General features: G+C 63.4%; 47 protein-coding genes (2 of these 47 cut by a window edge). 26 read left to right on the top strand and 21 right to left on the bottom strand.

Annotated features, from left to right (window positions below):
* The 5 genes from ACJRW5_RS00725 to ACJRW5_RS00705 form a co-directional block, all read right to left on the bottom strand.
* A protein-coding gene (locus ACJRW5_RS00725) for a DUF924 family protein (RefSeq protein ID WP_484568627.1) crosses the window boundary here: on the bottom strand, positions 1-184 show its 5' portion. It extends 431 nt beyond the left edge of the window; 184 of the gene's 615 nt are visible here — the first part of the coding sequence; its start codon is at positions 182-184; its stop codon lies beyond the left edge, outside the window.
* Between the two features lie 3 nt (positions 185-187).
* Positions 188-1,195 (bottom strand): class 1 fructose-bisphosphatase, encoded by a 1,008-nt coding sequence (locus ACJRW5_RS00720; RefSeq protein ID WP_484568626.1) that lies wholly within the window; start codon positions 1,193-1,195, stop codon positions 188-190.
* A 35-nt stretch (positions 1,196-1,230) separates the two neighbouring features.
* Complete coding sequence (locus ACJRW5_RS00715) at positions 1,231-2,928, bottom strand: histidine kinase N-terminal 7TM domain-containing diguanylate cyclase (protein WP_484569130.1); 1,698 nt, start codon at positions 2,926-2,928, stop codon at positions 1,231-1,233.
* A 194-nt stretch (positions 2,929-3,122) separates the two neighbouring features.
* Entirely contained in the window at positions 3,123-4,466 is a 1,344-nt protein-coding gene (locus ACJRW5_RS00710; protein ID WP_484568625.1) for a DUF3999 domain-containing protein, read from the bottom strand.
* Positions 4,463-8,080: a DUF2339 domain-containing protein gene (locus tag ACJRW5_RS00705; RefSeq protein WP_484568624.1), complete on the bottom strand. Its 3,618-nt coding sequence runs from the start codon at positions 8,078-8,080 to the stop codon at positions 4,463-4,465. The genes ACJRW5_RS00710 and ACJRW5_RS00705 overlap by 4 nt, the downstream gene beginning before the upstream one ends.
* Positions 8,081-8,304: 224 nt before the next feature.
* On the opposite strand from ACJRW5_RS00705, the gene ACJRW5_RS00700 reads away from it, so the two are divergent.
* Positions 8,305-8,700 (top strand): YkgJ family cysteine cluster protein, encoded by a 396-nt coding sequence (locus ACJRW5_RS00700; protein ID WP_484568623.1) that lies wholly within the window; start codon positions 8,305-8,307, stop codon positions 8,698-8,700.
* A gap of 60 nt (positions 8,701-8,760) precedes the next feature.
* Here the strand turns inward: ACJRW5_RS00700 and ACJRW5_RS00695 are convergent, their stop codons facing one another.
* The 4 genes from ACJRW5_RS00695 to choX (ACJRW5_RS00680) form a co-directional block, all read right to left on the bottom strand.
* Positions 8,761-9,237 carry a thioesterase family protein gene (locus ACJRW5_RS00695; protein WP_484568622.1) on the bottom strand — a complete coding sequence of 159 codons (477 nt, stop codon included), beginning with the start codon at positions 9,235-9,237 and terminating at the stop codon, positions 8,761-8,763.
* 155 nt (positions 9,238-9,392) lie between these two features.
* Positions 9,393-10,358 carry an L-carnitine dehydrogenase gene (locus tag ACJRW5_RS00690; RefSeq protein ID WP_484568621.1) on the bottom strand — a complete coding sequence of 322 codons (966 nt, stop codon included), beginning with the start codon at positions 10,356-10,358 and terminating at the stop codon, positions 9,393-9,395.
* A gap of 141 nt (positions 10,359-10,499) precedes the next feature.
* Positions 10,500-11,387, bottom strand: a complete 888-nt coding sequence (cdhC, locus tag ACJRW5_RS00685; RefSeq protein ID WP_484568620.1) for a 3-dehydrocarnitine:acetyl-CoA trimethylamine transferase CdhC — start codon at positions 11,385-11,387, stop codon at positions 10,500-10,502.
* Between the two features lie 99 nt (positions 11,388-11,486).
* Positions 11,487-12,419 (bottom strand): choline ABC transporter substrate-binding protein, encoded by a 933-nt coding sequence (gene choX / locus ACJRW5_RS00680; RefSeq protein ID WP_484568619.1) that lies wholly within the window; start codon positions 12,417-12,419, stop codon positions 11,487-11,489.
* 211 nt (positions 12,420-12,630) lie between these two features.
* Between choX (ACJRW5_RS00680) and ACJRW5_RS00675 the strand changes: the two genes are divergently transcribed.
* On the top strand, positions 12,631-13,581 hold the full coding sequence (locus ACJRW5_RS00675; protein ID WP_484568618.1) for a GlxA family transcriptional regulator: 951 nt from the start codon (positions 12,631-12,633) through the stop codon (positions 13,579-13,581).
* Between the two features lie 36 nt (positions 13,582-13,617).
* Here ACJRW5_RS00675 and ACJRW5_RS00670 read toward each other — a convergent pair whose 3' ends face one another.
* The 4 genes from ACJRW5_RS00670 to ACJRW5_RS00655 are packed head-to-tail and all read right to left on the bottom strand — an operon-like array spanning position 13,618 to position 18,746.
* Positions 13,618-13,839 carry a formate dehydrogenase subunit delta gene (locus ACJRW5_RS00670; protein WP_484568617.1) on the bottom strand — a complete coding sequence of 74 codons (222 nt, stop codon included), beginning with the start codon at positions 13,837-13,839 and terminating at the stop codon, positions 13,618-13,620.
* Positions 13,836-16,712: a formate dehydrogenase subunit alpha gene (gene fdhF, locus ACJRW5_RS00665; protein ID WP_484568616.1), complete on the bottom strand. Its 2,877-nt coding sequence runs from the start codon at positions 16,710-16,712 to the stop codon at positions 13,836-13,838. Before fdhF ends, ACJRW5_RS00670 begins: the two co-directional genes overlap by 4 nt.
* A 4-nt stretch (positions 16,713-16,716) precedes the next feature.
* On the bottom strand, positions 16,717-18,270 hold the full coding sequence (locus tag ACJRW5_RS00660; protein ID WP_484568615.1) for a formate dehydrogenase beta subunit: 1,554 nt from the start codon (positions 18,268-18,270) through the stop codon (positions 16,717-16,719).
* Entirely contained in the window at positions 18,264-18,746 is a 483-nt protein-coding gene (locus ACJRW5_RS00655) for a formate dehydrogenase subunit gamma (RefSeq protein WP_484568614.1), read from the bottom strand. Before ACJRW5_RS00655 ends, ACJRW5_RS00660 begins: the two co-directional genes overlap by 7 nt.
* Before the next feature lie 488 nt (positions 18,747-19,234).
* Here ACJRW5_RS00655 and ACJRW5_RS00650 point away from each other — a divergent pair, with 488 nt between their 5' ends.
* The 7 genes from ACJRW5_RS00650 (at position 19,235) to ACJRW5_RS00620 (ending at position 27,648) form a co-directional block, all read left to right on the top strand.
* The gene (locus ACJRW5_RS00650; RefSeq protein ID WP_484568613.1) at positions 19,235-20,212 is read left to right on the top strand and encodes a dipeptidase; all 978 of its coding nucleotides are present in this window, start codon (positions 19,235-19,237) and stop codon (positions 20,210-20,212) included.
* Between the two features lie 94 nt (positions 20,213-20,306).
* Positions 20,307-20,837 carry a DUF5943 domain-containing protein gene (locus ACJRW5_RS00645; protein ID WP_484568612.1) on the top strand — a complete coding sequence of 177 codons (531 nt, stop codon included), beginning with the start codon at positions 20,307-20,309 and terminating at the stop codon, positions 20,835-20,837.
* Between the two features lie 84 nt (positions 20,838-20,921).
* A complete protein-coding gene (gene dgcA / locus ACJRW5_RS00640; protein ID WP_484568611.1) occupies positions 20,922-22,982 on the top strand; it encodes a dimethylglycine demethylation protein DgcA in 2,061 nt (686 codons plus the stop codon).
* Between the two features lie 159 nt (positions 22,983-23,141).
* Positions 23,142-25,106 carry a dimethylglycine demethylation protein DgcB gene (gene dgcB, locus ACJRW5_RS00635; protein WP_484568610.1) on the top strand — a complete coding sequence of 655 codons (1,965 nt, stop codon included), beginning with the start codon at positions 23,142-23,144 and terminating at the stop codon, positions 25,104-25,106.
* A complete protein-coding gene (etfA, locus tag ACJRW5_RS00630) occupies positions 25,103-26,332 on the top strand; it encodes an electron transfer flavoprotein subunit alpha (RefSeq protein ID WP_484568609.1) in 1,230 nt (409 codons plus the stop codon). The genes dgcB and etfA overlap by 4 nt, the downstream gene beginning before the upstream one ends.
* 101 nt (positions 26,333-26,433) lie before the next feature.
* Entirely contained in the window at positions 26,434-27,207 is a 774-nt protein-coding gene (gene etfB / locus ACJRW5_RS00625) for an electron transfer flavoprotein subunit beta (RefSeq protein ID WP_484568608.1), read from the top strand.
* A 189-nt stretch (positions 27,208-27,396) separates the two neighbouring features.
* Entirely contained in the window at positions 27,397-27,648 is a 252-nt protein-coding gene (locus ACJRW5_RS00620; protein ID WP_484568607.1) for a hypothetical protein, read from the top strand.
* A 95-nt stretch (positions 27,649-27,743) separates the two neighbouring features.
* Here the strand turns inward: ACJRW5_RS00620 and gbdR are convergent, their stop codons facing one another.
* Entirely contained in the window at positions 27,744-28,838 is a 1,095-nt protein-coding gene (gbdR, locus tag ACJRW5_RS00615) for a choline metabolism transcriptional regulator GbdR (protein ID WP_484568606.1), read from the bottom strand.
* A gap of 803 nt (positions 28,839-29,641) precedes the next feature.
* Between gbdR and choX (ACJRW5_RS00610) the strand changes: the two genes are divergently transcribed.
* The 8 genes from choX (ACJRW5_RS00610) to betA all read left to right on the top strand — a co-directional run bounded on the left by choX (ACJRW5_RS00610) (position 29,642) and on the right by betA (position 40,020).
* Positions 29,642-30,586, top strand: coding sequence for a choline ABC transporter substrate-binding protein (choX, locus tag ACJRW5_RS00610; RefSeq protein ID WP_484568605.1), 945 nt, complete (start codon positions 29,642-29,644; stop codon positions 30,584-30,586).
* A gap of 957 nt (positions 30,587-31,543) precedes the next feature.
* The gene (locus ACJRW5_RS00605; protein WP_484568604.1) at positions 31,544-32,749 is read left to right on the top strand and encodes a quaternary amine ABC transporter ATP-binding protein; all 1,206 of its coding nucleotides are present in this window, start codon (positions 31,544-31,546) and stop codon (positions 32,747-32,749) included.
* Complete coding sequence (locus tag ACJRW5_RS00600; protein ID WP_484568603.1) at positions 32,742-33,620, top strand: ABC transporter permease; 879 nt, start codon at positions 32,742-32,744, stop codon at positions 33,618-33,620. The genes ACJRW5_RS00605 and ACJRW5_RS00600 overlap by 8 nt, the downstream gene beginning before the upstream one ends.
* Positions 33,621-33,649: 29 nt before the next feature.
* Complete coding sequence (locus tag ACJRW5_RS00595; RefSeq protein ID WP_484568602.1) at positions 33,650-34,594, top strand: choline ABC transporter substrate-binding protein; 945 nt, start codon at positions 33,650-33,652, stop codon at positions 34,592-34,594.
* A gap of 207 nt (positions 34,595-34,801) precedes the next feature.
* The gene (locus ACJRW5_RS00590; protein WP_484568601.1) at positions 34,802-35,653 is read left to right on the top strand and encodes a glycine betaine ABC transporter substrate-binding protein; all 852 of its coding nucleotides are present in this window, start codon (positions 34,802-34,804) and stop codon (positions 35,651-35,653) included.
* Positions 35,654-35,883: 230 nt separating this feature from the next.
* Positions 35,884-36,474, top strand: coding sequence for a transcriptional regulator BetI (gene betI / locus ACJRW5_RS00585; RefSeq protein ID WP_484568600.1), 591 nt, complete (start codon positions 35,884-35,886; stop codon positions 36,472-36,474).
* Between the two features lie 198 nt (positions 36,475-36,672).
* The gene (betB, locus tag ACJRW5_RS00580) at positions 36,673-38,145 is read left to right on the top strand and encodes a betaine-aldehyde dehydrogenase (protein WP_484568599.1); all 1,473 of its coding nucleotides are present in this window, start codon (positions 36,673-36,675) and stop codon (positions 38,143-38,145) included.
* 168 nt (positions 38,146-38,313) lie between these two features.
* On the top strand, positions 38,314-40,020 hold the full coding sequence (gene betA, locus ACJRW5_RS00575; protein ID WP_484568598.1) for a choline dehydrogenase: 1,707 nt from the start codon (positions 38,314-38,316) through the stop codon (positions 40,018-40,020).
* Here betA and torT read toward each other — a convergent pair.
* Positions 40,009-41,028, bottom strand: coding sequence for a TMAO reductase system periplasmic protein TorT (gene torT, locus ACJRW5_RS00570; protein WP_484568597.1), 1,020 nt, complete (start codon positions 41,026-41,028; stop codon positions 40,009-40,011). The two genes, betA and torT, sit on opposite strands and share 12 nt — an antisense overlap.
* Before the next feature lie 144 nt (positions 41,029-41,172).
* Here torT and mdtD point away from each other — a divergent pair, with 144 nt between their 5' ends.
* The 3 genes from mdtD to ACJRW5_RS00555 are packed head-to-tail and all read left to right on the top strand — an operon-like array spanning position 41,173 to position 45,291.
* Complete coding sequence (mdtD, locus tag ACJRW5_RS00565; protein WP_484568596.1) at positions 41,173-42,588, top strand: multidrug transporter subunit MdtD; 1,416 nt, start codon at positions 41,173-41,175, stop codon at positions 42,586-42,588.
* 49 nt (positions 42,589-42,637) lie between these two features.
* Positions 42,638-44,014 (top strand): ATP-dependent RNA helicase DbpA, encoded by a 1,377-nt coding sequence (gene dbpA, locus ACJRW5_RS00560; RefSeq protein ID WP_484568595.1) that lies wholly within the window; start codon positions 42,638-42,640, stop codon positions 44,012-44,014.
* 41 nt (positions 44,015-44,055) lie between these two features.
* Positions 44,056-45,291: a GGDEF domain-containing response regulator gene (locus tag ACJRW5_RS00555; protein WP_484568594.1), complete on the top strand. Its 1,236-nt coding sequence runs from the start codon at positions 44,056-44,058 to the stop codon at positions 45,289-45,291.
* On the opposite strand, the gene ACJRW5_RS00550 is transcribed toward ACJRW5_RS00555, so the two are convergent.
* Positions 45,292-46,023, bottom strand: coding sequence for a substrate-binding periplasmic protein (locus ACJRW5_RS00550; protein WP_484568593.1), 732 nt, complete (start codon positions 46,021-46,023; stop codon positions 45,292-45,294).
* A gap of 201 nt (positions 46,024-46,224) precedes the next feature.
* Between ACJRW5_RS00550 and ACJRW5_RS00545 the strand changes: the two genes are divergently transcribed.
* Positions 46,225-47,409, top strand: coding sequence for a BaiN/RdsA family NAD(P)/FAD-dependent oxidoreductase (locus tag ACJRW5_RS00545; protein ID WP_484568592.1), 1,185 nt, complete (start codon positions 46,225-46,227; stop codon positions 47,407-47,409).
* Between the two features lie 87 nt (positions 47,410-47,496).
* On the top strand, positions 47,497-49,308 hold the full coding sequence (locus tag ACJRW5_RS00540; protein ID WP_484568591.1) for an SLC13 family permease: 1,812 nt from the start codon (positions 47,497-47,499) through the stop codon (positions 49,306-49,308).
* Between the two features lie 9 nt (positions 49,309-49,317).
* On the opposite strand, the gene ald is transcribed toward ACJRW5_RS00540, so the two are convergent.
* The 4 genes from ald to ACJRW5_RS00520 form a co-directional block, all read right to left on the bottom strand.
* The gene (ald, locus tag ACJRW5_RS00535; RefSeq protein WP_484568590.1) at positions 49,318-50,439 is read right to left on the bottom strand and encodes an alanine dehydrogenase; all 1,122 of its coding nucleotides are present in this window, start codon (positions 50,437-50,439) and stop codon (positions 49,318-49,320) included.
* Between the two features lie 92 nt (positions 50,440-50,531).
* Positions 50,532-51,215 carry a glutathione S-transferase N-terminal domain-containing protein gene (locus ACJRW5_RS00530; RefSeq protein WP_484568589.1) on the bottom strand — a complete coding sequence of 228 codons (684 nt, stop codon included), beginning with the start codon at positions 51,213-51,215 and terminating at the stop codon, positions 50,532-50,534.
* 31 nt (positions 51,216-51,246) lie between these two features.
* Positions 51,247-51,909 carry a glutathione S-transferase family protein gene (locus tag ACJRW5_RS00525; RefSeq protein ID WP_484568588.1) on the bottom strand — a complete coding sequence of 221 codons (663 nt, stop codon included), beginning with the start codon at positions 51,907-51,909 and terminating at the stop codon, positions 51,247-51,249.
* A 62-nt stretch (positions 51,910-51,971) separates the two neighbouring features.
* Positions 51,972-52,511 carry a TetR/AcrR family transcriptional regulator gene (locus ACJRW5_RS00520; protein ID WP_484568587.1) on the bottom strand — a complete coding sequence of 180 codons (540 nt, stop codon included), beginning with the start codon at positions 52,509-52,511 and terminating at the stop codon, positions 51,972-51,974.
* 177 nt (positions 52,512-52,688) lie between these two features.
* Between ACJRW5_RS00520 and yccS the strand changes: the two genes are divergently transcribed.
* The 4 genes from yccS to ACJRW5_RS00500 all read left to right on the top strand — a co-directional run bounded on the left by yccS (position 52,689) and on the right by ACJRW5_RS00500 (position 57,546).
* Positions 52,689-54,860 carry a YccS family putative transporter gene (gene yccS, locus ACJRW5_RS00515; protein WP_484568586.1) on the top strand — a complete coding sequence of 724 codons (2,172 nt, stop codon included), beginning with the start codon at positions 52,689-52,691 and terminating at the stop codon, positions 54,858-54,860.
* A gap of 56 nt (positions 54,861-54,916) precedes the next feature.
* Positions 54,917-56,722: a 7TM diverse intracellular signaling domain-containing protein gene (locus ACJRW5_RS00510; RefSeq protein WP_484568585.1), complete on the top strand. Its 1,806-nt coding sequence runs from the start codon at positions 54,917-54,919 to the stop codon at positions 56,720-56,722.
* 44 nt (positions 56,723-56,766) lie between these two features.
* Complete coding sequence (locus ACJRW5_RS00505) at positions 56,767-57,249, top strand: GreA/GreB family elongation factor (protein ID WP_484568584.1); 483 nt, start codon at positions 56,767-56,769, stop codon at positions 57,247-57,249.
* 63 nt (positions 57,250-57,312) lie between these two features.
* A complete protein-coding gene (locus tag ACJRW5_RS00500) occupies positions 57,313-57,546 on the top strand; it encodes a DUF2789 domain-containing protein (RefSeq protein ID WP_484568583.1) in 234 nt (77 codons plus the stop codon).
* Positions 57,547-57,554: 8 nt separating this feature from the next.
* On the opposite strand, the gene ACJRW5_RS00495 is transcribed toward ACJRW5_RS00500, so the two are convergent.
* On the bottom strand, positions 57,555-57,671 hold the final stretch of the coding sequence (locus tag ACJRW5_RS00495) for a YgjP-like metallopeptidase domain-containing protein (protein ID WP_484569129.1). The gene runs 414 nt beyond the window's last position; the window shows 117 of its 531 coding nt (coding positions 415-531); the start codon falls outside the window, past its right edge; it ends in the stop codon at positions 57,555-57,557.

Genomic DNA, 57,671 nt, shown 5'->3' with positions numbered 1-57,671 from the left:
GCAGCTCACCGGCCAGAGCCTGTTCGACCTGCCCGGCGAAACGCCGCTCGGCCTCGCGGTCCTGACTGTCGCGCTTGCCGAACCACAGGCCATGGCGCACCGCCGAAACGGCACTGGCGCTGGCGGACGCGCCAAGCTCGTCCGCCGCGAACCACCAGTCGAGCAGTGGCTGCCAGGGCTGCATCGATCAGCCGCGGTGGTAGGCGGTGATGCGCAGCACTTCTTCCTTGGAGCCGAGGAACACCGGCACGCGCTGGTGCAGCGAGGTCGGCTGGATTTCGAGGATGCGCTGCTGGCCGTCGGTGGCGACACCGCCCGCCTGCTCGATGATCATCGACATCGGGTTGGCTTCGTACATCAGGCGCAGCTTGCCCGGCTTTTCCGGCTCGCGAGCATCGCGCGGGTACATGAACACACCGCCGCGAGTGAGGATGCGATGCACGTCGGCAACCATCGAGGCGATCCAGCGCATGTTGTAGTTGCGCCCCAGCGGACCGGTCTCGCCGGCCAGCAGTTCGCCGACGTAGCGCTGCACTGGCGCTTCCCAGTGACGCTGGTTGGACATGTTGATGGCGAACTCCTTGGTGGATTCCGGCACCTTGATGTCGTCGTGGGTGAGCACGAAGCTACCCAGCTCGCGATCCAAGGTGAAGCCTTTGACGCCGTTGCCCAGAGTCAGCATGAGCATGGTCTGCGGGCCGTAGATGGCGTAACCGGCACACACCTGCTCGGTGCCCGGCTGGAGGAAGGCGTCTTCGCCCAGGTCACCGGTTTCGCCCTGACGATCCGGGCAACGCAGTACGGAGAAGATGGTGCCGACCGAAACGTTGACGTCGATGTTGCTGGAGCCGTCCAGCGGGTCGAACACCAGCAGGTAGGCGCCCTTCGGGTACTTGCCCGGAATCTGGTAGGCGTTGTCCATTTCCTCGGAAGCCATGCCGGCCAGGTGACCGCCCCACTCGTTGGCCTCCAGCAGGATTTCGTTGGAAATCACGTCGAGTTTCTTCTGCACTTCGCCCTGCACGTTCTCCGAGCCCAGGCTACCGAGCACGCCGCCCAGAGCGCCTTTGGAAACCTGGTGGCTGATTTCCTTGCAGGCCCGGGCCACGACCTCGATGAGGAAACGCAGGTCGGCCGGGGTGTTGTGGCTGCGAGTCTGTTCGATCAGGTAGCGACTGAGGGTGACGCGGGACATGGACGACTCCGGAAAGGGAAAAAATCGCGCGCAGTTTAACCCGAGTCGCCGCGTAATGCTGCCTGCCGGGATGGATGGCGGGCCGCAGCATCCACAGGCAGGCTGCAAACACGGTTTCGCCCACTGCCTTTGGCCTGGTAGAGCGCCGCATCGGCCGCGTGCAGCAACTCGTCGAGCGCCTGCCCTTGCTGAGGCCAGTGCGCCAGGCCGGCGGACAGGGTCACACGCTGATCGCCACCGCGTGTGGCTATCTCGCGGGCAGCCAGTTGCGAACAGATGCTCTGCAGACGACTGCCCGCCTCGTCGGGATCAACCCCCGGCAAGATCAGCAGGAATTCCTCACCGCCGATACGGAAGACGGCATCAGTACTGCGCAGGTTATCCAGCAGATGCTGGGCGACAGCCTTGAGCACGTCGTCGCCAACCAGATGTCCGCACTCGTCGTTGAGGCGCTTGAAATGGTCGAGGTCGATCAATGCCACCGCCAGCGGCAGGTTTTCGCGCTGCACCCTGGCCAGCTCGCGCTCGAAGAATTCATCCAGATAGCGACGGTTGTACAGCCCGGTCAACGGATCGCAGAGGGCCTGTTCACGCAATTGCTCGTGCAGGCAGGAAATGGTGCGCAGGCGTTCTTCACTGAGCGCCAGCGCCTCCGCCAGTTTCAACTCACTCAGGTGCCGCTGGGTCACGTCCCGGACGTAAAGCATATGACCCAGCAACGTCGGGCCATGGCGAGTTGCTCGCTCGATGGCACGCACACGTACTTCGTAGTAGCGGGCGGCACTGGTCAGCGTTAGCGGACGATCATTCTCGCTGGCATGCTCCAGCAGCAGCGCCTGCAGGTCAGCACCGAAGACCGGCCACTGTTTCAGCTCGCGGCCCTGCCAGCCCTGCTGCAGTCCGGCGAGTTTCAGCGCTGCAGGGTTGGCCTCGATCACCCGTCCGCTGGGGTCGACCACCAACACCGGATCGAGCAGGGCTTCAAGCAGCAGATGCCTGGCCACCGGCAGCAGGTCGAACAGGCGCACCCCCACGATCAACCAGGAGAAGGCCACCAGGGTGAAGGCAAAGCTGAACGGCGTCGGGTCGAAGCCGAACAGGGTCCAGCCAAACGCGACATAACCGACGTTGGCCACCCAGGGCACGGCGGTGACCAGCACGAAGGCCAGATAGTGGCGGCGATGCAAACCCTGACTGAGCGCCGCTGCACGCGTCACCACGCCCATGCAGAAGGCCATGAACAGATAGACGTAGACCGCAGTGGCATAGAACAGTGGGCCATGTTCATAGCGCACCGGTGCGCCAAGGCTGTCAGCGATCGGCCCACTGCCGGCGCCGTAAAAAAGCCCATGCCAGGGATTGCTCAGCGCCATGCCCCAGACCACTAGCGGTACGACACTGAGCCCAAGAATGCTCTTGCGCGCCAGAGGTGCGCGCATGCTATTGACGTACTGCCAGAGGAACACGGCCCAGAACGTAGGAGTCGAGACGATGCCGGGCCAGGCCATGCTGGCCCAGAACATCTTGCAGTCGGCAGCGAAAACGCTCATTTCCAGAGCGGCGGCGCCCATCCACCAGAGGCTTGCCAGATGCAACAGGATAAAACTGTCTCGCCCCGGGAAGTCGCGTTGACGCGTGACCCAACGCGCCAGCACGACGACGCCGATGCACACCAGCAACGTCAACAGTACTGGCGGCGAAAGACTCCAACCTGAAGCCACGCAGGCCTGGATCACGCCTCCCTCCCGGTACACGCAGGTACGGTGAGCCAGTCGACTGCTGCAGCATCGACACGAAGCAAGCGGATAAAGACGCAAATCGGAATACGCAAAGGCCTTCCTGACCTCAAATGCTGGATTGGCGCAAGGCAGCTAAGATACTGCAAAAGCCCTACCGCAGCAGCGCTTTGTTCGTCCTCCGCAGCCTGTCAGGCCCTCGGCTGGCCGCGCAGCAGGCTCGCAGCCATGGCTGCAAGCAAGCCAACACCCAGTAGCAGTACAGCCCAGAGCCCCCAGCGCTGCCAGTCGGATCGTGCCGCGACCTGAGCCTCGCCAGCGGCCTGCAGCGGCTCGACAAGCTCCGCCAGGCCGAGACGCTTCAAGCGTTCAGGCTGGTAACCGGGAATCAGCGTATACAGAGGTAGCGCCGCCGGCTGCGCGTCGGCGTTGCCCAGCGCCAGCACATAGGGCGGCTCGCCACGGGCCAGAAACACCAGCTGCGAAGCCCCCAGCGCCACCTGGATGACCACCCTGTCCTGCCCCAGCCCGCCGCCGCGCGGGTCCAGTTGCATGCGCAGCTGACGTAGCGGCCAGCCGGGCAAGCTCAGCTCATCGTTGAGCACCTCTCGGCCGTCCTCGGGGAGCCGATAGAGCGCGCCGCTGGCCAGCCGTCGCCAGCTTTCCTGGTCACTGGCTCGCGCCTCGAAACGCACGGGTGCCAACGTATTACTTTGCTCCAGGTTGACCCGCAGGCGTTCCAGCGGGAGTGCCTGTGGCAGCTGCCATTGGTAATGCTCATCGCTCCCTGCTTGCGCCTGCAGAGGCTCGGACCACACCAATGGCGCGGGCTGCAGATTCTGGAGTCGGCTGCGCAGGGTCACGCTATGCAGCTGAGGCGCTGGCAACGGACTGCGCCAGAGCAGGCGCAGATACCGTGCACGCTGCCCCGGCAACTCAACCTGGCGTTGCTCGATACGCTCGTCAGCGAAGCTCAGACGGGCCAGTTGCCCCTCACCCCAGCTACGCCAATGCTGCAGATCATCGCTAGCCTCAATGCTGAAACGCTGAAATCCGTCCTCGGCACCGCTCCAGTCCAAAGTCAGACGCACCAGCGGCGCATCAAGGGTGCTGGCGTCGAGCAGCCAGCCGCGCAGCTGTTGCCCGGCTTCGGCAGAACCGGAGTCGTTCAACTCGATCAACGTGCCATTGGTATTGCGCTCGACGCGTAGCGCCGGTAGCTCCTGCCCATCGGCGCGCCCACGTAACGGAAACCAGCGCACGCCATGCTCCTGCTCGTGCGCCACGTTCTTACCGCTGGCGGCAATCAATGCGTAGGCCTGTACCTGACCGTTAGCGTCGAATACCCGCAAATCGCGCAGGTCGCTATGCGCGGAGGCAAGATGCACGGCGAACGGCAGTTCCAGGCGGTACCAGGGCCCCTCTCCGGAGAGCTGCAGGCTGGCCGTCTCACGAAAATCCTGCAGTTGCTCGCCTGCCTGGGCAGTGCAGCTCAGGCACAAGGCCAGCGAAAGGCCAAGAAGAACGCCCCTCATGCGACAGGCTCCTGCTCGTTACTGGCCGGCTGCGTACTCTGGCGCGGTGGTAGCGGCGCGAAATAGCCCACCACCAAGAGCAGCACACCGACGCCGATAAACGACACGATACGTTCCAGGCCACCGCGATTGCCCAGCTCGACGAAGAACAGTTTGGCCACTACCAGGGCGATCAGGGCCGCCCCGACCAGCCAAAGCTCGCGACGCGCACGCAGGTGGCCGAACAGCATCAGCGCCAGGGCGATCAGAGTCCAGACGATGGACAGCCCGGCCTGCACCAGCATCGACTCGAACAACGCTGCGCTGTGCCAAGGCACCCCGCCCCAGTGATGCGCGCTGCGCAGCACCAGCATGGTGAACAGGGCAAACAGCGAGGCACCAGCTACCGTCTGCAACAGCAACGTCACCCGCTCGGGTGCCAGGCCGAAGCGCGGCAAGGCGAAGCGGCTCCAGACGAACAGCGCCCCCAGACACAGCAACAGACCAATCTCCAGCGGGTTGAGCAGCGGCAGGTAGGGCAGCGGGTCGCTATCGCCTGCACTATTGGCGTTGGCCAGCCAGAACCAGGCAAGCATCGACGCCGCCAGCGGCGCAGCCGCCCACAGGCGATATTCACGCTCGAAGCTGGCCACCGGCCAGGGCAACTGGCGTGCCCGCGCCATCAACCACAGATAGGCCGTGGGCAGCAGCGCCCAACCCAGCCAGCGCCAGGCATTGTAATGATCGGCCAGGCTCAGCAGCAGGTAGCGCAGCTCCAGTGCCAGCACAGCGATCAGCAACCAGCAGCCGAGCACGTGGGCGATACCAGCGGCCTTACTCGGCAGCAGACCGGCAAGTCGCTTCAGCGCCAGCAAGTGCACCACGAGCACGGCAGCCCAACCCAGCCAGCCGAAATTCGCCATCGGGTGATAGTAAGGGTGCCAGGCGAAAGCCAGGATCGTTCCTGCCACTAGCGCCAGTAGGCTGCACAGGACCGCCAGCTCGGGCCAACGAGCACGCCACGCCAGTAGCATCCAGATCAGCGCCGAACCTGCCGCCAGCACCAGCAGCGCACTGGCCTGCAGCTCCGCCGAGACAAAACGCAGCACCTCCGATGCCACGGCCAGCGCCCACCAGCCGGCGCCCCAGGCCAACAGCAATTGCCCCAGGCGCTGCAGGCTGACGCCATCGATCCCGCTTTGCCGCCCGCTGCGCAGCAGCGCGTGCAGGCGCCAGGCGCCAACCTGTGCGGCCAGACCGAGCGCAGCAGGCGTCCAGAATCCGGTATGCGCCAGCGGCGTCAGGCCTTCGCGGCTGATCCCAGTCAACAGCAGTGGCCCGGCCGCCAGAAAGGCCAGTCCAGCGAACAGCTGCAGCACCAGACTGAACCAGAAAGCCGCGCGCTGCTGCAGTTGCAGCGCCAGCCACATGATCAACAGCCCAGAACTAGCCCACACCGCCGCGGCAGCCACCCAGGGCAGCGCGAACAATACCGCCAGGTTGATGAACACCAAGCCCGCCAGCATCACCCAGGACAGCGCACCCAGCAGTCGACGATTCTCGCGAATCTGTGGATCGCGCGCTGCCAGCAGCATGCCGGCGATCAGGCCGAAGCCGACCATGGAGGCGGCCAGCAGGCCAAACCAGCCAGCGCTGAAACCGCCCCGACCGAACAGCGAGTCCAGCGCCATCTGCCCCAGGAATAGCAAGCCACCGAGCAACTGGATGGCGAAGGCGGCGTAGACGAAGCTTGGCGCAGCGATACGCAGGCCGATCAGCAGCGTCGCCAGCCCTGCCAGCGCCCAGGCGATAGCGGTGCCGGAGGCCGCGAACGTCAGCGGTGCGATCAGATAGAGAAATGCCAGCCCAGCCAGCCCCAACCAGGGCAACAGGCGTACCTCCCAGGCACTGGCCGCCTGCGGCGCCTGGCGCAGCTGCCAATAACTGAACAGCAATGCGCCGCCCAGCATCAGCGCGCCCAGCGGCGAGCCATCGAGCAAACTGGAAAGACCGACCTCCAGGCCACTGACGAACGCCAGCGCCGCCCCCACCTGCAGCAGCAAGGCGAAACCGCGTGCCAGCGGTCGCTGCTGGCGCAGACCCAGCCAGTAAATCCCGGCACCTTCTACCGCCCAGGCGGCGGCCGTCCAGCTGGCGTCGAGGGCCAGCGGAATGGCCAGGCTGGCAAATACCACACCGAGGGCCAGGCAGGTCTCCACCAACAGCAAGGCCCGCCCGCCGGCCCGCGCCTTGAGCACACGCGCCAGCAACAGATAGAACAGCCCCAGGCCAAGCGCGCTGAACGCAGCCGCGAACTCGATGTGCCGGACCAGCGCCACCTGCAGGCCGAAGCCGACCAGTGGCGGGCCGAACAAGGTGGTGGCATCCACATAGTCGCCACGCCGCAGTGACCAGCGCAGCAACTCGTCACGCGCAGCTGGTGCATCCGCCGCGTCACGCAAGGTGCGCCGGGCGAACAGCAAGCCGATGGCCACATACATCAGGAAGAACAACACCAGGAACGGCTCGGTGCTCCACAACAACTCAGGTATGTAAGAACGCAGCCCCCAGGCAAAACCGATGCCGAAGGTACCGACGAAACCGATCAGGTTGAGCAGGCGCCAGGCCTTGAACCAGGCAATCGCGAAGATGCCGGCATTGAGCAGCGCGAAGTAGGCGAACAGGGCGACATGGTTGCCACTGCCGGTCGAGGTGAGAATCGGCGCGGCAAAGCCGCCGAGCGCGGCGACAGCTGCCAGACTCAGCGCATTCTGCTGCACCGCGAGGATGGCCGAAAACAGCGTCACCGCCACCAGCAGGCCCAACGCCATGCCGGGCTCCAGCAGGGGATGCAGACGCATGGCAGCGAACACCGTCAGGTACAACACGGCGATACCAGTGCCCTGCAATACCAAGGCATAACTGCGGTTACGCAGCCGCAGCCACCAGCCCAGGCCCAGCAGCACCAGGGCACTGGCTGCCACGCCCATATAGCGCAGCTCCACCGGTACCTCGACGCCTTCGGTGGCGTAGCGCAGGAGGAAGGCGAGACCGAGGAAAAGCAGCACCACACCGACGCGCAACACGGTATTGCCGCCGAACAGCCAGGCCTTCGCCGCGTCGATACCGCGCTCGATCAGGTTGGGTTCGCGTGGCGCCTGTTCGCGCCAGGGACCTTTTTGTGGAGCCGGAACAGGTTCATTCACGACCGAAGCGGCAGCTGCTACGGGTTGTGGAGAGGGCTGCGGAGTGACGGGTTCTGGCAGCGGATCCAGCGTCCAATCCAGCTCGGGCTCTGGTTCGGGCCGAGGCGCCTGCACCACGATGGGGTCTGGCTCTGGCGCAGGAGGCGCGCTGACAACAGGTTCCGCCGCCACGGGAGCCGGCGCCGGCTCGCCAGCTTCACCCTGCTCGACCTTGACCAGACGCTCGTGCATGGCCCGTGTGCCACGCTCGAAACGCTCGGCGAATTCCTTGAGCTGTGCAGTCAGCTGCACGTTACGTTGCTCGAGCCCCTGCAAGCGCAGCGCCTGGCCGACACTCAGGCCGATCAGTCCGCCCAGTAACGCCCCGGTTAGCGATTCACTGGCGCCCGTGCCGAGCACCAACCCGACCAGCATGAAAATCCATTGCATGCAGCATGTCCCGTTCCGTTGAGAAAGTCGCCTCGCGTCCCGGCAGGCAGCCCGAGGTGCCCGCCAGTATAGAAGTCACGTAGCCCGACACCCAGAGAGACGATTGCCACCTCCATCACAGGCACAAGGAAAATCCGCCGCCGACCGGTGGTTCACAAATTCACCGCGCCCGCTATCATCGCCGCCCCGTGATCGACGCGGCGCAGACCGCCCCCAAGCCAACCATGATCAAGCCCCGCCTGATAGCCGCCGCAGAAATCGACCGCCTGGAAACCTGGGCCAAATACACTGCCGACATGTGCCACAGCTGCATGTCCAGCTGCTGCACCCTCCCCGTGGAAGTGCGCCTGAACGATCTGATCCGCCTGGAACTGGTGGACGAGTTCGAACGCAGCGAACCCGTCAAGAACATCGCCAAGCGCCTGCAGAAGGACGGCACCATCGAGCGTTTCAACCAGAAGTCGGGCATCTTTACCCTGACCCGCATGTCCAACAACGACTGCCTGTTCCTGGACCGCAAGACGCGCCTATGCACCGTCTACGACAAACGCCCGGACACCTGCCGCCACCATCCCAAGGTCGGGCCACGGCCAGGTTATTGCGCGTACAAGCCAAAGTAGCCGGCTCTCGCCTTCGCCGCGGGGCGCGGCGCCTACACGAACCTGAACGCGAAGCGCTTGCTAACGGCGCAGGCCGATGAGCCGTCCGACGCAGGCGGGCTGCGGCAACGGCCGATGCACCGCGGCCAACTCCTGCACCTTGCCAGCCACTTGCTCATCGAAGGGCGCTGCGCGGCCGGCCGCGCTGTCGATGTTCATCAGCATCTGCTCGCTCTCCGCCAGGCTGACGGCCTCTGCCGGGCGATACAGCGCATGGTGGATGTGCAGGCGCTTGGCATCATGAGCCAGCAGCTGGGTGCGCACTTCCACCATTTCACCCTCTTTGACCTCCGCCAGGAAGTTGAGGTGGCACTCCAGGGTGTAGAGCGTGTGACCGGTGCGGGCACGGCCGGCTTCGTCGAGACCCAGTGCATCCATCAGCGCATCGGTGGCATGGCTGAAGATCAGCAGATAGAAGGCATCACGCAGGTGGCCGTTGTAGTCGACCCAGTCGGGGGAGATGGTGGTTTGGTAGGTGGTCAGTGGCTTGTCAGACATTCATGCGGCTCCAGAAACCACACTCGCCCCCAGCCCCCTGGCTTTAGCGTCCTGCATCGGCCTCACGCCTGCATCCTTGCAGGCGTCTCCCGCAAGCGGGAGAGGGAAGCGGTTCGGCATGTTAGGGTGCGCCATGCGCACCGGGAATGACTCGGTTACTCGGCGAATTCGAAACCATGCTTGGCCTTGGTCGTTCGGATCGCCTCCAGCACCGCCAGCAGACAGTCATCGCGGTAGCGTTCCAGTGCATCCAGGCTGCGCTCGCCTTGCTGCGCGGAGGTCCCCTCAACCACTGCGTCGATCAGGTCCTCAGTCAGTTCCGGCGCCTCGAGGTAAGTCCAGGGCAACTTCAGCGCCGGCCCGAACTGGGCCATGAAGTGACGCATGCCAGCCGGGCCACCAGCCAGGGTGTAAGTCAGGAAGCTGCCCATGAACGACCAGCGCAAGCCGGCGCCAAAGCGGATCGCGTCGTCGATCTCGCCAGTGGTGGCGACGCCGTCGTTGACCAGATGCAGCGATTCGCGCCACAACGCTTCGAGCAGGCGGTCGGCGATAAAGCCCGGCACTTCCTTGCGTACGTGCAGCGGGCGCATGCCCAGCGCGGTATAGACCTGGATCGCCGCCTGCACCGCCTCTGGCGCGGTCTTGGCACCGCCGACCACCTCTACCAGCGGCAGCAGGTAGACCGGGTTGAATGGATGGCCGACTACACAACGCTCAGGATTGGTGGCGCCTGTATAGAACTCGCTCGGCAACAGACCTGAAGTACTGGAGCCGATCAGCACGTTCGGGCGCGCGGCGGCGCTGATCTTGGCGTGCAACTCGCACTTGAGTTCGAGCCGCTCGGGCGCGCTTTCCTGAATGAAGTCGGCATCGCGCACGCAGTCGTCGATGCTCTCGACGAAGCGCAGACGCGCCAACGAGGCGCCGGGAGCCAGACCCTTTTTCTCCAGCGCGGGCCAGGCATTGGCCAGACGCGTGCGTAGTGCCGCCTCGGCGCCTGGCGCCGGGTCCCAGGCGATCACGTCGAGGCCGTGGGCCAGGGCGCGGGCGATCCAGCCGGCGCCGATCACGCCGGTGCCGAGGGCGGCGATAGTCTTGATGTCGGTAACGAAGGTCATGGGTGAACTCCGGTGGCCCGGATGCAATCCGGGGAATGGGTGTCAGGGAATGCCCCGGATTGCATCCGGGCTACAGCTGTCGCGGCTAAAGCCTCTCCCACAAGCTTGCTCCAGGTGGGAGGGGCCGGGCGGCGTACCGCTTCAGCCGCGAGCCTTGAGTTTCATCTTCTCGCGTCCCTCGGCCGGGCTCAGGGCGCGGCCGCCGAGGCGTTCGATGATCTCGATGGCGCGCTCGACCAACTGACCGTTGCTGGCGTGTACGCCGCGATCGAGCCAGATGTTGTCCTCCAGCCCCACGCGCACGTGACCGCCCAGCAGCATGGCCTGTGCCACCATGGGCATCTGCATGCGACCGATGCCGAAGCCAGCCCAGGTGATGCCTGGCGGCAGGTTGTCGACCATGGCCTTCATGCTCGTGGTGTCGGCCGGAGCGCCCCAGGGAATGCCCAGGCACAGCTGGATCAACGGGTCTTCCAGCAAGCCCTCCTTGAGCATCTGTTTGGCGAACCACAGATGGCCGGTGTCGAAGATTTCCAGCTCGGCCTTCACGCCCAGCTCGGTGATGCGCTTGGCGCCCGTACGCAGCTGTGCCGGGGTGGAGACGTAGATAAAGTCGCCATCGCCGAAATTCAGGGTGCCGCAGTCCAGGGTGCAGATTTCCGGCAGCAGCGCCTCGACATGCGCCAGGCGCTCGATGGGGCCGACCAGATCGGTGCCAGTGCCGAACTCCAGCGGCTGCTCGCCAGCGCCGATCTCCAGGTCGCCACCCATGCCAGCGGTGAGGTTGATGATCACGTCGGTATCGCTTTCGCGGATGCGCTCGACCACCTCGCGATACAACGCCACGTCACGGCTCGGTTTGCCGGTCGAAGGATCGCGCACATGACAGTGGGCGACAGTGGCGCCGGCCTTGGCCGCCTCGATGGCCGCAGCGGCAATTTCCTTGGGTGTGACCGGTATCGCCGGATGCTTGCCAACGGTGTCGCCGGCGCCGGTCACCGCGCAGGTGACGATAACCTCGTAATTCATCTTCGACTGTCCTTTCCAGGGGCGAACGGAGGCCGACGGCAGAGCCGCAGGCGTTATGCAAAGAGGGGAATCGGCGCCGGCTCGCCCGGCGCCTCTGTGTCAGTTGCCGGCGACCAACGCAGCGTTGGCAGGCTTGCCGTCCAGGGTGGTCACACCCTGAAGCCAGGCATCGACCACCTGCGGATTGGCCTTGATCCAGTCACGCGCGACCTGCTCCGGCGCCTTGCGTTCCATGATCGGCTGCATCAACGCCGCCTCTTGATCACTGGTAAAGCGCAGGCTGGTCAGCAGGCGGTTGGCATTGGGGCAACGCTCGGCGTAGTCCGGGGCGGTTACGGTGGAAACGGTAGCGGCGCCATCGTTGGGCCCGAATACGTCCTCGGTACCGGTGAGGTAGGTAATCTGCATCGACAGGTTCATCGGATGCGGTTTCCAACCGAAGAACACCACCGGCTTTTCATTCTTCACCGCACGACCGACAGCAGCGAGCATGCCCGCTTCGCTGGACTCGACAAGCTTGAAACCGCCAAGGCCGAACTGATTGGAATCGATCATCTTCTGGATCGCCGTGTTGGCGCCGGAACCGGCCTCGATACCGTAGATCTTGCCATCGAGCTCCTCTTTGAACTTGGCCACATCGGCCAGGGTCTTGAGCCCCTTGTCGGCGGTATAACTGGGTACCGCTAGTACAGCCACGGCATCGCTCAGTGACGGCTCGGCAGCGACCTTTACCGCACCGGCGTCAAGGAACGGCTTGATGTTGTCGTCCATAATCGGTTTCCAATAGCCGAGAAAAGCATCGACCTGACCTTTCTGGATGCCGGCGAAAATGATCTGTTGCGAAGCCTGAGTCTGCTTGGTCTCGTAGCCGAGGCCTTGCAACAACTCGCTGGCTACAGCGGTGGTGGCCACCACATCGGTCCAGCCGACGGCGCCGAGGCGAACGTTCTTGCAACTGGCGTCATCGGCCAGCAGGGAGGTACTGAACAGGCTCAGGGTGCAGCACGCGGCCAGCGCGGTAAGACCTTTCATCTGGGTGCTCCTCATCGTGTCACAGCGGTTCTATTTCGTTCTTCTAGAGGCTCGTGGCCCCCACCGTGCTCGGGGATCTCGTCTCCCGATGACACCACCTTACGCCGGCCACTGGCACAACATTCGAACTTATCCGACTATTAATTGACCTGTAGCGACTTTTTTATGCGCCATCTCTGGCAGATTCCTGCCGGAGACACCCGGAGCGATGATGACCCAGACTTTCTGCTTCCTGCTCCTGCCCGGCTTTTCCATGATGGGCCTGATGTCGGCGATCGAGCCGCTGCGCGTGGCCAACCGCTTTCGTGGCGAGTTGTATCGCTGGCACTTGCTCAGCCGTGATGGCAACGCCGTGGCCGCGAGCAATGGCATGTCGCTCAACGTGGACGGCGCGCTGGAGCTGACGGAGGCGAGTGAAGCCCTGTTCGTGGTCGCCGGCTTCGAGCCACTGGCGCACTATGACAACCGCCTGGCTCACTGGCTGCAGCGCTGCGAAACGGAATTCAAGGTGTTGGGCGGCATCGATACCGGCAGCTTCGTGCTGGCCGAGGCCGGACTATTCCAGCATCAGCGCCTGACCCTGCATTGGGAAGCCATCGACGCCTTCCGCGAGCGTTATCCGGTGCTGCAGGTGACCCAGGAGCTGTTCGAGATCGATGGCCGGCGTATCACCAGCGCGGGCGGCACCAGCAGCCTCGACCTGATGCTGGATCTGATCGGTCAGGATCATGGCGAGCCACTGGCGGTGCAGATCTCCGAGCAGTTCGTGGTCAGCCGCATACGCACCCGCCTGGATCACCAACGCATGCAGGTGGCCAGTCGCTACGGCCTGCGCAACCGCAAGCTGATTCGGGTCATCGGCGAGATGGAGAGTCATAGCGAGCAGCCACTGAGCTGCGAGACGCTGGCGGAAAGGATCGGCGTCAGCGTGCGCCAGCTGGAGCGCCTGTTCCGCCACCATCTGCACACCACACCATCGGCGTTCTACCTTGGCCTGCGCCTGGACAAGGCGCGCCAGCTGCTGCGCCAGAGCGACCTCAGCGTACTCGAGGTGAGCCTGGCCTGCGGTTTCGAGTCGTCGAGCTATTTCTCACGCTGCTACAAGGCGCACTTCGGCAGCACGCCGAGCGGGGACAGGCACGAACACCCGCCCCACAGCTGAGCCAGGCAAGTGCCCGGGCTCGGGCACGACTGGGCGCTACACCGAGCGGCCCATCTCGGCGAGGGCGGACTGAACCAGCGGGTGCAGGTTTTCCCCTCGCCGCTCCAGTTGCCAGGCCATCAGCTCGATACGCATCGCTGGCGTCCAGAAGCTCTGAATGTGCTGCTGAACGCCTTTGACCGCCTGCACCTGGTCGGGCTCGGTAGCGAAGAACTGGGCGATCTGGTTGGCCATCTTGACCAGGTTTTCCGCACTCATCGGCGCACCTCGGCTTTCTCTTGTTTGCGGCGCTCGCTGAGCAGGCGCTGCTGTTCGTCACTGAAGGCCTGATAGCGCTTCTGCCACTCCGATGGCTGGTACACGCGAGTGACCTCCACCGCCGTGACCTTGTACTCGGGGCAGTTGGTCGCCCAGTCCGAGTTGTCGGTGGTGATCACGTTGGCGCCCGACTCCGGGAAGTGGAAGGTGGTGTACACCACACCCGGAGCCACGCGCTCGCTGACGCGGGCACGCAGCACGGTCTGCCCGGAGCGGCTGCCCACGCCAACCCAGTCACCGTCGGCAATACCGCGGCTTTCGGCGTCGCTCGGGTGGATTTCCAGACGATCCTCTTCATGCCAGGCGACGTTGTCGGTACGCCGGGTCTGCGCGCCGACGTTGTACTGGCTGAGGATACGGCCGGTGGTGAGCAGCAGCGGGAAGCGGCTGTTGACCCTCTCCTCGGTCGGCACGTAGCCGGTGAGCATGAAGCGTCCCTTGCCGCGCACGAACGCTTCGATGTGCATGGTCGGCGTACCGTCCGGAGCAGCATCGTTGCACGGCCACTGCAGGCTGCCGTGACGATCCAGCTCGGCGTAGCTGACGCGGGTGAAGGTCGGGGTCAGGCTGGCGATCTCGTCCATGATCTGCGACGGATGCTGGTAGTCCATCTTGTAACCCAGCGCATTGGCCAGGGCGATGGTGGCTTCCCAGTCGGACTTGCCGGCCAGCGGCTCCATGACCTTGCGCACGCGCGAGATACGGCGCTCGGCGTTGGTGAAGGTGCCGTCCTTCTCGAGGAAGGAGCTGCCCGGCAGGAACACGTGGGCGAACTTAGCGGTTTCGTTGAGGAAGATGTCCTGCACCACCACGCACTCCATGGCCGACAGGGCGGCGGTCACGTGCTGGGTGTTGGGATCGCTCTGGGCGATGTCCTCACCCTGGCAGTACAGCGCCTTGAAGGTGCCGCCGAGCGCCGCCTCGAACATGTTGGGGATGCGCAGGCCCGGATCCGGCTGCAGGGTCACGCCCCAGGCCTGTTCGAACTGGGCGCGGACTTCGTTGTTGGACACGTGGCGGTAGCCCGGCAGCTCGTGCGGGAAGGAGCCCATGTCGCAGGAACCCTGCACGTTGTTCTGCCCGCGCAGCGGGTTGACGCCCACGCCTTCGCGGCCAATGTTGCCGGTGGCCATGGCCAGGTTGGCGATGCCCATGACCGTGGTACTGCCCTGGCTGTGCTCGGTGACGCCCAGGCCATAGTAGATCGCCGCGTTGCCGCCAGTGGCGTACAGGCGCGCTGCTTCGCGGATCAGGCGGGGTTCGACGCCGCAGATAGGGCCAAGCACTTCCGGCGAGTTCTCCGCCTGGCTGACGAAAGCGCTCCAGCGGGCGAAGTCCGCCGGCTCGCAACGCTCGTCGACGAACGGCTGATTTACTAGCCCTTCTGTGACGATGACGTGGGCCAGGGCGTTGAGCATGGCCACGTTGGTGCCGGGGCGCAGCGCCAGATGGAAGTCGGCGCGGGCATGCGGCGAATCCACCAGATCGATACGACGCGGGTCGATGACGATCAGCCGCGCGCCCTCACGCAGGCGGCGCTTGAGCTGCGAGCCGAATACCGGGTGCGCGTCGGTGGGGTTGGCACCGATGACCAGAATCACGTCGGCCTGCATCACCGAGTCGAAGCTCTGGGTTCCGGCGGATTCACCGAGGGTCTGCTTCAGACCATAACCGGTCGGCGAGTGGCAGACGCGCGCACAGGTGTCGACGTTGTTGTTGCCGAAGCCAGCACGTACCAGCTTCTGCACCAGGTACACCTCTTCGTTGGTGCAACGGCTGGAAGTGATACCGCCGATGGAGTCGCGCCCGTACTTGAGCTGGATGCGGCGGAATTCGCTGGCAGCGTAGGTGACCGCCTCGTCCCAGCTGACTTCCTGCCACGGGTCGTTGATGCTCTTGCGGATCATCGGCTTGGTGATGCGGTCCGGGTGAGTCGCATAACCCCAGGCGAAACGGCCTTTGACACAGGAGTGGCCGTGGTTGGCCTGGCCGTTCTTGTCCGGGACCATGCGCACCAGTTCGTTGCCCTTCATCTCGGCACGGAACGAGCAGCCAACACCGCAGTAGGCGCAAGTGGTGATCACGCTGCGCTCGGGCTGGCCTTTCTCGACCACGCTTTTTTCCATCAGCGTGGCGGTCGGGCAGGCCTGCACGCAGGCGCCGCAGGACACGCACTCGGAGCTGAGGAAGTCGTCGCCACCGGCAGCGGCCACGCGCGACTCGAAACCGCGACCTTCGATGGTCAGGGCGAAGGTGCCCTGGGTTTCCTCACAGGCACGTACGCAACGGTTGCAGACGATGCACTTGCTCGGGTCGTAATCGAAGTAGGGGTTGGAAACGTCTTTGGCTTCGCTCAGGTGATTGGCGCCGTCATAGCCGTAACGCACCTCGCGCAGACCGACCTGGCCGGCGACGGTCTGCAGCTCGCAGTTGCCGTTGGCCGAGCAGGTCAGACAGTCCAGCGGGTGGTCGGAGATGTACAGCTCCATCACGTTGCGGCGCAGGGTCGCCAGCTTGGAGGTCTGCGTGCGCACTACCATGCCCTCGCTGACCGGCGTGGTGCAGGAGGCGGGGTAGCCGCGCATGCCGTCGATCTCGACCAGGCACATGCGGCAGGAGCCGAAGGCTTCCAGGCTGTCGGTGGCGCACAGTTTGGGGATGGTGGTGCCGAGCATGGTGGCCGCGCGCATCACCGAGGTGCCGGCCGGCACACTGATGCTGCGGCCGTCGATGTTGAGGCTGACCTGCACCTCGCTCTCACGAGCGGGGGTGCCGAAGTCGGTATCAATGGCAGGATCGAAGTAATTAATCATTGTTCTATACCTCCGAGGTCTTCAGCCCGAAGTCGCCAGGAAAGTGCTTGAGTGCACTGCTGACAGGGAAAGCGGTCATGCCGCCGAGTGCGCAAAGCGAACCGTGGGTCAGGGTGTCGCACAGGTCCTTGAGGATGATCACCTGCTCGTCACGGGCGGCGTCATCGGTCGCCGCCAGCAAGCGGTCGACCACCTCGACGCCACGGGTCGAGCCGATCCGGCAGGGCGTGCACTTGCCGCAGGACTCCTCGGCGCAGAACTCCAGAGCGAAGCGCGCCATGTGCGCCATATCGAGGCTGTCGTCGGCCAGCACCACACCGCCATGACCGAGCATCGCGCCCATGGCGGCGAAGGCTTCGTAATCCAGCGGGGTGTCGAACTGCGACGGCGGTACCCAGGCGCCCAGCGGGCCGCCGACCTGCGCGGCCTTGATCGGCCGGCCGCTGGCGGTGCCGCCACCGTAGCCTTCCACCAGCTCGCGCAGGGTCAGACCGAAGGCGCGCTCGACCAGGCCGCCCTGACGGATGTTGCCGGCCAGCTGGAACGGCATGGTGCCAAGCGAACGGCCCATGCCGAAGTCGCGATAGAACGCGGCGCCACGGGCGAGAATTACTGGCACCGAGGCCAGGGTCAGCACGTTGTGCACCAGGGTCGGCAGGCCGAACAGGCCTTCCAGCGCCGGCAACGGCGGCTTGGCGCGCACGGTGCCGCGCTTGCCTTCGAGGGATTCCAGCAGCGAGGTTTCCTCGCCGCAGATATAGGCGCCAGCGCCGACACGCACTTCCATGTCGAAGGCGCGACCGCTGCCGGCCACGTTGGCACCGAGCAGACCGGCGGCGCGGGCGGCCTCGATGGCTTCACGCAGTGCCTGCACGGCCTGCGGGTATTCGGAGCGGACGTAGACGTAGCCCATGGTGGCTTCGACCGCGAGGCCGGCAATCGCCATGCCCTCGATCAGCACGAAGGGGTCGCCTTCCATCAGCATGCGGTCGGCGAAGGTGCCGGAGTCGCCTTCGTCGGCGTTGCACACCACGTACTTCTGCGCGGCCTTGGCGCCACGCACGGTGCGCCACTTGATGCCGGCCGGGAAGGCAGCGCCGCCGCGGCCACGCAGGCCGGAGTCGAGTACCTCGGCGACGATGGCGTCACCGTCCATGCCGATGGCACGGGTCAGCCCTTCGAAACCGCCAGTGGCGCGGTAGTCCTCCAGCGCGGTGGGGCGGGTGATGCCGGCGCGGGCGAAGATCAGGCGCTGCTGGCTCTTGATGAACGGCAGCTCCTCGACCAGGCCGACGCCAGTCGGATGTTGACTGCCGCCACTTTCCAGAGCGTCGAGCAGCGCCCCGACCTGATCGACAGCCAGCGGGCCAAAGCCGAGACGGCCCTCGGCGCTGTCGACTTCCAGCAGCGGCTCCAGCCAGTACATGCCACGCGAGCTGGTGCGCTGTATCTCGACCGGCAACTGACGACGTGCGGCCTCATCACTCAATGCAGCAACCAGTTGATCGGCACCAACGGCACGCGCGATCGAATCGCAGGGTACGTAAAGCTTCAGCATGATGCTTTCTCCAGGCAACCGTCGACCAACTGCTGCAGGCGCTCGGGCGTTACCCGCGCGTGCAGTTGACCATCGAGCTCCAGGGCCGGCGAGCAGGCGCAGGCGCCCAGGCAATAGACCGGACGCAGACTGATCTGGCCGTCTTCGCTGGTGCCGTGGTCATTGAGACCGAGGTGCTCACGCACCTGCGCAGCGAGGTCCTTGGCACCGCGGCTCTGGCACGACTCAGCCAGACACAGGCGCAACGTATGCCTGGCCGGCGCGGTGGTACGGAAGTCGTGGTAGAAGCTGATCACGCCGCGCACTTCGGCCTGGGTCAGGTTCAGTGCATGGGCGATTTCGCCGACGGCAACGTCAGGTACGTAGCCGACATCCTCCTGGATGGCGTGGAGAATCGGCAGAAGAGCGCCGGGCGTATCCTTCTCGCGTTCCAGCACACGCTGGATCGATGGCAGGTGAAGCGTCTCATCAGGCATTACAGCGTTCCTCTGTCACAGGCCATGCTTGGGTTTATAAGGGCCTGGAGGTTTCGGCTGTGGCGATCTGGCCTGCCACGGAGCAGGACCGACGCCATCTAAAAAGACCAAAGCCGGGCGTCTGCGCGCACGTGCATGGGCATTAGCGGAGCTTGCCATTCCCGCGCCAGAGAAATTGCACTCCAACGACGCCATGCATACTGAAACCGACGCCGACGACAAACTGTTTCGCTTCCATTCTTTATAGGCGCTAACGACAGGCTTCGCCCAAAGATCACCCCCTGCCCAGCAGCTAAGACGGGCCGCCCGAGCGCCGGCCCAGCAGCGAACGCCAGGTACCGAAGCCCGCTTACCTATCCGCGACCGCTTTGACGTTTTCGGAAATCCCCCAGTCGTTTTTACGCGATAGCGCCAAAAGGCCCAGGGATATGCTCCCCCCAAAGCGCCGACAGCCGATTCGGCGCAGCAGAACCCAAGGGGACAGCCTGATGAGCCCAGCAGAATTGCACGCCGACAGCATCGTCATTGACGGTCTGATCATCGCCAAATGGAACCGCGAACTGTTCGAAGACATGCGCAAGGGCGGCCTGAGCGCGGCCAACTGCACCGTGTCGGTCTGGGAAGGTTTCCAGGCCACCGTCAACAGCATCGCCGCCAGCAGCAAGCTGATTCGCGAGAACAGCGATCTGGTAATGCCGGTGCGTACCACCGCCGACATCCGCAAGGCCAAGGAGCTGGGCAAGACCGGCATCATCTATGGTTTCCAGAACGCCCATGCGTTCGAAGACCAGATCGGCTACGTCGAAGTGTTCAAGCAGCTCGGCGTGGGCATCGTGCAGATGTGCTACAACACCCAGAACCTGATCGGCACCGGCTGCTACGAGCGTGACGGCGGCCTGTCCGGCTTCGGCCGCGAGATCGTCGCCGAGATGAACCGCGTCGGCATCATGTGCGACCTGTCGCACGTCGGCTCGAAAACCTCCGAGGAAGTCATCCTCGAGTCGAAGAAGCCGGTGACCTACTCACACTGCCTGCCTTCCGGCCTGAAAGAGCACCCGCGCAACAAGTCCGACGAAGAACTGAAATTCATCGCCGACCACGGCGGCTTCGTGGGCGTGACCATGTTCGCGCCGTTCCTGGCCAAGGGCATCGACTCGACCATCGACGACTACGCCGAAGCCATCGAGTACGTGATGAACATCGTTGGTGAAGACGCCATCGGTATCGGCACCGACTTCACCCAGGGTCACGGCAAGGAATTCTTCGAATACCTGACTCACGACAAGGGCTACGCCCGTCGCCTGACCAACTTCGGCAAGATCATCAACCCGCTGGGCATCCGTACCGTCGGCGAGTTCCCCAACCTGACCGAAACCCTGCTCAAGCGCGGCCATTCCGAGCGCGTCGTACGCAAGATCATGGGCGAGAACTGGGTACGCGTTCTGGCCGACGTCTGGGGCGAGTGACGCCCAACCCGGGCTGCGTCATACGCAGCCCGCTTCACAGGGTGGACGGCGCCGCCGCTACCCAACCACAGAACTGAATTCGGAGTTGCTCAACATGTCCACTCATGCCCCTGAAATGCCCATCCTGGTAGACGACGAAACCGGCGTATGGACCACCGACGCCCTGCCGATGCTGTACGTTCCGCGTCACTTCTTCGTCAACAACCACATGGGCATCGAGGAAGTGCTCGGCGCCGACAAGTACGCCGAAATCCTCTACAAGGCCGGCTACAAATCCGCCTGGCACTGGTGTGAAAAAGAAGCCGAGTGCCATGGCCTGGAAGGCGCTGCGGTATTCGAGCACTACATGAAGCGTCTGTCGCAGCGTGGCTGGGGCCTGTTCGAAACCCAGAAGCTGGACCTGGAAACCGGCTACGCCGAGGTCAAGCTCAAGCACTCCGCCTTCGTTTACGTCTACGGCAAGTGCGGTCGCAAGGTCGACTACATGTTCACCGGCTGGTTCTCCGGCGCGATCGATCAGATTCTCGCCGCCAAAGGCAGCCCGATCCGTACCGTCACCGTGCAGGAATACGGTGGTTCCGAAGAAGGCCACGACGATGGCCTGTTCGTAACCCGCCCGCTCTGAACAACCAATAACGATGCCGTGTGAAGGGCCCGACTCGTGAGACGAGGACACCTTCCACACCCCTAATACCGTGAGGGTGCCGCAATGGCCTTCGAAGCAATGTTCCAGCCGATCCAGATCGGCAAGCTCACCATCCGTAACCGCGTGCTGTCCACTGCGCACGCCGAGGTCTACGCCACCGACGGCGGCATGACCACCGAACGTTACGTCAAGTATTACGAAGAGAAAGCCAAGGGCGGCATCGGCCTGGCCATCTGCGGTGGTTCCTCCGTTGTAGCCATCGACAGCCCGCAGGAATGGTGGAGCTCGGTCAACCTGTCCACCGACCGCATCATTCCGCACTTCCAGAATCTTGCTGACGCCATGCACAAGCACGGCGCCAAGATCATGATCCAGATTACCCACATGGGCCGCCGCTCGCGTTGGGACGGTTTCAACTGGCCGACCCTGATGTCGCCGTCCGGCATTCGTGAACCCGTACACCGCGCCACCTGCAAAACCATCGAGGTGGAAGAGATCTGGCGCATCATCGGCAACTATGCCCAGGCCGCGCGTCGGGCCAAGGAAGGCGGTCTTGACGGCGTCGAGCTGTCGGCCGTGCACCAGCACCTGATCGACCAGTTCTGGTCGCCGCGGGTGAACAAGCGTACCGACGAATGGGGCGGCACCTTCGAAGGCCGCATGAAGTTCGGCCTGGAAGTACTCAAGGCCGTGCGCGCCGAGGTCGGTGACGACTTCTGCGTGGGCATGCGCATCACCGGTGACGAGTTCCACCCGGACGGTCTGTCGCATGACGACATGAAGCAGATCGCCGCGTACTACGACGCCACCGGCATGCTGGACTTCATCGGCGTGGTCGGCTCGGGTTGCGACACCCACAACACCCTGGCCAACGTTATCCCCAACATGAGCTTCCCGCCGGAGCCCTTCCTGCACCTGGCGGCCGGCATCAAGGAAGTGGTCAAGGTTCCGGTGCTGCACGCGCAGAACATCAAGGACCCGAACCAGGCGACCCGCATCCTCGAAGGCGGTTACGTCGACATGGTCGGCATGACCCGTGCGCACATGGCCGACCCGCACCTGATTGCCAAGATCAAGATGGGTCAGATCGACCAGATCAAGCAGTGCGTGGGCGCCAACTACTGCATCGACCGTCAGTACCAGGGTCTGGACGTACTGTGCATCCAGAACGCCGCGACCTCCCGTGAATACATGGGCGTGCCGCACATCATCGAGAAATCCACCGGGCCGAAGCGCAAGGTGGTGATCGTCGGTGGTGGCCCGGCCGGTATGGAAGCTGCCCGTGTAGCTGCCGAGCGTGGCCACGACGTCACCCTGTTCGAGAAGCAGGATCAGCTGGGTGGTCAGATCACCCTGGCCGCCAAGGCGCCGCAGCGTGACCAGATCGCCGGTATCACCCGCTGGTTCCAGCTGGAACTGGCTCGCCTGGGCGTCGATCTGCGCCTGAGCACCCCGGCTGACGAAGCCAGCATCCTCGACCTGCGTCCGGACATCGTGGTCCTGGCCAACGGCGGTCACTCGTTCCTCGAGCAGGTCGAGCACTGGCATGCCGATGAAGGTCTGGTCGTCAGCAGCTGGGACATCCTCTCGGGCAAGGTTGCTCCGGGCAAGAACGTGCTGGTGTACGACACCATCTGCGAATTCACCGGTATGTCGGTTGCCGACTTCATGGCCGACAAGGGCTCGCAGGTCGAGATCGTCACCGACGACATCAAGCCGGGCGTTGCCATGGGCGGCACCACCTTCCCGACCTACTACCGCAGCATGTACCCGAAAGAAGTCATCATGACCGGTGACATGATGCTGGAGAAGGTCTACCGCGAAGGTGACAAGCTGGTGGCCGTGCTCGAGAACGAGTACACCGGTGGCAAGGAAGAGCGTGTGGTTGACCAGGTAGTCGTAGAGAACGGCGTCCGTCCGGACGAAACCCTCTACTACGCTCTGAAAGACGGTTCGCGCAACAAGGGTCAGATCGACGTCGAAGCGCTGTTCGCCATTGCGCCGCAGCCTTGCCTGTCCGAGAACGGTGACGGCTATCTGCTGTTCCGCATCGGCGACTGCGTCGCTCAACGTAACGTGCATGCCGCGATCTACGACGCACTGCGGTTGTGCAAGGACTTCTGATGCTTGTCTCCCCTCTCCCATTCATGTGAGAGGGGCCGGGGGAGAGGGACCGCTGGGCGGTGACTTGCGGTGTCTGCTCCCCCTCTCCCTAACCCTCTCCCCGCAGGGGCGAGGGGACTGAACCGTGTTGTTTTCCGGTCCCGCGAAGGAGACCACAAGATGTTGAACACCCTGCTCCCTATCCTGCTCTTCGCTGCCCTGGCACTGGCCGTGCTGGGCGCTTTGAAGCGCTTCTTCATGTGGCGTCGCGGCCGGCCGGCCAAGGTCGACTGGATTGGCGGCCTGCTGAAGATGCCGAGCCGCTACTTGGTCGATCTGCACCATGTGGTCGAGCGCGACAAGTACATGTCCAAGACCCACGTGGCCACCGCTGGCGGCTTCGTCCTGGCAGCCGTACTGGCGATCCTCGTGCATGGTTTCGGCCTGCACAACCGCATCCTCGGCTTCGCCCTGCTGGCCGCCACGGTGCTGATGTTCGTCGGTGCCCTGTTCGTCGCCAAACGTCGTCTGGACCCGCCATCGCGCCTGTCGAAAGGCCCGTGGATGCGTCTGCCGAAAAGCCTGCTGATGTTCGCGGTAAGCTTCTTCATCGCCACCTTGCCGGTTGCCGGCATCCTCCCCGAAGGTTTCGGTGGCTGGATTCTGGCCATCATCCTCGCCGTTGGCGTGGCCTGGGGCGTGTCCGAGCTGTTCTTCGGCATGACCTGGGGCGGCCCGATGAAGCACGCCTTCGCCGGCGCCCTGCACCTGGCCTGGCACCGTCGCAGCGAGCGTTTCGGCGGGGGTCGCTCCACCGGCCTGAAAGCGCTGAACCTGGACGATCCCAAAGCGCCGCTGGGCGTGGAAAAACCCACCGATTTCACCTGGAACCAGCTGCTCGGTTTCGACGCCTGCGTGCAGTGCGGCAAGTGCGAGGCCATGTGCCCTGCGTTCGCTGCCGGCCAGCCGCTGAACCCGAAGAAACTGATCCAGGACATGGTCATCGGCCTGGCGGGCGGCAACGACGCCAAGTTCGCCGGTAGCCCATACCCGGGCAAGCCGCTCGGCGAACACAGCGGCGGCCCACACCAGCCGATCGTCTCGCTGCAAGGCAAGGCGCTGGTCGATGCTGAAACCCTGTGGTCGTGCACCACCTGCCGCGCCTGCGTGGAAGAGTGCCCGATGATGATCGAGCACGTTGACGCCATCGTCGACATGCGCCGCCACCTGACCCTGGAAAAGGGCGCCACTCCGAACAAGGGTGCCGAGGTACTGGACAACCTGATCGCCACCGACAACCCCGGCGGTTTCGCTCCCGGCGGTCGTCTGAACTGGGCTGCCGACCTGAACCTGCCGCTGCTGAGCGACAAGCAGGAAGCCGACGTGCTCTTCTGGGTCGGCGACGGTGCCTTCGACATGCGCAACCAGCGTACCCTGCGCGCCTTCGTCAAGATCCTCAAGACCGCTGGCGTCGACTTCGCCGTGCTCGGCCTGGAAGAGCGCGACAGCGGTGACGTGGCCCGTCGTCTGGGTGACGAAGCGACCTTCCAGCTGCTGGCCAAACGCAACATCGCCACCCTGAGCAAGTACCGCTTCAAGCGCATCGTCAGCTGCGACCCGCACAGCTTCCACGTGCTGAAGAACGAGTACGGTGCCCTCGGCGGCGACTACGAAGTGCTGCACCACACCACCTACATCGAACAACTGGTCCGTGACGGCCTGCTGAACCTCGGCCAGAGCAAGGCCGGCAGCGTCACCTACCACGATCCGTGCTATCTGGGCCGTTACAACGGCGAGTACGAAGCCCCGCGCTCGGTACTCAAGGCCATCGGTATCGAAGTCAAGGAAATGGAACGTTCGGGCTTCCGCTCGCGTTGCTGCGGCGGAGGTGGCGGCGCGCCGATCACCGACATCCCCGGCAAGCAGCGTATCCCCGACATGCGTATGGTCGACATCAAGGAAACCGGCGCCGAACTGGTCGCCGTAGGCTGCCCGCAGTGCACCGCGATGCTCGAAGGCGTGGTCGCACCGCGTCCCGAGATCAAGGATATCGCCGAGCTGGTTGCCGAAGTGCTGATCGAACCGACCGACGTGCCGGCCAAGCGGCCGAATAGCAAGCGTGAAGCGGTGGAGGTGCAATCATGAGTGACATCATCCGCCGCGACCCGCGCGCCGAATGGATAGCCCGCAACCGCATGCACCCGCTGCATGCCTCCATGCAGAAGGCCGAGACCAGCTGGATGGGCCCCAACGGCATCATCCGCAAGAACCCGCACGCCATGGCCGCCGGCTTCATCGGCCCGGCCGGCATCAAGCGCATCGACCGCAGCGGCGCCCAGCAGGGCACCAGCGGCAAGCGCCAGAGTGCCAGCGTGGAAGTGCAACTGCCGTTGCACGTGGTCGAGCAACCGGCCTACCACATCGTGGTCGTGCCCGACATGGTCGGTGGCCGCCTGTCCAGCCACGACAAGGACCTGCTCGGCCTGGCCCACAAGCTCGCCGCCGATGGCGGTGCCGTGGTCGCCGTGCTGTTCGGTGAAGACAAGGAAGCCGCCTTCGATACCGCCGGCGTCGATCGCCTGCTGCGCATCGATGGCGAAGCCTTTGCCGGCTATTCGCCGGAAGCCCGCGTACTGGCCCTCAGCGCCGTCGAAGCGCAACTGGCGCCGCGTCACTGGCTGCTGCCTGACAGCCGAACCGGTGGTGGTGAACTGGGCCGTCGTCTGGCCGCCAAGCTGGGCGAGCGTCCGGCGACCCGCGTCTGGCAGGTGGCCAACGAGCAGGCCACCGGCCGTGCCGGTTCCGGCCAGCAGGACATTCAGCGCGCGCTGCCGCGCCTGATCCTGGCCGCTGCCGAGTGCGCCGAGCCGGTCAGCGAAACCCGTCATGAAGCACGTGCACTGGAGCTGACCAGCAAGGTGGCTCAGAGCCTGCCACGCATCGAAGACCTCGGCCCGGTGGCCGTGGACCCGGCGCAGATTCCAATGGCCGAATCCGAGTTCATCCTCTCCGGCGGCAACGGCGTGAAGGACTGGGAGCTGTTCCACCAGGCCGCCGCCGCACTCGGCGCCACCGAAGGCGCGTCGCGCGTGGCGGTGGACGATGGCTTCATGCCGCGTAACCGTCAGGTTGGCGCCACCGGTACCTGGGTCACTGCCCGCGTGTATATCGCCGTGGGCATTTCCGGCGCAATCCAGCACCTGCAGGGCATCGGCGCCTGCGACAAGGTGGTGGCGGTGAACATGGATCCGGGCTGCGACATGATCAAACGTGCAGACCTGTCGGTAATCGGTGATTCGGCCGTGATCCTCCAGGCCCTGATCGAGCGCGTCGCCGCCTGGCGCCAGGAGGCCAAACGTGATGCGGCCTGATCCTCACCAATACGCCCCCGTGGGAGGGGCTTCAGCCGCGACTGATCGCGCGTATGGCCATATCGCGGCTAAAGCCGCTCCCACGGTTCGAGGTTGCCCAAATGACTGATCTGAATATCGTCGCCCTGGTCTCGGTCGGCGCCCACCCGACTTCGGGTCGCCCTCGCCGCGCCGAACAGGACGCCCGCGCCGTGGAGCTCGGCCTGCGCCTGGCCGGGCAGAATCTGCAATTGCTGCATGCTGGCGATCCTCAGGCCGACGCGTTGCGCGGTTACCTGGGCATGGGCCTGGAGCAACTCGATGTACTGGAGCAGCCGGACAGCGCGGATGCCCTGCCGCTGCTGGTCGACTACCTGCAAGGCAGCCGCACCCAACTGGTGCTCACCGGTAGCCAGGCCGAGACTGGCGAAGGCTCGGGCATGCTGCCGTTCCTGTTGGCAGAGCGCCTGGGCTGGCCGATGGTCGTCGGCCTGGCTGAAGTGGAAAAGGTTGAGAACGGTGTGGCGCAAGTACTGCAGGCCCTGCCTCGCGGCCAGCGTCGTCGCCTCAAGGTGCGCCTGCCGTGCGTTGCCAGCGTCGACAACGCCGCACCGGTTGCCCGGCAAAGCGCATTCGGTCCGGCCCGACGCGGCCTGGTCGAAGCCCATGAGGTGGCAGTGGTGGACGACCCGCTCCTCGCCGAAGCCAGCCTGCAACCCGCCAAGCCTCGCCCCAAGCGCCTCAAGGTGATCAAGGCCAAGACCGGTGCGGAGCGGATGAAAGCCGCCACCGCAAAGGCCAGTGGCGGTGGCGGTCAGGTACTCAAGGACGTCTCGCCACAAGACGGCGCCGAAGCTATCTTCAAGCTGTTGCTCGAAGAAGGCGTACTGCGCTGAGGGTTGCTCGAACGACCGCCGGCGTTGTCATGGCAACGCCGGAGAGCAGGGTCACAGTCCCATGTGACGCCGCCCGTTCCTGACCTTTCGCGCTCGTTGCCTCGAGGCGGTAGTAGCGGCTATCACGCATTGCACTGACTGCCTCGCCTACGTGTTTAAATGCCTGCATTGCCACAAGGAGCTACGACCATGATGCATGCCGACCTGATCGACCAGGAAGACTTCCGCGAACGCCTGGTAGCCCTGGGCCTGAGCATTCCACCAGGCGCCTCGCCGGAGCAGGCGTGTGAACTGGCCGTCAGCGGCCTCAGTCAGGAGCGCGCAGTCGCCCTGCGCCGCCTGGTTGAAGAACTCCTCGGCGGTAGCGCCACCCTGCTCCCCAATGTGCGCGAAGCCATCAGTCGCCACTTGCTGCCGGCTCTGGTGCCGAAACCGGTCTGATAGATGATCGCCTATGGCATCTGGCCTGCAGCGATGACCATAGAAACAAAACGGGGCGCCATTGGCGCCCCGTTTTCATTGCAGAGTGATCAGACTCAGATTCGCACGCTGGCAAAGGTGGATTCACCCTGGGCGCGGCTGAGCGCCAGTACCGCACTGGAATTGACCTGCTGATCCGGGATCGGCAACAGCACGACCAGATTGTTGCCCTGCTGGCCGGCGCGCTCGTCACGCGGCGGAATGCCGAAGTACTCGCGGTAGCACTTGGAGAAGTGCGGCGTGGAAACGAAACCACAGACCGATGCCACTTCGATGATCGACATGCTGGTCTGCTTGAGCAGTTGACGGGCACGGATCAGGCGCAGCTTGAGGTAGTAGCGCGATGGCGAGCAGTGCAGGTACTTCTGGAACAGACGTTCCAGCTGACGGCGCGAAATGTCGACGAAGCAGGCCAGCTCGTCGAGATCGATCGGCTCCTCCAGATTCGCTTCCATCAACGCGACGATTTCCTGCAGCTTCGGTTGATTGCTGCCGAGCATGTGCTTGAGCGGCACGCGCTGGTGATCCTGTTCGTTACGAATACGCTCGTAGATGAACATTTCCGAGATGCCGGCAGCCAGTTCGCGACCATGCTGCTGGCCGATCATGTGCAGCATCATGTCCATCGGGGCGGTGCCACCCGAACTGGTGTGACGATTGCGATCGATGGAGAACAGGCGCGTGGTGATGGCCGCACGCGGGAAGGCTTCCTGCATCGAGGCCAGACACTCCCAGTGCACGCTGCAGTCATAGCCGTCGAGCAAACCGGCCTTGGCCAGTGCCCAGCTGCCGGTGCACACCGCACCCAGCTGACGACCTTGGCGCGCCTGCAGCTGCAGCCAGCTGATGTGCTCGCGTTTGACGCTGTGCTGGATGTCCACACCGCCGCATACGATCACTGCGTCCAGTGTCGGCGCGTTCTGCATGGCAGCGTCCGGCGTGATCTGCAAACCATCGCTGGCACTGACCGGTTGGCCGTCGTGAGTCAGGGTGTGCCAGCGAAACAGCTCCTTGCCGGAAAGTTGGTTGGCCATGCGCAGAGGTTCCACAGCCGAGGCCAGGGAAATCAGGGTGAAGTTATCCAGAAGCAGGAAGCCAATGGACTGAGACACACGGTTCTGGGGCTGGCCCCCTTGGCTGAACTGCGACATCGATGAAACCCTCACGCTAAGCACGGTGTGAACCCTGCTCGAGGCAAGGTTCTGTTTTGTTCTGGTCCGGTCACGCCAACCAGATTAGATGGAAATGACTAGGCAAACGCCATGCCTAAATTGATTGCGCATTCAAAAATAAATCGCCATTGACGGATGGCCCGCCAACACCGGCTTTTGCGTCCGCCAAAGGGAGCGAAGCCTTCCCCGCAAAGCCCCATGGCTCGGGGGCTTGAGCATTTCGGTAGCACTTGCCGTGCAACGTGCTACGACAGCATGCCCTGGCAGTAACGCACGGGCGGTAACAACCGCGACCGATCAGTCACTAACACTGATAAAGAGGCCCTATTGCGCCGCACCAAAATCTCGCGAAAGAGGATGTCGCGAGCGAACGGTGCACCAGCAAAGGTCAGCGCCCGATTGCTCCAGTTGCCAGCCCTCTGCGCGAGCTCCCAGATACTCGTGATGACCTTTTTGACCCACCTAGAACGTAGCGTTCTAGCCATCTACCCGCACGCGGTTATGCATCATCCCATGACCCCACCTGCGCTCACTGATCAATATCCTGGTAACGACAACGCCGCTCCCAAACAGCTCGGAAGTCTGATGGCCGCACCCAGCACCGACCAAGCGCATGCCCATTAGCGGCCTTAGCCATGGTGCCAGTCAGCCGCGTCTCGTTTCGATATGCCGAGGTCGCTTTTCAGGCGCGCTAACGGCCCACCTCTTGCTACGAAATAACGCGCACGCGCTCCAGAGGATTTTTCAATCAGGTCCTGGCCACCACATACACAGGTAAGCCCATGAAGAGACTGTCCCAACTGCTGTCCGCGATTACCCTCATCTCGTCCACCGCACTACAGGCCGCTGAAGACAGACGCTGCGAGCAGGTCCGTCTGAGCGATGTCGGCTGGACCGACATCACCATGACCACTGCGGTCGCTCGCCTGGTACTGGGCGAGATTGGCTATCGCACGCAGGTCCAGCGCCTGTCGCTGCCCGAGACCTATCGCGGCCTGTCGGAGGGCCAGTTAGACGTATTCCTCGGTAACTGGATGCCGGCGCAAGCGGAACTCGTTCAAGGTCATATCGATAGCGGCAAGATCGAAAAACTGCATACCAACCTGCCGACTGTTCGCTACACCCTTGCGGTGCTTGCTCCTGCTTATGAGGCGGGACTGAAGGACTTCGCCGACATCCACCGTTTCAAGGATGAACTTGGCGGACAGATCTTCGGTATCGAACCTGGTAACGAAGGTAACGAGATGGTCAAAGGCATGATTCGCGACAACACCTTCGGACTGGCCGGTTTCACCCTGGTCGAATCCAGCGAGATCGGCATGCTCAACCACGTCGAACGCGCCCAGAGACTGGATAAATGGGCTGTATTCCTTGGCTGGGAACCCCATCCGATGAACGACCGTCTGAAGATGAACTATCTGGCCGGAGGCGACGATTACTTCGGCCCCAACTACGGCGCGGCGCAGGTCAACACCGTGGCACGCGGCAACTTCAGCCAGCAATGCCCGAACCTGGCGAAGCTATTTCGCAACATGACGTTCACCATTTCTGCGGAGAACCATCTGATGAGCGCGGTACTTGAAGGCAACACCAACCGCCGCCGCGTGGCCAAACAGTGGATCGAGGAAAACCCCGAGGTGATCGCCAGTTGGCTCAACGGCGTGACCCGCTATCAGGGCGCACCCATAACTGCCGCGTTCGGTACTCCCCTGACTTCGAACAACTGAAATCAACTAAAAACCTCGAAAAGCGGAAAAATTGCAGGCATTTAACTGGCTTTCATCGATTTATCACCGGCATCCACAACACCTTGCGCTCCGCGGGAGGATGACGACTGGATGACCCTTTGGTCATGTTCCGCAAGCAGCTGTTTTCGCTCTGCACGCAACGGCTGTTTGCGCGCTTCTGTAAATTTTTTTCAACATCGCCACAGCCCCCAAGGGACGCTGGCTGCGCTCCGTATCAAAAGCCGAAAACCAAGCCCGGCGCGGCCTCCAGCCTTGGCCAAGGGACAAAAAAGTCTGTTAAGGTTTTAAAGGGCTGTTCTTGAAACCCGCTCTAGGCAGACAGCCGAAGCAGATTCGAGACAGTACCGAGCAGTGAAATCAGGAGCCCAGAAAACGTCATGGGGACGGGAATATAAATCGCGTGCAGGGTATGTCGTCGCCCAGCACGTCAGAGTCGCAAACCGACAATTGCATAGGCTTCAAGGCTATATCGTTGAGTCAGCCGATGACGTCGCTGCCGTATCCCGAGGAGGAACGGCAGACTGGGGCCCACCGCCCCGGACCGAAGAACAGAACAAGTGCTGGCTCACCTGCAATCGGGGCCAGACCAACAAGAAATTTCGGATGTACGCATGCGCCAGGACGGCGCATGAAATCCCAAGGGAACGGGCTTCAAAGCACTGCCAGAGGGTTTGGAAAGCGGTTTGCAGCACGGCAAGGCAAGGTCATTCATGAGCATCATGCAACGACGCAGTTGGCAGCTATCGCCATCAACCGCGTGCGCCGCAGTGTGCCCGGATGTCACTCCCCACGCCTGCGGCAAGGCGTTCGCCAGCCTCGAAACCCAGCAAACACCCACACAGGTATCAGAAACCTGACACAGCTGTTCTACGCTTCGATGATGCGTGCCCGGCAGTGCCAGAGTGAGCTGAGTATCGATTGAAGGGGAAACGTCCCATGCAGTCTGGAAAGATCGTGGTCGAACACCTGTACAAGGTTTTCGGCCCAAACCCACAAGAAGCCATCGACCTGCTCAAAGAAGGCTGGAGCAAGGAAAAAATTCTGGCCGAGAAAGGCGCCGTGATTGGCGTGAGTGATGTCTCGTTCAGCGTCGAAGAAGGCGAAATCTTCGTTCTCATGGGCCTCTCTGGCTCCGGTAAATCCACCCTTATCCGCCTCATCAACCGCCTGGTCGAACCCAGTGCCGGGGATGTCTACATCGACGGCCAGAACGTGGCCAAACTGCCGGAAGCGCAGTTGATCGACCTGCGTCGCCGCGACATGAGCATGGTCTTCCAGTCCTTCGCCCTGATGCCCTCGCGCAGCGTGCTGGACAACGCCGCCTTCGGCCTTGAAGTCGCCGGCGTAGGTCGCAAGGAGCGCGAGGCGCGCGCCATGGAAGTGCTCACCCAGGTTGGCCTGGACACCTTCGCCCACAAGTATCCGCACGAGCTGTCCGGTGGTATGCAGCAACGCGTAGGCCTGGCCCGCGCACTGACGGTGAACCCGTCGATGATCATCATGGACGAGGCCTTTTCCGCCCTCGACCCGCTCAAACGCCGCGAGATGCAGGACGTCCTGCTGGAGCTGCAGAAGACCCATCGCCGCACCATCATCTTCGTTTCCCATGACATCGAAGAGGCCATGCGCATCGGCACTCGCATCGGCATCATGGAAGGTGGCAAGCTGATTCAGGTCGGCACGCCGCAGGAGCTGATCGAGAAGCCCGCCAACGAATACGTACGCAACTTCTTCGATACCGTTGACACCAGTCGCTATCTCACCGCGGGCCAGCTCAAGGCCGACAGCGTGCCGACCTACGTTTACAACGGCAAGGCACCGGATGCAGCGAAGATTTGCAAGGAGCTGCAGGCGCTGGACAAGCACTATGCGTTCATCGTCGACGAACAGAACAACTTCCAGGGCTCCATCAGCCTGGAGAAAATCGCCCTGATGGTCGAAGGCGACCAGCCCACACCACTGGACAACGCCGCACTCAAGCAGGTGGTCCCGGTTCCGGAGGATATGCCTCTGGAAGACATCATCACTCGTCTCGTGGACAACGAAGGGCCGATCCCCGTCGTCGACGCCGAAGGCCACTACTGTGGCGCCATCAGCAAGGGTCGTCTGCTGACTCGCCTGCAGGGGGAATCCAATGAGTGACTCAAAACTGGACCTGGGCAGCTGGGTCAATGACGTCGTCCAGCACCTGCTCGACAACTACAGCGGCGCGTTCGACAGCATCGGTAAGGTGGTCAGTGGTTTCTCCGAGGCCATCGAAGCGCTGTTGATGCTGCCACCAGCCTGGTTGCTCATCGCCATCTTCGTTGCACTTGGCCTGTGGCGCATCGGGGCTCGCTTCGCAGTGTTCACTGCGGTGGCCTTCATCCTGATCGTCATGACCGGTTTCTGGGAGCAGACCGTGGTCACCCTCGGCCTGACCTTCTCCTCGACGCTGATCAGTCTGTTGCTGGGCATACCGCTGGGCATCTGGGCTGCCAAGAGCGAGCGGGTAGCAACCATCATCCGGCCGATTCTCGACTTCATGCAGACCATGCCGGCGTTCGTCTATCTGATTCCGGCCGCCATGCTCTTCGGCCTCGGTCGCGTGCCCGGCATCATCGCCACGGTGATCTTCGCCATGCCGCCTGCCGTGCGTCTGACCAGCCTGGGCATCCGCCAGGTGAACAAGGAAATCGTCGAAGCCGGCCAGTCCTTCGGCTGCACCAGCCGCCAACTGCTGTTCAAGGTACAGCTGCCCAACGCCATGCCGTCGATCATGGCCGGGGTAAACCAGACCATCATGATGGCCCTGTCGATGGTAATCATCGCCTCGATGGTCGGTGCCGGTGGTCTGGGTAACGACGTGCTGGCGAGCATCCAGCGCCTGGATATCGGTCTAGGCTTCGAAAGCGGTATGGCCGTGGTGTTGCTGGCGATCATTCTCGACCGCATCACCGAAAGCTTTGGCACCAAGCAAACCGCCAAGCGTGGTGTGTTCGCCTGGTTCAGCGGCAAACTGCAGCGCCAGTAAACACTTTTTCACTTCACAGGGAACCGCAGATGAAATCGTTCAAGACCACCACCGCCATCGGCCTGCTGTCCTGCGCACTGATGCAGGGTGCCATGGCCGCGGAGCCGGCCAGCTGCAAGCAAGTACGTTTTGCCGAGATCGGCTGGGCGGACATCGCCGCGACCACCGGTGTGGCCATGACCCTGGCCGAAGGCCTGGGTTATCAGCCACGCAAGATCATGGCGTCGGTACCCATCGCCTTTACCGGCGTGAAAAGCGGCCAGGTCGACGTCTTCCTCGGCTACTGGGCGCCCTCGATGGACTCGGTGATCGAGCCCTTCCTCAAGGACGATGGCGTCAAGGTACTGCCCAAGGCCAACCTGGAAGGCGCCAAGTACACCCTGGCCGTGCCGACCTATGCAGCCGAGGCCGGCCTGAAGAGCTTCCAGGACATCGCCAAGTTCAAGGATCAGCTGGGTGGCAAGATCTACGGCATCGAGCCGGGTAACGATGGCAACCTGCTGATCGACGGCATGATCAAGAACAACCAGTTCGAGCTCGGCGATTTCCGCATGGTCGAGTCCAGCGAAGCCGGCATGCTGGTACAGGTATCGCGCGCCATCAAGAAGAAGGAGCCGGTGGTGTTCCTCGGCTGGGCACCGCATCCGATGAACACCCAATACGACATCACCTACCTCTCCGGTGGTGACGACGTATTTGGCCCGGACTACGGCGCGGCCAAGGTCTACACCGTGGTACCGCCGGACTACGAAGCGCGCTGCGAGAACGTCGGCAAACTGCTGAACAACCTGCAGTTCACTGTGGAGATGGAAAGCCAGCTGATGGAAAAGGTCCTGGAGAAGGAAAACCCGCAGAACGTTGCCAAGGAGTGGATCAAGGCCAATCCGGCGATCCTCGATCAGTGGCTGAGCGGGGTGACCACCTTCGACGGTCAGGACGGCGTCGCTGCAGTGAAGAAACACGTCGGGCTGTAACAGGCCACGACCCGATTCGGGCTTGAACCTTCGGGTTCAAGCCGGAAGCCTCCTCGTTAGACGCTAGCGACCGAATCCTGGCCGTGATGGGGAGATATTGCCCGCGGACCGAAAAAAAGCTGCGCAAAACGGTTTCGCAAGGCCCGCAATGAGAACGAGCCAGTCAACACTTTTGCAACTGCCACTCAACTGACGGAGCACTAACATATGCGCGTATTCAAGCATCTCTGCCTCGGCGCTGCGGCCCTGGCCATCGGCATGGGCAGCGCCCTCGCTGCCGACAAACCCACCCTCAAGATCGGCTACGTCAACGGTTGGGACGACAGCGTCGCGGTCACCCACGTGGCCGGAGAAATCCTGCAGAGCCGCCTCGGTTACACCGTCGAGCTGAAGCCGGTAGAACCTGCCATCATGTGGCAGGGCGTTGCCCGCGGTGACCTCGACGCTACCCTCTCCGCCTGGCTGCCCGCCACCCATGGCGAGTACTACGAAAAGCTCAAGGACAAGGTCGAGATCCTCGGAACCAACTACTCCGGCGCCAAGATCGGTCTGATCGTGCCTGACTATGTCGAAGCCAAGACCATCGAAGACCTGGAAAAATACGCCAAGGACTTCGACGGCAAGATCACCGGCATCGACGCAGGTGCCGGCGTGATGCGCCGCACCGAAGAAGCCATCAAGGAATACAACCTGGCCAGCATCAAGCTGATGCCGAGCTCCGGTCCGGCCATGGCGACTGCCCTGACCCGTGCCGAGAAATCGCAGAAGCCGATCGTGGTCACTGGCTGGATTCCGCACTGGATGTTCGCCAAGTGGAAACTGCGCTTCCTGGAAGATCCGAAGAAAGTCTACGGCGATGACGAGCACGTCGACACCGTGGTCAATCCGGAATTTAAGGGCAAAGCCGCCGACGCCGCCGCGTTCCTCAGCAAGCTGTCCTGGAGTGGTGAAGAGGTCGGTGCCGTGATGCTGGCCATCCGCGAAGGCGCCAAGCCGGATCAGGCCGCCAAGGACTGGATCGCTGCAAACCCTGAGCGCGTGGACAGCTGGCTGAAGTAACTGCCGGTTGATCACCAACACGAAGCGGGCCAATGGCCCGCTTCGTCATTTCCGTAGGGCGTCGCGGGCCATCTCGGCTGTGCGCACCGAGTTCTATCAGCGATAAGGTGGTGCGTATGGCGCACCCTACGTTCAATCTCACGTGACACGCCGCCGGTAGCGCTCCATGTAATTGATCGTTCGATCAAAATCCGCCTAGACTGCGCCCTCCTGTCTTCATGGAGTTCCCCATGCCCAAGGTCGGCATGCAGCCCATCCGCCGCTCCCAACTGATCGCCGCCACCCTGGAAGCCGTTGACCAGGTCGGTATGGCCGACGCCAGCATCGCTTACATTGCCCGCCTGGCTGGGGTGTCCAACGGCATCATCAGCCATTACTTCAAGGACAAGAACGGCCTGCTCGAGGCGACTATGCGCCACCTGATGCAGGCGCTCAGCGATGCGGTGGGCGAACGCCGCAGGACCTTGGGCGAAGACGGGCCGAGCGCTCACCTCAGGGCGATGATCGATGGCAACTTCGACGACAGTCAGGTCAGTGGTCCGGCGATGAAAACCTGGCTGGCATTCTGGGCCAGCAGCATGCACCACCCCGCCCTGCGCCGCCTGCAACGGGTCAACGACCACCGTCTCTACTCCAACCTCTGCGGCCAGTTCCACCGTGTTCTGCCACAGGATCAGGCACGCCTCGCCGCTCGCGGCCTGGCTTCGCTGATCGACGGTCTGTGGCTGCGCGGCGCGCTTTCCGGCGAAGCCTTCGATACGGAACAGGCACGTCGTATCGCCTATGACTACCTCGAACTGCAGTTGGCCAAGGCTTCGTAGGGTGCGCTATGCGCACCACGTACAACTCCTTTCTCTGATCATTTAGATCGCTCGGTGCGCACAGCGCACCCTACGGACGACCGTTCGCCCACATACATGTCGCGTTTGGCTGCATGCCGTCGTTTTTATTGATTGATCGTTCAATTTAAATAAAATAGGCTGTTCTCCAAGCAAATGACTATGTTCAGAGGACAGCCCATGCCCCGTTTCGCCGAACAGCAGCTCTACATTGGCGGCCAGTATGTCGCCGCCAGCAGTGGAGAAACCTTCGACAGCATCAACCCGGCGACCGGCGAGGTACTGGCCAAGGTGCAGCGCGCCAGCCAGGCCGACGTCGACCGCGCCGTGGCCAGTGCAGCCGAAGGGCAAAAGGTGTGGGCAGCCATGACCGCCATGCAGCGCTCGCGCGTCCTGCGCAGGGCCGTGGACATCCTGCGTGAGCGCAACGATGAGCTGGCCGAGCTGGAAACCCTCGACACCGGCAAGCCGCTCTCCGAAACACGCTACGTCGATATCGTTACCGGCGCCGACGTGCTGGAGTACTACGCCGGCCTGATCCCGGCCGTCGAAGGCGAACAGATTCCGTTGCGCGACACCTCCTTCGTCTACACCCGTCGCGAACCGCTGGGCGTGGTCGCAGGTATCGGCGCCTGGAACTACCCGATCCAGATCGCCCTGTGGAAATCCGCTCCGGCCCTGGCCGCCGGCAACGCAATGATCTTCAAGCCCAGCGAAGTCACCTCTCTGACGACCCTGAAGCTCGCCGAGATCTACACCGAGGCGGGCCTGCCGGATGGCGTATTCAACGTCCTCACCGGCAGCGGCCGTGAAGTCGGCCAGTGGCTGACAGAGCATCCGGGCATCGAAAAGATTTCCTTCACTGGCGGCACCGTCACCGGCAAGAAGGTAATGGCCAGCGCCTCCAGCTCCACCCTGAAAGAAGTGACCATGGAGTTGGGTGGCAAGTCGCCGCTGATCATCTTCGAAGACGCCGATCTGGAGCGCGCAGCAGACATCGCAGTCATGGCCAACTTCTACAGCTCCGGTCAGGTGTGCACCAACGGTACGCGCGTATTCGTGCCGCGTATGCTGCAGGCGCGTTTCGAGGCCAAGGTGCTGGAGCGGGTCAAGCGTATCCGCCTTGGCGACCCACTGAATGACGCCACCAATTTCGGCCCGCTGGTCAGCTACGCGCACATGGAAAGCGTGCTCGGTTACATCGACAAGGGCCGCAGCGAAGGCGCACGTCTGTTGATTGGCGGCTCGCGCGTGACCGAAGGCGAATACGCCAACGGCGCCTACGTTGCCCCGACCGTGTTCACCGACTGCAAGGACGACATGACCATCGTCCGCGAAGAGATCTTCGGCCCGGTGATGAGCATCCTGGTCTACGACAGCGAAGAAGAAGTGATCCGCCGCGCCAACGACACCGACTACGGCCTGGCAGCCGGTGTGGTGACCCGTGATCTGAACCGCGCGCACCGGGTTATTCACAAGCTTGAAGCCGGCATCTGCTGGATCAACACCTGGGGCGAGTCACCGGCCGAGATGCCGGTGGGTGGCTACAAGCAATCCGGTGTCGGCCGCGAGAACGGCCTGGTCACCCTTGGCCACTACACCCGCATCAAGTCGGTGCAGCTGGAAATGGGCGACTACGCCTCGGTGTTCTGACCGCCATCGTCACGCCATGTCGGAGCGGCCGGGCGGCGCACCGTTTCATCCGCGAAAGGCATCGCGGGTGAATCCGCTCCGACAAAAACCGCCGCCCCGCAGCCCGGATGCAGTCCGGAGACATTCACCCGTGCTCCCCCGGATAACCGCCGGGCAACAGGAGGAAACATGACCCAGGAATTCGACTACATCATCATCGGTGCTGGTTCGGCCGGTAACGTCCTGGCCACCCGCCTGAGCGAAGACGCGGACGTCAGTGTGCTGCTGCTGGAGGCCGGTGGCCCGGACTACCGCCTGGACTTCCGTACCCAGATGCCCGCCGCCCTCGCCTACCCGCTGCAGGGCCGGCGCTACAACTGGGCGTATGAGACAGACCCGGAACCGCACATGAACAACCGCCGCATGGAATGTGGTCGCGGCAAGGGCCTCGGCGGCTCGTCGTTGATCAACGGCATGTGCTACATCCGCGGCAATGCGCTGGATTTCGACAACTGGGCCAAGGCCAAGGGCCTGGAAGACTGGACCTACCTCGACTGCCTGCCCTATTTCCGCAAAGCGGAAACCCGTGACATCGGCGCCAACGACTACCATGGCGGCGATGGCCCGGTCAGCGTGACCACACCCAAGGCCGGGAACAACCCGCTGTTCCACGCCATGGTCGAAGCCGGCGTACAGGCCGGTTACCCGCGTACCGATGACCTCAACGGTTATCAGCAGGAAGGCTTCGGTCCGATGGACCGGACAGTGACCCCGGAAGGTCGCCGCGCCAGTACGGCTCGCGGCTATCTGGACCAGGCCCGGGCACGGCCCAACCTGACCATCGTCACTCACGCCACCACCGACCGCATTCTGTTCGATGGCACGCGCGCCAGCGCTGTCAGCTACCTGCTCGGCAACTCGGATGACGCACAAACCGCCCATGCCCGGCGCGAGGTGTTGCTATGCGCCGGCGCTATCGCTTCGCCACAGATCCTGCAGCGCTCCGGCGTTGGCCCGGCAGCACTGCTGAACGAACTGGATATCCCATTGGTGCATGAGCTGCCGGGCGTAGGCCAGAACCTGCAGGACCATCTGGAGATGTATCTGCAATATGCCTGCACCAAACCGGTATCGCTATACCCCGCACTGAAGCTGCTCAACCAGCCGGGTATCGGCGCGCAGTGGTTGTTCAGCGGTAACGGTATCGGCGCCAGCAACCAGTTCGAGGCTGGCGGTTTCATCCGCACGCGTCCCGAGTTCGCCTGGCCCAATATCCAGTTCCACTTTCTGCCGGTGGCGATCAACTACAACGGCAGCAATGCAGTGAACGAGCACGGCTTTCAGGCCCATGTCGGCTCGATGCGCTCGCCGAGTCGCGGACGCGTTCAGCTCAAGTCCAAAGACCCGCGCCAGCACCCGAGCATCCTTTTCAACTACATGAGCCACGAGCAGGACTGGCAGGAGTTTCGCGACGGCATTCGTCTGACCCGCGAAATCATGGCGCAACCGGCGCTCGACCCTTATCGAGGCCGCGAGATCAGCCCTGGCGCCCATGTGCAGAGCGATGACGAGCTCGACGCCTTCATTCGCGAACATGCGGAAACCGCCTTCCACCCCTCGTGCTCCTGCAAGATGGGCGAAGACGATATGGCAGTGGTCGATGGTCAGGGGCGCGTGCATGGCCTTCAGGGCCTGCGGGTAGTGGATGCGTCGATCATGCCGGAGATCATCACCGGCAACCTCAACGCCACCACCATCATGATCGCCGAGAAAATCGCTGATCGGATTCGTGGGCGCCAGCCGTTGCCGCGCAGTAATGCGGCGTACTTCGTGGCGGGCGAGCAGCCTGTACGTGGTGCGGCACTGCGCAGCCCGAGCGACAGGCTAGTCGGGTAATTCCTGCCGGATCATCCAATGCCCCTCTGGCGGCATCAGCCGGCCCAGATCGAAGTGCTCGAGCGAATCGGCATCGAGCATCTCGATCTGCGGACTGATCAACTGCGCCAGCTTCTCACCACGTAAACCGCGCACGGCCATATCCAGGGCGATACGCGCCTGAATCACGGGGGAATCGGTAGGCGCCGCCAGCACCTGCCCCTCGCGAATCTGCTCGAGTACGCGCTCTGTCGCATAGAAGGACAACACCTGTGCAGGGGAGCCATTATTGCGCACCAGTTGTGCAGCGAAGGCTGCGGCCTCGGCATTGCCGATCAGGTAATCGAGATGCGGATGCTGCTTGAAAAGCTCACGGACCAGTTGCGCCTGGCGGCTGCGGTCCACTGGCCCATAACCGCCGTGCACCAGGGTAACGGCGGTGTCAGGCAAAGCCTCGCGCAAACCCCGCTCGGCATCCTGCACCCAGCCGGCATCCGCCGGCCCTGGTAGCCAACCGACCTGAATCGGACGATCACCACTGAGACGCACCAGATAGTCGAGGGTGGCGCGCGTCATATCGGCGAAGTCGACCCGTGAATGCCCTGTCAGCCCCTTACACTCCAGGCGGTTGATCAGATCGATGACCGGGCGTCCGGCACGCAGTTGCACTTTCGCCGCGTCGCACAGGTCGTAGGTGTTGATGCTGGCAACGATGAAGGCATCGGCGCCCTCGGCTACGCAGCGATCGAATTGCTCAAGCTGGACGTCCGCATGCTCGTAACCTCCCGCTTCGTAGATCCCGAGCCTGACGCCGAGCCGGCGCGCCTCCTGATCCAGCCCCCAGGCGACGCCCCACCAGTAGCGGTCCTTGCCATGCGGTAAGAGCGCGCAGATCCGCCAGGGCAGTGACGCCGACTGCAGCGGTTGGTAGTTAAGAGAGCGCCCATCGGCCTGGACCGGATAGGGAAACCAGGGTGCCGCCAGAAGCGGCTGACAAGCCAGGGAGAGCCATAGGGATAACCAGCGCATGGAGCCGTCCTTAGACCGTGACGGGCAATTAGCCACTACATCCAGCGTAGCACCGCCTCCAACCGGCGCCCGCAGCAAGGTAACAAGAGTTTGCCCGAGCACAGCCAGCAGCCTAGAGTGCAGTACGCAACACACGAGAACAGCATGACCACCCCACTCGATCCACGCACCGCCCGCTTGTTGCCCTGGATAGTCGCCATCGCCTTCTTCATGCAGACGCTGGACGGCACCATCCTCAACACGGCCCTTCCCGCCATGGCCCGTGACCTGGCCGAAGACCCGCTACGCATGCAATCGGTGGTGATCGCCTACATGCTCACCGTGGCCCTGCTGATTCCGGCTTCGGGCTGGATCGCAGATCGCTTCGGCACGCGGCGCATCTTCTTCGGTGCCATCGCCCTGTTCAGCCTGGGCTCACTGCTCTGTGCACTGTCTACCTCATTGAGCATGCTGATCGCCGCACGCGTCGTGCAGGGACTGGGCGGTGCCCTGATGATGCCGGTGGGTCGCCTGGTGGTGCTGCGTGCCTACCCGCGCTCGGAACTGGTGCGGATCATGAGTTTCATCACCCTGCCAGGCCTGCTGGGCCCGCTGATCGGCCCCACGCTCGGCGGTTGGCTGGTGGAAGTGGCCAGCTGGCACTGGATCTTCCTGATCAACCTGCCAGTGGGGCTGCTTGGTTGCTGGGCTGCACTGCGCCATATGCCCGATCTGCGCGGGCCGGATCGCAGCCGCTTCGATACGGCTGGCTTCCTGCTATTCGGCGCGGCCATGGTGCTGATCACCGTGGCACTGGAAGGCCTTGGCGAAATGCACCTGCCAACCATGCGCGTGGTACTGCTGTTGCTTGGTGGTATGGCCTGTCTGGCCGCCTACTGGCTGCGTGCCGGACGCATCGAGCATCCGCTGTTTTCTCCGACACTATTCCACACGCGCAGCTTCGCCGTGGGCATCATCGGCAACCTGTTTGCCCGCCTGGGCAGCGGTGCCCTGCCCTTCCTCACGCCCCTGCTGCTGCAACTGGCAATGGGCTATTCGCCAGCCCAGGCCGGTATGAGCCTGATTCCCCTGGCGCTGGCCGCGATGGCAGTCAAGCCACTGGCCAAACCACTGATAGAACGCATCGGCTATCGCAACATTCTCACCAGCAACACCCTGCTGCTCGGCGCGCTGATCTCCAGCCTGGCGTTGGTGGATGGGGACACACCGCTTCTGCAGTTGGTCATCCAGCTGAGCCTGATCGGCGCCTGCAACTCACTACAGTTCACCGCCATGAATACCGTGACCCTGATCGACCTGGACAATCGCGATGCCAGCAGCGGCAACAGCCTGCTGTCGGTGGTGGTGCAACTGGCGATGGGGCTTGGCGTAGCCTCGGCGGCGGCGCTGCTCAGTGGTTTCAGCCAGGAATTTGGCGGCAGCGGGCAAGTGTTGCAGGCCTTCCAGGCCACGTACTTATGCGTCGGTCTGCTGTCGATGCTGGCTGCGGCGATCTTTCTGCAACTGGATGCGAAAGATGGCCGTGGCGGCGGAAACATCGAGGTTTCAACGAGCGACTGACCCAGCCTGCTACACTGCGGCCCTGATTCGCCAGCCCCGAGCCCTCATCGTGACCGCTACCGCCTTTGCCACCCTGCCTCTTTCCGCCGCCATGCAGGCCAATCTTGCCGCTATCGGCTATGCCGAGATGACGCCGATCCAGGCCGCCAGCCTGCCGCTGATTCTCAAGGGACGTGATCTGATCGCTCAGGCCAAGACCGGCAGCGGCAAGACGGCTGCCTTCGGCATCGGCCTGCTGCACCCGCTCAACCCACGTTACTTCGGTTGCCAGGCCCTGGTGCTGTGCCCGACCCGTGAACTGGCGGACCAGGTGGCCAAGGAAATCCGCCGTCTGGCGCGCGCCGCCGACAACATCAAGGTGCTCACCCTGTGCGGCGGCGTGCCCTTCGGTCCGCAGATCGGCTCGCTGGAGCATGGCGCGCACATCATTGTCGGCACACCGGGGCGGATCCAGGAGCATCTGCGCAAGGGCACGCTGAAAGTCGATGGACTCAACACCCTGGTCCTGGACGAAGCCGACCGCATGCTCGACATGGGCTTCGTCGACAGCATCAGCGAGATCATCGAACAGACCCCGGCACGTCGCCAGACCCTGCTGTTCTCCGCCACTTACCCAGCCGGTATCGAGCAACTCGCAGCCCGTTTTCTGCGTACCCCGGAACGCATCGAGGTCGAAGCCCTGCATGACGATGGGCAGATCGAACAGCGTTTCTATGAGATCGCCCCGAACCAGCGCATGGAAGCCGTAAGCACCTTGTTGCGACACTTCCGCAAACAGCCAGTGGTGGCTTTCTGCGCGACCCGTCAGCAATGCGATGAACTGGCCAGCCAACTGGAGGCGGAAAAGATCTCGGCAGCGGCCCTGCACGGTGATCTGGAGCAGCGCGAGCGCGACCAGATACTCGCCCTGTTCGCCAACCGTAGCCTCAGCGTGCTGGTGGCCACCGACGTCGCCGCGCGCGGCCTGGATATCGCCGGCCTGGAGATGGTGATCAACGTCGAGTTGAGCCGTGACGCCGAGGTACACATCCACCGCATCGGTCGCAGTGGCCGGGCCGGTGAGAAGGGTCTGGCCCTGAGCCTGGTGGCACCGGCCGAAGCCGGTCGTGCTCAGGCCATCGAAGCCTTGCAGGGCAAGGAGCTGGCCTGGTACCCGCTGCCTGCGGCCAAAGCGCCAGGTGAGCCACTGTTGCCGCCCATGCATACCCTGTGCATCGCCGCCGGGCGCAAGGACAAACTGCGTCCTGGCGATATCCTCGGCGCACTGACGGGTGATGCCGGGATCAGCGGCGACCAGGTCGGCAAGATCGCCCTGTTCGATTACCAGGCCTACGTCGCCGTTCAACGCGACGTTGCCCGCCAGGCGCTGAAACGCCTCGGGGAAGGCAAGATCAAGGGCCGATCCTTGCGTGTGCGTTTAATCTAAGGCTGATATAAAGCATCAAACGACTGGGACCGGAGTGACCCATGCGCAATATCCTGGTCATCGAAGACAGCCCTCTGGTACTGAAGATTCTCGAGCATTTGTTTCGCCAGGAAACCGATCTGGAGCCTATCTTCTGCGCCTCGCTGGCTGAAGCCGAGGTGATGCTGGAAACCTCGGCCGCGCTCTTTTTCGCCGCGATCGTCGACCTGCACCTGCCCGATGCGCCCAACGGTGAGAGCGTCGACCTGGTGATGCGCTATCACTTGCCGTGCATCGTGCTCAGCGGCAGCTACAACGAACAGCGCCGCGACGAGCTGCTGATGAAGGGTGTGGTCGACTACGTGCTCAAGGAAAGCCAGCACTCCTACGAGTACGCCTTCCGCCTGTTGCACCGGCTCGATCACAACAGCCACATCAAGATTCTCATCGCCGACGACTCCGACGCCCAGCGCCACTACATCCGCCATATTCTCGAACCGCACCACTATCAGATCATCGAGGCGGCAGACGGCAAGGAAACCCTGCGCCAGCTCAACCAGCATGCAGATATCGATCTGCTGGTGCTCGATCATGCGATGCCCGGTGTCAGCGGTTTCGAACTGGTCAAGCTGCTGCGGCAGAAGCTGCGGCTGAACGACCTGATCATCATCGGCGTCTCCGCTGACCCCAAGGGCTCGCTCAGCGCCCAGTTCATCAAGCACGGTGCCGACGACTTCCTGCGCAAGCCGTTCTGTCCGGAAGAACTGAACTGTCGGGTGATGTCGACTCTGGAGCGACGCGACCTGCTGCGGGCGTTGAAGAAAGCCGCTCAGTACGATGCCCTGACCGGCCTGAACAATCGCCGCGCCTTCTACGAACAGGGCATGCAGATGCTGCAGCAGGCACAACGCGAGAAGCGTGAGGTGAGCGTGGCTATGCTCGACCTCGATCATTTCAAGCAGATCAACGATGGCTTCGGTCACGCCAGTGGCGACAGCGCCCTGGTGGTCTTCGCCCGCGCCATGAGCACGGCCTTTCCCGATATGCTCCTGGGGCGCCTAGGCGGCGAGGAATTCGCCCTGCTTACCCTGCATGCTCCGGAGCATGTGGCTATGGCACTGGAGAAGCTGCGCAAGCATTGTGCAGGCCTGCACTACGCAGTCGGCGCACCGCCGCTGTCGTTCAGTGCCGGTCTTTATCACGGTGAACCGGATGATCTGGAAAGCCTGCTGCACGAGGCCGATATTCGTCTGTACCGCGCCAAGCAGCAGGGGCGGGCGCGCACGGTGCTGGCCTGATCAGGGGCTGCCGCTCTCCAACGTCGCCGCGTAGCTGCCATCGTTGCGCATGGCCTCGATCGCTGCATCGAAACGCTCGACGATTTCCCGGTGCCGAGGATGGCTGCGGCGCACCAGAATGTGCAGGCCGTTCTCGCTCAAGGGGCGCGGTAGAAACTCCAGCTGATCGCTGATATCGCCAAGGTCGAGGCGCAGATGATAGCGAGCGACCAGTTCGTCCTCCACCGCCAGATCCACTCGCCCGACATGCAGCATGCGAGCAGCACTGACGAAACTGCTGACACCGATCCTGCGCAGGTTGGGGTCGCTGTCGAATGCCTTGGAATAGGCATATCCCCTGACCACGGCGATATCGTGCGCATAGAGATCGGCCAGACTCTCGAAGCGAATATTGCCGCCCTTACGCTGCAGGAGGCGAATGCGGTTGACCAGATAAGGCTGCGAGAAATGCCCGTACTCGGTGCGATCTTCGCTGAACCAGGCATTGATCAGCACGTCGTACTCCCCACGCTGCAGCCCCCGCACCGCACGCTCCCAGGGCACCTCGGCATAGCTGGTCGTATAGCCGGCACGCGCCAACGCCTGTTGCACCAGATCGCCAGCCAAGCCATGGCGCGGTAACTCCTGACCGGTAAACGGTGGCCAGGGGTCGGCCACCAAGCGCAAAGACCCGGCGCAAGCCAGCGCTGGCAACAGCATCAGGAGCAACAACCACGCGCGCAGCGAAGGCATCGACAGCTATCCATCTGGAAAAGGCCAATGTATTGATAGCAGGCCCAAGAGATGTCGTCACCGTCCGACTGGCACTACACAATCATCAGGTCACGCTGAACATGACTGCCAGCGCGACAGCGGATCAACCGTGGTGAGCGGCTTCGGGTAAACTTCGCGGGTTTCGCGCAGCCGGTTCTGCGCCTGCCAGAGGAAGCGTTCGTGTTGCAAACCGAGGTACTGATCATCGGCGCAGGTGCCGCCGGCCTGATGTGTGCGGCCACCGCTGCGGCCCGCGGGCGCAAGGTGCTGGTGCTCGACCACGCCAACAAGGCCGGCAAGAAGATTCTCATGTCCGGTGGTGGGCGCTGCAACTTCACCAACCTGTATTGCGAGCCGGGTAACTTCCTCTCCGGCAACCCGCACTTCTGCAAGTCCGCCCTGGCACGCTTCACCCAGTGGGACTTCATCGGCCTGGTGGCCAAGCACGGCGTGCCTTATCACGAGAAGAAGCTTGGTCAGCTGTTCTGCGATAACAAGTCCAACGACATCCTCGAACTGTTGTTGGCCGAATGCGCCGAGTCCGGTGCAGAAATCCGCCTGAACACCGCTGTGCAGAGCATCGCAAAGACCGAGAGCGGCTTCCTCCTGCACAGCGACCTTGGCGAGGTGGCCTGTCATTCGCTGGTGATTGCAACCGGCGGGCTTTCCATTCCGACACTCGGCGCCACCGGTTTCGGCTATCAGGTGGCCAGACAGTTCGGTCATGAGCTGCTGCCGACGCGTGCCGGGCTGGTGCCCTTCACCATCACCGAGCCGCAGCTCAAGACGCTGTGCACGGAGCTTTCCGGTACCTCGGTGGAGGACTGCCGGGTCAGTTGCAACGGTCAGAGTTTCGTCGAGAACATCCTGTTCACCCACCGCGGCCTGTCCGGTCCGGCGATCCTGCAGATCTCTTCTTACTGGCAGCCAGGCGACGTTCTGCATATCGATCTGCTACCGCATATCGACCTGCCCGAGTGGCTGAGCACGCAGCAGCGCGAACGCGGCAACAGCGAACTGAAAACGCTGCTGGCCGAGCTGTTCACCAAGAAGATGGCGACCCTGCTGGTCGACGCCTGGTTCACCAACAAGCCGCTCAAGCAATACACCCCGGCCGAGCTCAAGGTCATCGCCGAACGCCTGTCCGACTGGCAACTGGTGCCGGCCGGCACCGAGGGTTATCGCACCGCCGAGGTCACGCTGGGCGGCGTCGATACCAACGAGGTGTCGTCGAAAACCCTGGAGTCGCTCAAGGCGCCCGGGCTGTATTTCATCGGCGAAGTGCTCGACGTCACCGGCCATCTCGGCGGTTTCAACTTCCAGTGGGCCTGGGCCTCGGGCTACGCCGCGGCGCAATACGTATAAGGCGCGCTTCGGGAACTGCCGAGACGGCACGGACTCTGCTACAAACAGCAGACGCGAATGCGCGTGCCACAAGGACAGTCCCGCACCATGACGCTCGAACAAGGCCAGATCTTCATCATTCTCGTCGCCAGCATGGGGCTGTTCATCTGGGGCCGCTGGCGGCATGACGTGGTGGCGCTCGGCGCCCTGCTGGCTTGCGTCATCGTCGGCCTGGTCCCCGAGCGCGAGGCTTTTACCGGCTTCGGCCATCCGGCCGTGATTACCGTGGCCTGCGTGCTGGTGCTCAGCCATGGCCTGCAGCGCACCGGTGCGGTCAACCGCCTGGCGCTGCGGCTGCTGCCCAGCGGTGCCGGAGTGATGGTCTCGATCGCAGCCCTGACCGGACTCGGCGCTCTGCTTTCAGCCTTCATGAACAATGTCGGTGCCCTGGCGCTGCTGATGCCCATTGCCCTGCAGATCGCTTCACGCCTGGAGCTACCGCCCGGACGCCTGCTGATGCCGCTGGCCTTCGGCACCATTCTCGGCGGCATGACCACGCTGATCGGCACACCGCCCAACCTGATCGTCTCCAGCTTCCGCGCCCAGCATGGCGACGGCCCCTTCGCCATGTTCGACTTCAGCCCGGTGGGCGTGGCCGTGGCGCTGGCTGGCGTGCTGTTCATCACCCTGTTGGGCTGGCGCCTGGTGCCCAAGCGCGATGTCGGCAATGCCGCCAGCTTCGACACCGGTCACTACCTCACCGAAGCGCGAGTGAAGGAAGGCGGCGTGGCGCAAGGCAAGACGCTACGCGAGATCGAGCAACTGCTCGATGAAGCCGACGCTCAGGTGGTCGCCATGGTGCGCAACAAGTTGCGCCTGACAGCGCCCAATCCCCGTCGTGTGCTGCAGGCCGACGATGTACTGGTGATCGAAGCCGACCCCGAGGAACTGGGCGAGGTACTCAGCAAGCTGGATCTGTTGCTGGAAGCCGAGCGTGAAGCCGAAGAGGCGCAGCAGAGCGAAGAGCAGGACAGCGATGCGGAGAAGAAGGACAGCAACGGCGACGAACGCGCCATGCAGGAATTGCTGGTCAAGCCGGACTCGTCGCTGATCGGACGTTCGGCCAGCAGCACGCGCCTGCGCAGCCGTTATTCCATCAACCTGCTGGCCATCTCGCGACAGAGCCATCGTTCGGTCAAGCGCCTGCGTTCCACCCAGCTGCAAAGCGGCGACGTGCTGCTGATGCAGGGCAGCGCCGAGGACATCGGCGAATTCGCCAACGACTACGGCTGCGTGCCGCTGGCCGAACGCGCAATCAACATTCCCGACACGCGCCAGGCCAACCTGGCGCTCGGTATCATGCTCCTGGCCATTGCCGCCGCGGCCTTCGGCCTGCTCTCGGCGGCGATTGCCTTCGCTGCCGGCGTGCTGGCCTACATGCTGCTGCGCCTGGTGCCATTACGGGCCGTCTACGAGGTCATCGACTGGCCGGTGATCGTGCTGCTCGGCGCCCTGATTCCGGTGGCCGGGGCCATGTCATCCAGCGGCGCAGCCGACCTGCTGGCTCGGCTGTTGATGGAGCATCTGGCACAAGGCAACCCGATCATCATCGTCACCCTGTTGCTGGTGGTGACCATGACCCTGTCGGATTTCATGAACAACGCCGCAACGGCCGCCGTGATGTGCCCGATTGCCCTGAGCGCTGCCAGCCAGCTTGAAGTCAGCCCGGACGCGCTGCTGATGGCGGTCGCCATCGGCGCGTCGTGCTCCTTCCTGACCCCTATCGGCCACCAGAACAACACGCTGATCCTCAGCCCCGGCGGGTTTCGCTTCGGCGACTACTGGCGCCTCGGGTTGCCGCTGGAAATTCTCGTGGTCACCATCAGCGTTCCCCTGCTGCTGTGGGTATGGCCCTTGTAAGCCATGCGGCTAGAGCTGTTCGAGCACACTGGCAGGTGAGTGGAACGGCAGATCATGGGCTTCGGCGACGCTGGCGCAGGTGATCACGCCACGGGCAACGTTGAGCCCGGCCAGCAGATGCGGATCACCCTCCAGCGCTCGCCGCGTGCCCTTCTGTGCCAGCGCCACGACGAAGGGCAAGGTAGCGTTGTTCAGCGCCAGCGTCGACGTCCGCGCCACGGCGCCAGGCATGTTGGCCACGCAATAGTGCACGACATCGTCGACCACATAGATCGGATCGGCATGGGTGGTGGCGCGTGAGGTTTCCGCGCAGCCCCCCTGGTCGATGGCCACGTCCACCAGCACCGCGCCGGCCTTCATCCGTTTGACCATCTCGGCGGTGATCAGCTTGGGCGCGGCCGCACCGGGAATCAGCACGCCACCGATGACCAGATCGGCCGCCAGCACCTGCTCATGCACCGCGGCGCGGGTCGAATAGAGCGTGGTGATGCGATTGCCATACTGGCTGTCGAGGCGGCGCAGCGCATCGACATTGCGGTCCAGCACGGTGACATCCGCTCCCAGCCCCACGGCCATGGCCAGCGCGTGACTGCCAACCACGCCGCCACCGAGGATCACCACCTTGCCGGGCGCCACCCCCGGCACGCCACCGAGCAGCACGCCACGGCCGCCGCGCGCTTTCTCCAGACAGCCGGCGCCGGCCTGGATCGACATGCGCCCGGCTACCTCCGACATGGGCGCCAGCAAGGGCAAACGCCCCTGCGCATCGGTGACCGTCTCGTAGGCGATACAGGTGGCGCCGCCGGCCATCAGCTCTTCGGTCTGCGGCCGATCCGGTGCCAGGTGCAGGTAGGTGAACAGCGTATGCTGCGGGCGCAGCTTGGCGCGCTCCACCGCCAGGGGTTCCTTGACCTTGACGATCAGTTGCCCGTGCTGGAAGACCTCGCCCGAATGACGGGCGATCTGCGCGCCGGCCTCGAGGTAGTCATCGTCGGCAAAGCCGATTGCAGCTCCCGCCTGAGTCTCGATCCACAGCTCATGACCGAGAGCGGTGAGCTCGGCTACCGATTGCGGCGTGAGGCCGACGCGGTACTCGTGGTTCTTGATTTCCTTGGGTACGCCAATTCGCATGACCGTCTCCAACCGTTGCGGGACAACAATTGGAGTCTAGAAAAGCGTGAGCCAGCGCACAGGAAAATCCACGAGAAATTTCGTCTTCCCGCCTACTGCCCGAACAACAGTTTGCGTGCTTCAGCAGTCAGCAACGCCTGCGGATCCGCATTGACCTTCTCCACCAATGCATAGGCACGTTGCACCGCGGGGCGCGCAGCAATGCGCTCGAGCCAGGCAGCCATATTGGGCAAGTCTTCGATCTTCTGCTGCTGCATCTCCCACAGCTTGGCCCAGGGATAGATGGCCATGTCGGCGATGGAGTAATCACCCGCCACGTAATCACGCCCGGCCAGTTGGCGATCCAGCACACCGTACAGGCGCGCGGTTTCCTTCACGTAGCGGTCGATGGCGTAGGGTATCGGCTCCGGCGCGTAGCGTACGAAGTGATGATTCTGCCCGGCCATCGGCCCGACGCCGCCCATCTGCCAGTACAGCCATTGCAGCACCTCGAAGCGCGCCCGCGTCTCACGCGGCAGGAACTGGCCGCTCTTGTCCGCCAGGTATTCGAGAATCGCCCCGGACTCGAACAGGGCGATGGGCTCGCCACCATCGGCCGGGGCGTGGTCGACGATGGCCGGAATACGGTTGTTCGGCGCGATCTTGAGGAACTCGGGAGCAAACTGCTCGCCCTTGCCGATATGTACCGGGCGCACGCTGTATTCCAGCCCTGCTTCCTCGAGCAGAATGCTGACCTTGTGGCCGTTCGGGGTGGTCCAGTAGTAAAGATCGATCATTGGCTGCGCTCCATCTGGATCGGCGCCCGTTTCACCGGGCCGTGATTGCGTTCGTAAGCCTGCACGATGCGCGCGAACCAGGCGCCAAATGCCGAGTCATCGGCCCAGGGCTGCCCAGGCACCAGGCCCAGAACATCAGGCCTGCCAGCAGGTAGTCGCTACCTCCAGCCGAGTGACCATCCAGATACGGCTGGTCCTGCAACCAGTTCTCCAGCGGAGCGATGGCCTCGCGAAACTGGCGCTCGCCAGCCTGAGGATCGGCGAAGGCCTCCAGGCTCATGCCCAGCGCCTTTTCCCGGCTGCTGCGGAAATAGTCGCGGTCTGCCGGATCGATAACCTGCCAGACACGCGGGATGAGCATCTTCAGCAACGGCATGCGCACGGCATGGAAACTCAGTTTCTCCAACAGCCGTGCGCGTTCGCCAGCAAGGCCTTCGCCTAGCAGCGGCTTTTCCGGATAGCGTTGGTCGAGATAGGCGAAGATCGCCAGGCTGTCGTTGATCGTCTCATCGCCATCCTTGAGAACCGGCACCAGCTTCTGCCCGGAAAAGGCGATCAGCTCCTTATCGGTAAAGCGGATGGGCCGACTCTGGTAGTCCAGCCCCTTGTGCGCCAACGCCAGGCGCACACGCCAGCAATAAGGTGAAAACAACAGCTCAGGGTCGGCGCCACACAGCTCGAACAATTCCCGCATATTGCCCTCTTTAAGAACCAGTCAGTCCAAAATTACACGAACGAAGCACCACAGCAGCGCCTTCAGGCGCGGCTCAAACGTGCCATCACCACCGCAACGGTGGCGCGAATCGACTCGGCAGGCAGCCCCGATTTGACCTGAGTGCGCAGCCCGCTCATGACACATTGCAGATAGCCGGCCAGCGCCTGTCGCTCATCGTAAGCGGGCAGTTCCCCACGTGCGACTGCGAGTTCCAGCGCCTGCTCGAAGACCTGACAGACACCTGCCGTGGCTTGCTGCAATACGGGCACCAGCGCCGGATCGGATAACGAGAACTCATTGGCTACGTTGACCAGCATGCAACCGCGCGGCACCCCATCAGGACCATCGTCCTCGAGCACGCTGAGCAGCCGCTGGCGAATGAATTCCAGAGGCGAGTCACTGGCGGCAAGCTGCTCCAGCAACAACGCTCGGCGCTGCGCCACGTACAGATTGAACGCGGCCGCAAACCAGGCCTGCTTGCTTGGGAAGGTCTGGTACAGGCTGCTTCTGGAAAGGCCGGTTACCGCCTGCAGGTCTTGCAGCGATGCGGCTTCGTAGCCGCGCTGCCAGAACAGCTGCATGGCAGCCTCCAGTGCGCGATCCGGGCAGAAGCTTTTGGGGCGTCCACGTGTCGTCATGACGAGGACTTTAGAACCGATCGATCCATAAATCAATCCCGCAGCGAAACGGCGCCCCTGGATATCCAGTGACCGCCGAGTTCCGGTAGGCTGCTCGCATCTCCCCAGACCAAGTCCGCCATGCCCCGTCCCCGCCTTCGCCAATCACTGCGCCGCCTCTGGGCGCTGGACAAGTTCAGCGCCAGTCTGCGGGTGTTCTTAGCCCTCGCCGGTGCGTTGGCCCTGTGCGGATGGCAAGGCTGGACCCACGCACTGATTCCGCTGTTTCTCGGCATCATCGCCAGCGCCCTGACCGAAACCGACGACAGTTGGCAGGGACGCCTGGGCACGGTGCTGGTGACACTGGTCTGTTTCAGCGCAGCGGCCTATGCCGTCGAATGGTTGTTCCCCTACCCCTGGCTATTCGTCATCGCACTGGCGCTGTCGACCTTCTGCCTGACCATGCTGGGCGCACTCGGCGAGCGCTTCGCCACGCTGGGTTCGGGAACGCTGATTCTCGCGGTGTACAGCATGATTGGCGTGGAACAGCGTGGCGGCGTCGCTGGCCTGTGGCTGGAGCCCTTGCTGCTGGTGGCCGGCGCCGCCTGGTATGGTCTGCTGTCGGTGATCTGGCAGGGACTGTTCGCCCATCAGCCGGTACAGCAGAGCCTGGCCCGGCTGTTTCGCGAACTGGGCAAGTACCTGAAGCTCAAGGCCGCATTGTTCGAGCCGCTGCGCCAGCTCGATGTCGAGCAGCGGCGCCTGGCCTTGGCACAGCAGAACGGCCGGGTGGTTTCGGCGCTGAACGCGGCCAAGGAGATCATTCTGCATCGCGTCGGCAACACCCGCCCCGGGCCCAAGGTGAACCGTTACCTGAAGCTGTACTTCCTCGCCCAGGACATTCACGAACGCGCCAGTTCCTCGCACTATCCCTACAACGAACTGGCCGAAGCCTTCTTTCACAGTGATGTGCTGTTCCGCTGCCAACGCCTGCTGCGCCTGCACGGCGAGGCCTGCGAGCGCCTGGCCGGCGCCATCGAACTGCGCCAGCCGTTCGAGTATCGCGAACTGTGCAGCCAGGCACTAGAAGACCTGCACGCCTCGCTCGACCACCTGCACCTGCAAAGCAACCCAGCCTGGCGTCGCCTGCTGCGCTCGCTCGGCGCCCTGGCCGGCAACCTGGCCACACTCGATCAGCTACTCGGCAATGCCAGCAATCCCGACGCCCTGGCAGACGAGCAGGACAGCAGCCTGCTCGACCGCGAACCACACTCATGGCGCGAGGTCGTGGAGCGTGTTGGCCAGCAACTCACGCCCACCTCGCTGTTGTTCCGCCATGCCTTGCGCCTGTCCATCGCCCTGGCCACAGGCTATGGCCTGCTGCACCTGATTCACCCGACGCAGGGCTACTGGATCCTGCTGACCACACTGTTCGTCTGCCAACCGAACTACGGCGCCACGCGCCTCAAGCTGGTGCAGCGGATCGCCGGCACCCTGCTCGGCCTTGGCATCGGCTGGGCGCTGTTCGACCTGTTTCCCGACCCGCGTATCCAGGCGCTGTTCGCCGTGGTGGCCGGGGTGGCGTTCTTCGCCACGCGCAGCACGCGCTATACCCTGGCCACCGCAGCCATCACCCTGCTGGTGCTGTTCTGCTTCAACCAGATCGGCGACGGTCATGGCCTGTTCATGCCACGCCTGATCGACACCCTGTTCGGTAGCCTGATCGCCGGGTTGGCGGTATTTCTGATCCTCCCGGACTGGCAGGGTCGGCGTCTGGGCAACATGCTGGCCAACACCCTGAGCTGCAACAGCGCCTACCTGCGGCAGATCATCGCCCAGTATGCCCGCGGCAAGCGCGACGACCTCGGCTATCGCCTGGCACGCCGCAACGCGCACAACGCCGATGCCGCGCTGTCCACCACCCTCGGCAACATGCTCATGGAGCCGGGTCACTTCCGTAAGGACGCCGATCTGGGCTTTCGTTTCCTGGTGCTGTCGCACACGTTGCTCAGTTATCTCTCGGGGCTGGGCGCGCACCGTGGCGAGCAACTGCCACAAGCGATCCAGGCGCAGTTGCTGGAGCAGGCCGAGAAACTCGCCAGCAGCCTGGACGAGATCGCCGCCGGCCTGCGTGGTGAACGGCCACTGGACGTTCACAGTGACGAGGAGCAGACCCTCGCGCAGAACCTGGAGCAGATTGCCGACGACGCCGACGAAGGCCAGCGCCTGGTACAGACGCAACTGGCGCTGATCTGTCGACAGCTCGCCCCTTTGCGTACCCTTGGCGGGCACTTGTACAAGGATCGCCACTAGCCGTTCCATCGGGCTTTCTGCCACTATCGCAGGACGCCTATCTCCCAGGCCCAACCATGCCAGCCAACCGACACGACACTCCTGCCTTTCTGGCCTCGTTGCCAGGCCTGCTGCTGACGTGCTGCCTGCTGCTGGCCGGCCAGCTCGCCCTTGCCGATACAGCGTTGGATGATGCCAGCGCGCCCCGGGACCTCTATGGCCTGGTCGATTTTCTCGTCGATCCCGAAGGTGCGCTTACGCTGGATGACGTGCGCGCCAGCACTGCCCCCTTTCAATCCTCGCTGCAGCGCCGCGACCTCAGTTTTGGCTATGTGCCGGGGGTGATCTGGTTGCGCCTGCCACTGCGCTCCGATGCCGGTGAAGCCCGTACGTGGCGCCTGGAATTCGGCTATGCATCGCTGGACGAAGTACGCCTGTTCGATGTCGGCGCCGATGACGTACGGCAATCGCGCAGCGGCGACACCGTGCCTTACGCCGAGCGCAGCGTCGGTCATCGCAATCCGGTCTTCGAGATCGTGCTGCAACCGGGCGAGCAGCGCACGCTGTATTGGCGAGTGGACTCACGCGGCAGCATGACCCTCAGTGGCGCGCTGATGTCGCTACGCGACTTCGAGCAGCACAGCCAGAACGGCTATCTGGTGCATGCCATCTATTTCGGCATATTGATCGCGCTGGGTTTGTACAACCTGTTGCTGTTCCTTGCCCTGCGTGAGCGACCGTTCCTCAACTACGTGTTGTTCATGTTCGCCTTCGCTCTCAGCGTCCTTTCTCTCAATGGCCTCGGCGCGCAATACCTGTGGTCGCAAGGCGCGCCCTGGAGCAATCGCATGCTGCCGGTCAGCCTGACCCTGGCGGCACTGCTTTCGGTGGTATTCGCCCGCAGCTTCCTCGACACCCGCCAGTGGCTGCCACGCTGGGATAAAGGGCTCGTGCTGCTGTGCATCGCCATCGCGGCGGCCGTGCTGGCGACCATTCTGCTGCCCGTGCAGCGTGCCCTGCAGCTCATGTCGCTGACCGGCCTGACTGCGACCCTGACGCTGCTGCTGACCAGCTTCGTCTGCGTCGGCTACCGCGTGCCCGGCTCACGCCTGTTCGCCCTGGCCTGGCTGATGCTGTTGAGCGGCGCGGTGTTGCTGGCGCTGCGCAACTTCGCCCTGATCCCATCGAACTTCCTCACCCTCTACTCGATGCAGATCGGCTCGGCACTGGAGATGATTCTGCTGTCCTTCGCCCTGGCCGCCCGCTTCAATGAGCTGAAGCGCCAGCGCGAAGCAGCACTGCAACGGGGCGAGCAGATCCTCGCCAAACGTGTGACGGAACGCACCCAGGCCCTGGAGCTGGCCAACCTGCGTCTCAGCGAGCTGGCCCTGCAGGACCCACTGACCGGCCTGGCCAACCGCACGGCACTGCAACAGCATCTGGAACAAGCCCTGGCGCGCAGCCTGCGACGCAGCGAACTGCTCGCGGTAATGCTGATCGACCTGGACGGCTTCAAACCGGTCAATGATCAGCATGGCCATGGTTTCGGTGATCAGGTACTGGCTGAAATCGCTCAACGTCTGCGCCATTACATCCGCGACGCGGACCTGCCGGCGCGGCTCGGCGGTGACGAATTCGTCGTGGTTTGCGAGAACGTGAAGTCGGCCGAAGACGTGGCGGAGCTGGCCAAGCGCGTGCTCGAGGGCCTGGACACGCCCATCTATATCGAGGATCGCGCAGTACGCGTTGGCGCCAGCATCGGCATCGCCCTGAGCCACGGCAGCGACGATGCCACCTTGCTGATCCGCCAGGCAGATGCTGCGATGTACCGGGCCAAGGCAGAAGGTCGCAACCGTGTGCGACTGGCGCAACAGGCCCTTTGACAGGGCAGCGCCCTGCCTTTTCATCACAGAACAGAAATCGCCCCATGGACAAGAACCTGCTGCTGCAAGCCGTACTCGATCACCTGAGCAAGGATCTCGAACAGGCCAACCTGGCCGCACTCAGCGCCCACGAAACCGCGACCCACGAAGAGAACGTCGCCGAGAACAAGTACGACACCCTGGGCCTGGAAGCGGCCTATCTGGCCAGCGGACAGGCGCGCCGTGTCGAGGAACTGCGCCAGACCCTGATCACCTGGCGCCAACTGCGCCCACGGCCGTTCGATGAAGAGAAAGGCATCGAGCTGGGTGCCTTGATCCAATTGCTCGACGAACAGGGGCAACAGCGCCAGCTGTTCCTCGGGCCACCGGGCGCGAGCATGAAACTGCTGTACGCTGGTGAGCCTGTGCAGATACTCGGCAGTACCACGCCACTGGGACGTGCCCTGCTCGGCAAGGCAGTGGGCGATGACGTACAGCTGCCAGGATCGGGCAAGACGCAGCACTTCGCAGTGCAAGGCGTCGAATGATGGGGAACTATCCGGGCAGGGACTGGTAAAACCTTTAAGTGACGATCACTCAAGGAGCTCAGCATGGAACCGCCTGTTCACGACCTGTCTTCGCTGTTCAAGCAGCTCGGCTTAGCCGATGACCCTGCCAGTATCGACGCCTTCATCAAGACGCACGGGCCGTTGCCCGAGGGGCGCAAACTGGCCGACGCCACGTTCTGGAGCCCGGCGCAGGCCGCATTCCTGCGCGAGGAAATCCTCGAGGATGCAGACTGGGCGGAAGTGGTCGATCAACTCAACGTGCGCCTGCGCGGCTGACGTACCGGTTAGACGGCACTCATCTCGCGCCAAGTGAGGTACATGCGCAGGTCGAACTCGATCTGCGCATAACCGGGCAGCATGTGGTCGCACAGCTTGTAGAAGGCCTTGTTGTGCTCGATTTC

The sequence above is a fragment of the Pseudomonas pichavaramensis genome, from assembly GCF_050473265.1.
Lineage (GTDB): Bacteria > Pseudomonadota > Gammaproteobacteria > Pseudomonadales > Pseudomonadaceae > Aquipseudomonas.
This window is presented reverse-complemented; position numbering and strand designations above follow the sequence as displayed.

Bases quoted from the DNA above. Each gene is read 5' to 3' on its own strand.
- ACJRW5_RS00720 (WP_484568626.1), bottom strand. From the start codon at position 1,195: ATGTCCCGCGTCACCCTCAGTCGCTACCTGATCGAACAGACTCGCAGC.
- ACJRW5_RS00710 (WP_484568625.1), bottom strand. From the start codon at position 4,466: ATGAGGGGCGTTCTTCTTGGCCTTTCGCTGGCCTTGTGCCTGAGCTGC.
- ACJRW5_RS00705 (WP_484568624.1), bottom strand. From the start codon at position 8,080: ATGCAATGGATTTTCATGCTGGTCGGGTTGGTGCTCGGCACGGGCGCC.
- ACJRW5_RS00700 (WP_484568623.1), top strand. From the start codon at position 8,305: ATGATCAAGCCCCGCCTGATAGCCGCCGCAGAAATCGACCGCCTGGAA.
- ACJRW5_RS00695 (WP_484568622.1), bottom strand. From the start codon at position 9,237: ATGTCTGACAAGCCACTGACCACCTACCAAACCACCATCTCCCCCGAC.
- ACJRW5_RS00690 (WP_484568621.1), bottom strand. From the start codon at position 10,358: ATGACCTTCGTTACCGACATCAAGACTATCGCCGCCCTCGGCACCGGC.
- cdhC (WP_484568620.1), bottom strand. From the start codon at position 11,387: ATGAATTACGAGGTTATCGTCACCTGCGCGGTGACCGGCGCCGGCGAC.
- choX (WP_484568619.1), bottom strand. From the start codon at position 12,419: ATGAAAGGTCTTACCGCGCTGGCCGCGTGCTGCACCCTGAGCCTGTTC.
- ACJRW5_RS00675 (WP_484568618.1), top strand. From the start codon at position 12,631: ATGACCCAGACTTTCTGCTTCCTGCTCCTGCCCGGCTTTTCCATGATG.
- ACJRW5_RS00670 (WP_484568617.1), bottom strand. From the start codon at position 13,839: ATGAGTGCGGAAAACCTGGTCAAGATGGCCAACCAGATCGCCCAGTTC.
- fdhF (WP_484568616.1), bottom strand. From the start codon at position 16,712: ATGATTAATTACTTCGATCCTGCCATTGATACCGACTTCGGCACCCCC.
- ACJRW5_RS00660 (WP_484568615.1), bottom strand. From the start codon at position 18,270: ATGCTGAAGCTTTACGTACCCTGCGATTCGATCGCGCGTGCCGTTGGT.
- ACJRW5_RS00655 (WP_484568614.1), bottom strand. From the start codon at position 18,746: ATGCCTGATGAGACGCTTCACCTGCCATCGATCCAGCGTGTGCTGGAA.
- ACJRW5_RS00650 (WP_484568613.1), top strand. From the start codon at position 19,235: ATGAGCCCAGCAGAATTGCACGCCGACAGCATCGTCATTGACGGTCTG.
- ACJRW5_RS00645 (WP_484568612.1), top strand. From the start codon at position 20,307: ATGTCCACTCATGCCCCTGAAATGCCCATCCTGGTAGACGACGAAACC.
- dgcA (WP_484568611.1), top strand. From the start codon at position 20,922: ATGGCCTTCGAAGCAATGTTCCAGCCGATCCAGATCGGCAAGCTCACC.
- dgcB (WP_484568610.1), top strand. From the start codon at position 23,142: ATGTTGAACACCCTGCTCCCTATCCTGCTCTTCGCTGCCCTGGCACTG.
- etfA (WP_484568609.1), top strand. From the start codon at position 25,103: ATGAGTGACATCATCCGCCGCGACCCGCGCGCCGAATGGATAGCCCGC.
- etfB (WP_484568608.1), top strand. From the start codon at position 26,434: ATGACTGATCTGAATATCGTCGCCCTGGTCTCGGTCGGCGCCCACCCG.
- ACJRW5_RS00620 (WP_484568607.1), top strand. From the start codon at position 27,397: ATGATGCATGCCGACCTGATCGACCAGGAAGACTTCCGCGAACGCCTG.
- gbdR (WP_484568606.1), bottom strand. From the start codon at position 28,838: ATGTCGCAGTTCAGCCAAGGGGGCCAGCCCCAGAACCGTGTGTCTCAG.
- choX (WP_484568605.1), top strand. From the start codon at position 29,642: ATGAAGAGACTGTCCCAACTGCTGTCCGCGATTACCCTCATCTCGTCC.
- ACJRW5_RS00605 (WP_484568604.1), top strand. From the start codon at position 31,544: ATGCAGTCTGGAAAGATCGTGGTCGAACACCTGTACAAGGTTTTCGGC.
- ACJRW5_RS00600 (WP_484568603.1), top strand. From the start codon at position 32,742: ATGAGTGACTCAAAACTGGACCTGGGCAGCTGGGTCAATGACGTCGTC.
- ACJRW5_RS00595 (WP_484568602.1), top strand. From the start codon at position 33,650: ATGAAATCGTTCAAGACCACCACCGCCATCGGCCTGCTGTCCTGCGCA.
- ACJRW5_RS00590 (WP_484568601.1), top strand. From the start codon at position 34,802: ATGCGCGTATTCAAGCATCTCTGCCTCGGCGCTGCGGCCCTGGCCATC.
- betI (WP_484568600.1), top strand. From the start codon at position 35,884: ATGCCCAAGGTCGGCATGCAGCCCATCCGCCGCTCCCAACTGATCGCC.
- betB (WP_484568599.1), top strand. From the start codon at position 36,673: ATGCCCCGTTTCGCCGAACAGCAGCTCTACATTGGCGGCCAGTATGTC.
- betA (WP_484568598.1), top strand. From the start codon at position 38,314: ATGACCCAGGAATTCGACTACATCATCATCGGTGCTGGTTCGGCCGGT.
- torT (WP_484568597.1), bottom strand. From the start codon at position 41,028: ATGCGCTGGTTATCCCTATGGCTCTCCCTGGCTTGTCAGCCGCTTCTG.
- mdtD (WP_484568596.1), top strand. From the start codon at position 41,173: ATGACCACCCCACTCGATCCACGCACCGCCCGCTTGTTGCCCTGGATA.
- ACJRW5_RS00555 (WP_484568594.1), top strand. From the start codon at position 44,056: ATGCGCAATATCCTGGTCATCGAAGACAGCCCTCTGGTACTGAAGATT.
- ACJRW5_RS00550 (WP_484568593.1), bottom strand. From the start codon at position 46,023: ATGCCTTCGCTGCGCGCGTGGTTGTTGCTCCTGATGCTGTTGCCAGCG.
- ACJRW5_RS00540 (WP_484568591.1), top strand. From the start codon at position 47,497: ATGACGCTCGAACAAGGCCAGATCTTCATCATTCTCGTCGCCAGCATG.
- ald (WP_484568590.1), bottom strand. From the start codon at position 50,439: ATGCGAATTGGCGTACCCAAGGAAATCAAGAACCACGAGTACCGCGTC.
- ACJRW5_RS00530 (WP_484568589.1), bottom strand. From the start codon at position 51,215: ATGATCGATCTTTACTACTGGACCACCCCGAACGGCCACAAGGTCAGC.
- ACJRW5_RS00525 (WP_484568588.1), bottom strand. From the start codon at position 51,909: ATGCGGGAATTGTTCGAGCTGTGTGGCGCCGACCCTGAGCTGTTGTTT.
- ACJRW5_RS00520 (WP_484568587.1), bottom strand. From the start codon at position 52,511: ATGCAGCTGTTCTGGCAGCGCGGCTACGAAGCCGCATCGCTGCAAGAC.
- yccS (WP_484568586.1), top strand. From the start codon at position 52,689: ATGCCCCGTCCCCGCCTTCGCCAATCACTGCGCCGCCTCTGGGCGCTG.
- ACJRW5_RS00510 (WP_484568585.1), top strand. From the start codon at position 54,917: ATGCCAGCCAACCGACACGACACTCCTGCCTTTCTGGCCTCGTTGCCA.
- ACJRW5_RS00505 (WP_484568584.1), top strand. From the start codon at position 56,767: ATGGACAAGAACCTGCTGCTGCAAGCCGTACTCGATCACCTGAGCAAG.
- ACJRW5_RS00500 (WP_484568583.1), top strand. From the start codon at position 57,313: ATGGAACCGCCTGTTCACGACCTGTCTTCGCTGTTCAAGCAGCTCGGC.